54 protein-coding genes (2 of these 54 cut by a window edge) are annotated in these 57,671 nt (G+C 46.4%); 10 read left to right on the top strand and 44 right to left on the bottom strand.

Annotation, left to right across the window (positions count from 1 at the left end; translation table 11 throughout):
* The 7 genes from ACRD67_RS04465 to ACRD67_RS04435 all read right to left on the bottom strand — a co-directional run.
* A protein-coding gene (locus tag ACRD67_RS04465; protein ID WP_430965836.1) for a YceI family protein crosses the window boundary here: on the bottom strand, nt 1-74 show its start. It extends 469 nt beyond the left edge of the window; the window shows 74 of its 543 coding nt (coding positions 1-74); it begins with the start codon at nt 72-74; its stop codon lies off the left edge, out of view.
* A gap of 4 nt (nt 75-78) precedes the next feature.
* Complete coding sequence (locus ACRD67_RS04460) at nt 79-501, bottom strand: OB-fold protein (RefSeq protein ID WP_430965835.1); 423 nt, start codon at nt 499-501, stop codon at nt 79-81.
* Nucleotides 502-512: 11 nt separating this feature from the next.
* A complete protein-coding gene (locus ACRD67_RS04455; protein ID WP_430965834.1) occupies nt 513-866 on the bottom strand; it encodes a c-type cytochrome in 354 nt (117 codons plus the stop codon).
* A 199-nt stretch (nt 867-1,065) separates the two neighbouring features.
* The gene (locus tag ACRD67_RS04450) at nt 1,066-1,953 is read right to left on the bottom strand and encodes a DUF5777 family beta-barrel protein (protein WP_430965833.1); all 888 of its coding nucleotides are present in this window, start codon (nt 1,951-1,953) and stop codon (nt 1,066-1,068) included.
* On the bottom strand, nt 1,943-2,491 hold the full coding sequence (locus ACRD67_RS04445) for a YceI family protein (RefSeq protein ID WP_430965832.1): 549 nt from the start codon (nt 2,489-2,491) through the stop codon (nt 1,943-1,945). The genes ACRD67_RS04450 and ACRD67_RS04445 overlap by 11 nt, the downstream gene beginning before the upstream one ends.
* The gene (locus tag ACRD67_RS04440; RefSeq protein ID WP_430965831.1) at nt 2,488-2,928 is read right to left on the bottom strand and encodes an OB-fold protein; all 441 of its coding nucleotides are present in this window, start codon (nt 2,926-2,928) and stop codon (nt 2,488-2,490) included. Before ACRD67_RS04440 ends, ACRD67_RS04445 begins: the two co-directional genes overlap by 4 nt.
* A gap of 286 nt (nt 2,929-3,214) precedes the next feature.
* Entirely contained in the window at nt 3,215-5,278 is a 2,064-nt protein-coding gene (locus tag ACRD67_RS04435) for a lamin tail domain-containing protein (RefSeq protein ID WP_430965830.1), read from the bottom strand.
* Nucleotides 5,279-5,502: 224 nt separating this feature from the next.
* On the opposite strand from ACRD67_RS04435, the gene ACRD67_RS04430 reads away from it, so the two are divergent.
* On the top strand, nt 5,503-6,621 hold the full coding sequence (locus ACRD67_RS04430) for a LytR/AlgR family response regulator transcription factor (protein WP_430965829.1): 1,119 nt from the start codon (nt 5,503-5,505) through the stop codon (nt 6,619-6,621).
* A gap of 22 nt (nt 6,622-6,643) precedes the next feature.
* On the opposite strand, the gene ACRD67_RS04425 is transcribed toward ACRD67_RS04430, so the two are convergent.
* On the bottom strand, nt 6,644-7,654 hold the full coding sequence (locus ACRD67_RS04425) for an alpha/beta hydrolase (RefSeq protein WP_430965828.1): 1,011 nt from the start codon (nt 7,652-7,654) through the stop codon (nt 6,644-6,646).
* Between the two features lie 308 nt (nt 7,655-7,962).
* Between ACRD67_RS04425 and ACRD67_RS04420 the strand changes: the two genes are divergently transcribed.
* The 3 genes from ACRD67_RS04420 (at nt 7,963) to ACRD67_RS04410 (ending at nt 10,340) form a co-directional block, all read left to right on the top strand.
* Nucleotides 7,963-8,133: a DUF6747 family protein gene (locus ACRD67_RS04420; RefSeq protein WP_430965827.1), complete on the top strand. Its 171-nt coding sequence runs from the start codon at nt 7,963-7,965 to the stop codon at nt 8,131-8,133.
* 223 nt (nt 8,134-8,356) lie between these two features.
* The gene (locus tag ACRD67_RS04415) at nt 8,357-8,992 is read left to right on the top strand and encodes a SanA/YdcF family protein (protein ID WP_430965826.1); all 636 of its coding nucleotides are present in this window, start codon (nt 8,357-8,359) and stop codon (nt 8,990-8,992) included.
* Between the two features lie 94 nt (nt 8,993-9,086).
* Entirely contained in the window at nt 9,087-10,340 is a 1,254-nt protein-coding gene (locus tag ACRD67_RS04410) for an NRAMP family divalent metal transporter (RefSeq protein ID WP_430965825.1), read from the top strand.
* 9 nt (nt 10,341-10,349) lie between these two features.
* Here ACRD67_RS04410 and acs read toward each other — a convergent pair whose 3' ends face one another.
* The 10 genes from acs to ACRD67_RS04360 form a co-directional block, all read right to left on the bottom strand.
* On the bottom strand, nt 10,350-12,257 hold the full coding sequence (gene acs / locus ACRD67_RS04405) for an acetate--CoA ligase (RefSeq protein WP_430965824.1): 1,908 nt from the start codon (nt 12,255-12,257) through the stop codon (nt 10,350-10,352).
* A 14-nt stretch (nt 12,258-12,271) separates the two neighbouring features.
* Nucleotides 12,272-13,963, bottom strand: coding sequence for a sodium:solute symporter family protein (locus ACRD67_RS04400; RefSeq protein WP_430965823.1), 1,692 nt, complete (start codon nt 13,961-13,963; stop codon nt 12,272-12,274).
* 28 nt (nt 13,964-13,991) lie between these two features.
* Nucleotides 13,992-14,249 (bottom strand): DUF4212 domain-containing protein, encoded by a 258-nt coding sequence (locus tag ACRD67_RS04395; RefSeq protein ID WP_430965822.1) that lies wholly within the window; start codon nt 14,247-14,249, stop codon nt 13,992-13,994.
* 76 nt (nt 14,250-14,325) lie between these two features.
* Nucleotides 14,326-16,251 carry an OmpA family protein gene (locus tag ACRD67_RS04390; RefSeq protein WP_430965821.1) on the bottom strand — a complete coding sequence of 642 codons (1,926 nt, stop codon included), beginning with the start codon at nt 16,249-16,251 and terminating at the stop codon, nt 14,326-14,328.
* A 13-nt stretch (nt 16,252-16,264) separates the two neighbouring features.
* Complete coding sequence (locus ACRD67_RS04385; protein WP_430965820.1) at nt 16,265-17,245, bottom strand: PorP/SprF family type IX secretion system membrane protein; 981 nt, start codon at nt 17,243-17,245, stop codon at nt 16,265-16,267.
* 15 nt (nt 17,246-17,260) lie between these two features.
* A complete protein-coding gene (locus ACRD67_RS04380; protein WP_430965819.1) occupies nt 17,261-20,029 on the bottom strand; it encodes a T9SS type B sorting domain-containing protein in 2,769 nt (922 codons plus the stop codon).
* A 163-nt stretch (nt 20,030-20,192) separates the two neighbouring features.
* A complete protein-coding gene (gene fabD / locus ACRD67_RS04375; protein ID WP_430965818.1) occupies nt 20,193-21,080 on the bottom strand; it encodes an ACP S-malonyltransferase in 888 nt (295 codons plus the stop codon).
* A 63-nt stretch (nt 21,081-21,143) separates the two neighbouring features.
* On the bottom strand, nt 21,144-21,656 hold the full coding sequence (locus tag ACRD67_RS04370) for a gamma carbonic anhydrase family protein (protein WP_430965817.1): 513 nt from the start codon (nt 21,654-21,656) through the stop codon (nt 21,144-21,146).
* Between the two features lie 11 nt (nt 21,657-21,667).
* Nucleotides 21,668-22,399: a LytR/AlgR family response regulator transcription factor gene (locus tag ACRD67_RS04365; protein ID WP_430965816.1), complete on the bottom strand. Its 732-nt coding sequence runs from the start codon at nt 22,397-22,399 to the stop codon at nt 21,668-21,670.
* Nucleotides 22,399-24,603: a histidine kinase gene (locus ACRD67_RS04360; protein ID WP_430965815.1), complete on the bottom strand. Its 2,205-nt coding sequence runs from the start codon at nt 24,601-24,603 to the stop codon at nt 22,399-22,401. The genes ACRD67_RS04365 and ACRD67_RS04360 overlap by 1 nt, the downstream gene beginning before the upstream one ends.
* Nucleotides 24,604-24,813: 210 nt before the next feature.
* Here ACRD67_RS04360 and ACRD67_RS04355 point away from each other — a divergent pair, with 210 nt between their 5' ends.
* Entirely contained in the window at nt 24,814-25,986 is a 1,173-nt protein-coding gene (locus ACRD67_RS04355) for a VWA domain-containing protein (RefSeq protein WP_430965814.1), read from the top strand.
* 76 nt (nt 25,987-26,062) lie between these two features.
* Here the strand turns inward: ACRD67_RS04355 and ACRD67_RS04350 are convergent, their stop codons facing one another.
* The gene (locus ACRD67_RS04350; RefSeq protein WP_430966184.1) at nt 26,063-27,058 is read right to left on the bottom strand and encodes a PorP/SprF family type IX secretion system membrane protein; all 996 of its coding nucleotides are present in this window, start codon (nt 27,056-27,058) and stop codon (nt 26,063-26,065) included.
* A gap of 122 nt (nt 27,059-27,180) precedes the next feature.
* Here ACRD67_RS04350 and ACRD67_RS04345 point away from each other — a divergent pair, with 122 nt between their 5' ends.
* The 4 genes from ACRD67_RS04345 (at nt 27,181) to ACRD67_RS04330 (ending at nt 31,461) form a co-directional block, all read left to right on the top strand.
* The gene (locus ACRD67_RS04345) at nt 27,181-28,086 is read left to right on the top strand and encodes a NifU family protein (protein ID WP_430965813.1); all 906 of its coding nucleotides are present in this window, start codon (nt 27,181-27,183) and stop codon (nt 28,084-28,086) included.
* A 72-nt stretch (nt 28,087-28,158) separates the two neighbouring features.
* A complete protein-coding gene (locus ACRD67_RS04340) occupies nt 28,159-28,359 on the top strand; it encodes a dodecin family protein (RefSeq protein WP_430965812.1) in 201 nt (66 codons plus the stop codon).
* Nucleotides 28,360-28,518: 159 nt separating this feature from the next.
* Nucleotides 28,519-30,567 (top strand): thioredoxin domain-containing protein, encoded by a 2,049-nt coding sequence (locus ACRD67_RS04335; protein ID WP_430965811.1) that lies wholly within the window; start codon nt 28,519-28,521, stop codon nt 30,565-30,567.
* Nucleotides 30,568-30,639: 72 nt separating this feature from the next.
* Nucleotides 30,640-31,461 (top strand): mechanosensitive ion channel family protein, encoded by an 822-nt coding sequence (locus ACRD67_RS04330; protein WP_430965810.1) that lies wholly within the window; start codon nt 30,640-30,642, stop codon nt 31,459-31,461.
* Here the strand turns inward: ACRD67_RS04330 and tsaB are convergent.
* From tsaB to ACRD67_RS04250, 16 genes are all read right to left on the bottom strand, one after another.
* Nucleotides 31,458-32,132 carry a tRNA (adenosine(37)-N6)-threonylcarbamoyltransferase complex dimerization subunit type 1 TsaB gene (gene tsaB, locus ACRD67_RS04325; RefSeq protein WP_430965809.1) on the bottom strand — a complete coding sequence of 225 codons (675 nt, stop codon included), beginning with the start codon at nt 32,130-32,132 and terminating at the stop codon, nt 31,458-31,460. The two genes, ACRD67_RS04330 and tsaB, sit on opposite strands and share 4 nt — an antisense overlap.
* A 28-nt stretch (nt 32,133-32,160) precedes the next feature.
* A complete protein-coding gene (locus tag ACRD67_RS04320) occupies nt 32,161-33,501 on the bottom strand; it encodes a TolC family protein (RefSeq protein ID WP_430965808.1) in 1,341 nt (446 codons plus the stop codon).
* Between the two features lie 52 nt (nt 33,502-33,553).
* Nucleotides 33,554-34,669: an efflux RND transporter periplasmic adaptor subunit gene (locus ACRD67_RS04315; RefSeq protein WP_430965807.1), complete on the bottom strand. Its 1,116-nt coding sequence runs from the start codon at nt 34,667-34,669 to the stop codon at nt 33,554-33,556.
* Nucleotides 34,670-34,696: 27 nt separating this feature from the next.
* Nucleotides 34,697-35,953, bottom strand: coding sequence for an ABC transporter permease (locus ACRD67_RS04310; protein WP_430965806.1), 1,257 nt, complete (start codon nt 35,951-35,953; stop codon nt 34,697-34,699).
* A 1-nt stretch (nt 35,954) separates the two neighbouring features.
* Nucleotides 35,955-37,184 (bottom strand): ABC transporter permease, encoded by a 1,230-nt coding sequence (locus tag ACRD67_RS04305; RefSeq protein WP_430965805.1) that lies wholly within the window; start codon nt 37,182-37,184, stop codon nt 35,955-35,957.
* Complete coding sequence (locus ACRD67_RS04300) at nt 37,177-37,878, bottom strand: ABC transporter ATP-binding protein (RefSeq protein ID WP_430965804.1); 702 nt, start codon at nt 37,876-37,878, stop codon at nt 37,177-37,179. The genes ACRD67_RS04305 and ACRD67_RS04300 overlap by 8 nt, the downstream gene beginning before the upstream one ends.
* Nucleotides 37,879-38,047: 169 nt before the next feature.
* Nucleotides 38,048-39,184 carry a type II secretion system F family protein gene (locus ACRD67_RS04295; RefSeq protein WP_430965803.1) on the bottom strand — a complete coding sequence of 379 codons (1,137 nt, stop codon included), beginning with the start codon at nt 39,182-39,184 and terminating at the stop codon, nt 38,048-38,050.
* Entirely contained in the window at nt 39,184-39,648 is a 465-nt protein-coding gene (locus tag ACRD67_RS04290; protein WP_430965802.1) for a PulJ/GspJ family protein, read from the bottom strand. Before ACRD67_RS04290 ends, ACRD67_RS04295 begins: the two co-directional genes overlap by 1 nt.
* Entirely contained in the window at nt 39,632-39,964 is a 333-nt protein-coding gene (locus ACRD67_RS04285) for a hypothetical protein (RefSeq protein ID WP_430965801.1), read from the bottom strand. Before ACRD67_RS04285 ends, ACRD67_RS04290 begins: the two co-directional genes overlap by 17 nt.
* Nucleotides 39,952-41,220 carry a hypothetical protein gene (locus tag ACRD67_RS04280; protein ID WP_430965800.1) on the bottom strand — a complete coding sequence of 423 codons (1,269 nt, stop codon included), beginning with the start codon at nt 41,218-41,220 and terminating at the stop codon, nt 39,952-39,954. Before ACRD67_RS04280 ends, ACRD67_RS04285 begins: the two co-directional genes overlap by 13 nt.
* Nucleotides 41,217-41,681 (bottom strand): hypothetical protein, encoded by a 465-nt coding sequence (locus tag ACRD67_RS04275; protein WP_430965799.1) that lies wholly within the window; start codon nt 41,679-41,681, stop codon nt 41,217-41,219. The genes ACRD67_RS04280 and ACRD67_RS04275 overlap by 4 nt, the downstream gene beginning before the upstream one ends.
* A gap of 1 nt (nt 41,682) precedes the next feature.
* Nucleotides 41,683-42,390: a fibronectin type III domain-containing protein gene (locus ACRD67_RS04270; RefSeq protein WP_430965798.1), complete on the bottom strand. Its 708-nt coding sequence runs from the start codon at nt 42,388-42,390 to the stop codon at nt 41,683-41,685.
* Between the two features lie 169 nt (nt 42,391-42,559).
* On the bottom strand, nt 42,560-43,294 hold the full coding sequence (locus ACRD67_RS04265; RefSeq protein WP_430965797.1) for a hypothetical protein: 735 nt from the start codon (nt 43,292-43,294) through the stop codon (nt 42,560-42,562).
* A 245-nt stretch (nt 43,295-43,539) separates the two neighbouring features.
* Nucleotides 43,540-44,094: an REP-associated tyrosine transposase gene (locus ACRD67_RS04260; protein ID WP_430965796.1), complete on the bottom strand. Its 555-nt coding sequence runs from the start codon at nt 44,092-44,094 to the stop codon at nt 43,540-43,542.
* Between the two features lie 122 nt (nt 44,095-44,216).
* Entirely contained in the window at nt 44,217-44,729 is a 513-nt protein-coding gene (locus tag ACRD67_RS04255; RefSeq protein ID WP_430965795.1) for a hypothetical protein, read from the bottom strand.
* 137 nt (nt 44,730-44,866) lie between these two features.
* Complete coding sequence (locus ACRD67_RS04250; protein WP_430965794.1) at nt 44,867-45,421, bottom strand: REP-associated tyrosine transposase; 555 nt, start codon at nt 45,419-45,421, stop codon at nt 44,867-44,869.
* A gap of 89 nt (nt 45,422-45,510) precedes the next feature.
* On the opposite strand from ACRD67_RS04250, the gene ACRD67_RS04245 reads away from it, so the two are divergent.
* The gene (locus ACRD67_RS04245) at nt 45,511-45,699 is read left to right on the top strand and encodes a hypothetical protein (RefSeq protein ID WP_430965793.1); all 189 of its coding nucleotides are present in this window, start codon (nt 45,511-45,513) and stop codon (nt 45,697-45,699) included.
* 28 nt (nt 45,700-45,727) lie between these two features.
* Here the strand turns inward: ACRD67_RS04245 and ACRD67_RS04240 are convergent, their stop codons facing one another.
* The 9 genes from ACRD67_RS04240 to ACRD67_RS04200 form a co-directional block, all read right to left on the bottom strand.
* Nucleotides 45,728-46,357: a hypothetical protein gene (locus ACRD67_RS04240; RefSeq protein ID WP_430965792.1), complete on the bottom strand. Its 630-nt coding sequence runs from the start codon at nt 46,355-46,357 to the stop codon at nt 45,728-45,730.
* Nucleotides 46,357-49,977 carry a DUF6443 domain-containing protein gene (locus ACRD67_RS04235; RefSeq protein WP_430965791.1) on the bottom strand — a complete coding sequence of 1,207 codons (3,621 nt, stop codon included), beginning with the start codon at nt 49,975-49,977 and terminating at the stop codon, nt 46,357-46,359. Before ACRD67_RS04235 ends, ACRD67_RS04240 begins: the two co-directional genes overlap by 1 nt.
* A gap of 4 nt (nt 49,978-49,981) precedes the next feature.
* On the bottom strand, nt 49,982-53,209 hold the full coding sequence (locus ACRD67_RS04230; protein WP_430965790.1) for an RHS repeat domain-containing protein: 3,228 nt from the start codon (nt 53,207-53,209) through the stop codon (nt 49,982-49,984).
* A complete protein-coding gene (locus ACRD67_RS04225; protein WP_430965789.1) occupies nt 53,206-53,889 on the bottom strand; it encodes a hypothetical protein in 684 nt (227 codons plus the stop codon). The genes ACRD67_RS04230 and ACRD67_RS04225 overlap by 4 nt, the downstream gene beginning before the upstream one ends.
* Complete coding sequence (locus ACRD67_RS04220; protein WP_430965788.1) at nt 53,886-54,446, bottom strand: hypothetical protein; 561 nt, start codon at nt 54,444-54,446, stop codon at nt 53,886-53,888. Before ACRD67_RS04220 ends, ACRD67_RS04225 begins: the two co-directional genes overlap by 4 nt.
* A gap of 85 nt (nt 54,447-54,531) precedes the next feature.
* Nucleotides 54,532-54,795 (bottom strand): hypothetical protein, encoded by a 264-nt coding sequence (locus ACRD67_RS04215; protein WP_430965787.1) that lies wholly within the window; start codon nt 54,793-54,795, stop codon nt 54,532-54,534.
* Nucleotides 54,792-56,006 (bottom strand): tail fiber protein, encoded by a 1,215-nt coding sequence (locus tag ACRD67_RS04210; protein ID WP_430965786.1) that lies wholly within the window; start codon nt 56,004-56,006, stop codon nt 54,792-54,794. Before ACRD67_RS04210 ends, ACRD67_RS04215 begins: the two co-directional genes overlap by 4 nt.
* Nucleotides 55,987-56,883 carry a hypothetical protein gene (locus tag ACRD67_RS04205; RefSeq protein ID WP_430965785.1) on the bottom strand — a complete coding sequence of 299 codons (897 nt, stop codon included), beginning with the start codon at nt 56,881-56,883 and terminating at the stop codon, nt 55,987-55,989. The genes ACRD67_RS04210 and ACRD67_RS04205 overlap by 20 nt, the downstream gene beginning before the upstream one ends.
* 398 nt (nt 56,884-57,281) lie before the next feature.
* Nucleotides 57,282-57,671 carry the 3' portion of a hypothetical protein gene (locus tag ACRD67_RS04200; RefSeq protein ID WP_430965784.1) on the bottom strand. 174 nt of this gene lie beyond the right edge of the window, so 390 of the gene's 564 nt are visible here — the last part of the coding sequence; the start codon falls outside the window, past its right edge; it ends in the stop codon at nt 57,282-57,284.

Below are 57,671 nucleotides of genomic sequence, written 5' to 3'. Positions count from 1 at the left end.
GTAAAATACTTGTCCTGAGCGTTTACCGCGCCAAGTGCCAAACAGAAAAAAAGGAATACGTAAAGTGTTCTCATAGCTTTAATTGATTAGAATACATTTGACCAGCATTACATCCAATAAATATCCTGTACAAATACCCTTTACGCTGATTTCCCTGCCTTTTTCAATATCGGTGACCAAGGCACCCTGGTCCGGTTGCATATGGCAAATGATCCCTGCTTCCAGGTTACCTCCATCGAGCGTCACCACATAGTGATCCTTTACCCATTCTGTATGGATTATCTGCCCTTGTACTTGGATAACCTGCTCTGCATATTTTTGATCTGTTTGCATCTCATCTTCCTGATATTCCCATATGAGGTTGCGAGCGGTCACTTTATAAGCGACCTCCGATTTTTCAACATCGGTATGTGGCTTGTTATAGTAAGAGAGGCCTACCACTATGAGGGATATAGATGCTATTGCCAATGCCAGGCCCCATTTTAAACGTTTTCCTTTCATGCACTGTTTCTTTAATTGTTGGGTGCTCCATTGTCTACCCAACATTCGATGTCGTTGATCTCAGCAGCGCTTAGGGTGCTTCCTATCGGCATTCGCCGTGATACGGTCTCACTCTTTACCCGTTGGGCAAGGCGCTCAACGTCACTAAAGGTGGTTAGGTCCGGGGCAAAGGGTTCTGAGCCGTCCCCATTATGACAGGGCATACAACGGGAGTTGATCAGCGGTCTTATGGTAGCGCTGTAGGAGACTTCAGTTTCACATCCCCCGACGAAGGGTCCGTCATCCTCGTTTACAACGTTGTTTTCGCACGAGCTTAGGTAGAGGGCAAATAACAACAGGATGTAGAGGGGTTTCCTTTTTTCCATGGTGTTTGTTTAATAGGTGATTTCAGGGCTAATTAAAGCTCCCTTTAGCGGGGTATCAAATAAAACAATGCGAACAGGAAAAAGGAGGCTTGAAAGGGAATTTTTCAGCTTGAAATTTTTCCCATATAGTGGAAAATGGGACGTTGTTAACAGCAATCAATACTATCTGCCCTGCACATCCCGGAAGTAAGAGGGATGCTTACCTTCTCTTTTTGTTCAAATGTAGCACATAGGTGAAATTAAACCCAAAATGCAGTTTGCCGTCGTTGAAGTTAAAATTGTTGAAGGTCTGGGTAATAAAGGTCCCTGTTTCCAAATTTCTGGCATTGGTCAAATGAAACTGTAGCATTACATCGCTCAATTCCCAGTTCACCCCAATAGCAAAGGCGTCATATGTAGTTCGCGATTCGATGGGATTGGTCACGTAGTGGAATTCGGAGACGATGGCCACATGGTTCCCTACCTTATATCTTCCTCCCAGGCCCAGGGCAAAATGGTTCCTGGGATCGTCCGGGAACAATAAAGACCCTCGGTGTACAAAAGTAGGTGTAAACTGAAGCGAAAAATTGCGGCCGAATTTACGGGCAATCAACAACTGGCTGGTAAAGGTAAGTCTGTTCTTAAAATTATCCCTTGCAATGATATCGGGGTAGGCATCGCTGCGATAGGCGGTACTATGAAAAACGGTTATCCCAATGGGAGAACCCTTGTCTGTTCGTTGGCGGACCAGTCTATATTTCAAAAACCCATCAAATATACCGTCCCAGGTGGTTCCGCCCCCTCCTAGGGTGAGTCTATCGGAAATTCCATACGCCAGCGCGAAGCGTACACTGAGGCGATCGGCCAGAAAGCTTTGGCTCGGCACCGGGGTATTCCAAAATCTGTTCATCAGATGCCATTCGAGCACTCCCTTTTTACGGGTTTCCACAGATTGCCCTATAGCGATTCGGGTCGCTTTAAAAGTCGCTAGGGTGTACAGAGGAGTATCGGGTTGCTCCTGTTCCAAGGTCTTCAACAGATCTTGCCCTCGGGATCCAAAACATCCGAGCAGCAAGAAAAACAAAAGAAGCAGTTTATTATTGTTCATACGGCACATATTCAAATCTGAATGTAATTGAAATGGTCTTGGCAATATTGCGCGCTAAAATAGGCGGTACTTTGATCTCATAATCCTTGATCTCCAATTCAAAATCTCCTGAAAGGATATAGGTCCCATCCACTTTTTCAATCCGGGTCTTTATTTCGATTTCCTTGGCCACCCCGTGTATAGTGAGCGAACCCTCTACAATTTTGGTCTGCACGTCGGCTATGGTGGTATCAAAATCCAAAATACGGCCCTCAAAGGTCGCTTTAGGATAAATGTCCGACTCAATATAGCTTTCATTAAAATGTTCTTCCATCAGGGATTTTTCAAAAACAAAGGCCCGCATTAGTACACTAATGGCAATTTCGTTCTTTGAAAAATCGATAATGCTCAGTATTTGGTTGTTGGTCGCTTGGATGTTCTCCACCGAGGTATAGGAAAAAAAAGATGCCTGGCCCTGGCGTGTGATAAATTGATCGGACTCCTGTGCAAGGCCCAGGAATCCTATCAAAAGAACAAATGGCGTAATTAGTTTATTCATTGGTTTGTATTGATCAGCACACAATTTAATAATATGGCGTCCATTAGAAAACCTTTGCAAACACCTTTAAGCAAAACCTTTTGACCAGGTTTGAGGTCTTTTACCTGTTCCAATTGATCGGCCTGCATATCGCACATCAAACAGGCCAATTCATCACCTCCATGTAAAAATACGGTATAACGATCATTTAAAAAGGTGATTTCCCTAACAATTCCTTGCACCTCTATGGTCTTTTCCACGTAGCTTGTATTGGCAGACCGCTCGTCCACGAGAAAGGACGACACCAAACTTTCGGAACTTATCCGGACTTCCGTACGGGCTCTTTTGGTATCCTTGCTGGGTTCAAGGAAAAAAGTTATGAATACATAGCCCCCCAGTAAGATACATCCCATAAGGAATATTGCGGCTAAGCCCTTGTTCCTATTTTTAATACTCATTCCGTAATGCTTTTTTACCGTATCTACATCCGCTTCCGCTCCTTAAGCAATGGATTCTGAACATCAATTTGCAAATACGACAAAGGGCGTTGCTAAGATAATCATTTTCATTCCGCATATTTTTGGTCATATCCTTATAACTATTGAAGCCCACAAAGCTAAAATTGTCCTGCAATTTTGCCTTATGGGCTTGTATTACAACTTAACAAGAACTCAAACTTTTCTTCATAGCAACTTAATTCCCGAGCGTTGTAACGAAAACAATAGTTATGTACGGCCTTTACCTTTAAGGCACTTGATTTCCACTTCCAAGGGAGGGTGTACCGTCCTCTACCCAGTCTGTTGATGCTTCTCCTTCACCGTCATAAGCAATACTTGACCCGTTGGCCACATTGGGCACAAAGCCTCCAGCATTCCAGATTCCTGCGGTTACGGCCACTATTTCACGGGCATTGCCTGCAGCACCCCATTGTACAAAGTCACGTATGGTGTTGGCATCCGCAAAATTGGTATTGTTGATGTACAGTCCTACAGCTCCCGCAGCATCGGGTGCGCTTAGGCTTACAGCGGAAACTACAAGGAATTCCCCGGGAGCCAAGTTCACCGATCCACTTACTACATCGGTCATAGCAGGGTCCCCGATCCTAAAATAGGCTCCGGGCCCAAAACACAGCCAATAGCTAGCTAGGTCTACGGTAACATCTCCATTGTTATAGATTTCTATTTCATCATTAACAAGATATTCCACCTCATTGATTACCACAGATCTTACTGGCGCGGTTACCGTGTTGGCATCGCCAAAGGTTGTTGTGGTGGTCTCTGCCCAATCCGAAGATGCGTTTCCTTCCCCATCAAATGCAATGCTGTTGTCCACGTCTGCAATAACCTCGACAAAATCACCGGCCGTCCAGATTCCTGCGGCTACGGCAACACTTTCACGGATGCTGCCTCCATCACCCCATTGTACGAAATCGGCCAAAGTAGACTCGGCGGTAAAATCTGAATTATTGATGTAAAGGCCCAGACCTCCTGTGGCGTTGGCGCCGCCTATTTGCCCTGCAGCCGTATTAATCTGATCGTAAGTAGCCACCAAAAAGGCTCCAGGTGCAAGTGCCAGGTCCCCACTTACCGTTAAATCTCCAATTCTTCTGTACGTGCCAGGGCCTAGGCATAATTGATAATCGCTCACATCTATGGTGAGATTTCCATTGTTGTACAGTTCTACCTGATCGCCCAAATAGGCAACCTCATTGAGCACTACGGAGACTTCCGGCGCCACTATGGAATTTGCGTTTCCAAAAGTTGGATCTGCGGTTTCGGCCCAGTCGGAAGCGGCATCCCCTTCGCCGTCAAAGGCAATACTGGTCTCGCTGTTTCCGATTACCGTCACAAATTCACCCGCGGTCCAAATTCCTGCCGCTACGGCTACCGGTTCACGGACACTGCCCCCCGCGCCCCACTGTACAAAGTCGGATAGGGTAGCCGGGTCTGTGAAATCGCTACTATTGAGGTACAATCCAAGGCCGCCAGTGGCGTTGACCCCGCTTATTTGACCTGCGGCCGTATTGATTTGATCATAGGTTATTGTCAAAAAGGATCCCGGTGACAAGTTCAGGTCCCCACTTACGGTGAGATCTCCTATTCGTCTATAGGTTCCTGGCCCCAGGCACAAAAAGTAATCGCTCACATCCACATCGAGCGTACCGTTGTTATAAAGTTCCACCTGATCATTGAGGTAGCCAACTTCATTCAGCACCACCGAAGCCACATCGGGTACTGGAGGGGTAATCGTGTTTTGCGCGCCTAAGGTGACGGTAGTGGTTTCTGCCCAATCCGTAGCGGCATCGCCCGCACCATCAAAGGCCAGGGAATAATCTGCGTTCCCGGAAACTTCCACGAACTGTCCGGCGGTCCAAATACCAGCGCCCACGGCGACTTCCTCACGAACGCTTCCAGCAGCACCCCATTGTACAAAGTCGGCAATCGTTCCGGGGTCTGCAAAATCACTATTATCCACATAAAGTCCCAGTCCGGCCTCTGCCATGGGCATGTCATAATCAATAACCAAATACCCTCCGGGCGCCAAGTCTAGGTTTCCCGTAACGGTAAGATCTCCTATTCTTCTGTAGGTCCCCGGTCCGAGGCAAAGGAAATAGTCGGTCAGGTCAACGTTAATGTCGCCATTATTGAACAGTTCCACTTCACCATCCAAATAGACCACTTCATTCAGCACAACGGAAGCCTCTCCGGGTGGTGGGGGTGGAGGTCCATCATCTGTTGGGTCAACATCGTCATCGGAGCAGCTCCAGGCTGCAAAGATCATAGCCAATACTAATAGGTACTTTTTCATTTCATCGATTTTTTTTAAGGTTAACTAATGCCCAAAACAACATATTCTCACGCGCTATACATAAAAAAAGAGCGCGAAAGGGAAAAATGGGCCTTAAAGGGGAATAATCCTGTTTACGGAATGTACCAAACCGGAAAGGCATAAGGGTATACCGTGATTCCGCCATAAAGTTTATCTTAGCAGTTGCCTGGAAACCTCCTTTGGGTCTATTGGGCTTGATTGTTATGAGAAAAGACAAACTGTATTTCTTCACTTTTTTAGCGATATCGACCATCTTCATCATTATCGCCGGTATCGCTATACGGTATTTTATTCAGGTAAGTGCCAATCAAATGCTGGAGACCCAGATGGAATCCAGCAAAAGGGAAGCCAAGGAGGTGGCCAGTCTGATCGCCTACCAATTGGCCAGTGGTCTACCTAAGGACTCAATTATAAACAGTGTTCAACAAACCATTGAGAACACCAATGTGGAGACGGGTTCTATCAGTATGTTCGATTGGTCCGGTACCGAAATATGCAACCCGGATATAAAAAAAGTGGGGCAACAGGTAAGTCCCAATGAATCTTTTGTATCCAGGGTAAAGGACGATATCAGTTCAAATGATTTTTATGACCTCTTAATGAGCAAGCGGCAAGTTGGGGGTATCCGTGATTTTGGAAGTGGGGAACGGGAGTCCGAAATCATTTATCTCTATCCTGTGGACAATTCGGACTGGATCATTGCCGCCCATGCCAACATCACCAAAATATCTTCACAGATCGATAGTTTACGGAACAAGTTTTACATCATATTTACTATAATGGGCTTTTTCATCATCCTGTCATCGGTAATCACCGTTCGTCTTATAGGAAGTGCTTATGAAAAAAGGCTTGAGCTGAAGAATCAAAAATTGGAGAACGAGGTCATTAACCTCGCCAAACTGAACAGTGCATTGGACGAGTACCAACAGAAGGTGATCGAGGAAAAGCCCCAGGCGAGGATCGCCCCAAACCAGGTGGAAAAAGGAAAGAAAAGGATCCTTACCTATCTCCGCAACGAACTACTCCCCATCCCAACGGAGGAAATCGCCTATATTTTTACCGAACATACCATTACCTATGTGGTCAACTTCAACGGCAAGCGTACCACTACCAACAACAGTTTGGACGAGTTGTTCTCCAGTCTGGACGGAAGTGATTTTTATAGGGCCAATAGACAATTTATAGTAGCCATATCGGCCATCGAAAAGATTATCCGCTATGGCAACAATCAACTTAAGATATTGGTCAACCCCAATTCGGAGGTCGATGTCATTATCAGCAAGAACAGGGCGGCAGAATTTAAGCAATGGCTTAACTTATGAAGAAATCAATTGTGGCCTAAACCTACTGTCCCCAGGGCTGCAGCCTAACGACCTCTTCCAGAAATTTTTCAGTCTCGTACCTAACCGATTCCAAGTCTTTGGAGGTTATGGAGGAAGTCATAACATGATTGCCGACCTCCGGAAAGGCCACTTTCCTTTTTTGGGAAGTTTCCGTTCCCAATACTTCAAACATTTGTAGTACCGCAGGAATGGATATTACCCTATCCTGCACCGAATTGTTCTTGTAAAAATAGCCTACAAAGGAAGGACGGGTCATGCGTTCAAAGGTTTCCCTCCTCATCGTATGATCTACCAGCGCCTGTAGGTGGGTCAGGGCCTCTACCCTGTATTTGGAGGTCCAAAAGCGCTTTTTTAGCTCACTGGCCTTAAACTCGTGGTAATCGCTATTTTTTACCGCCCGAGCCAGTTGTAGGCCCCAGGGCCCCGCAAGTAATTTGGCGCTGGGGTCATATATCTCAATATTAGGGGAAAACAGGAGAACCGCCGCAATGTCCTGATCATCGCCTACCAGATGGAGTGCCAAGGTCCCTCCGGTGGAAGTGGCCATGACGATTACCTTTTCGCCCAGTTGTTTTGCGACGGCAATGGCTTCTTTAGCGGAATCGATAAGCCTGTTAGCGGTCAAATTCAGCATAGGTTCCTTTTCATTGAGCCCATGGCCGGCCAATCGGGGCAAATACAGGTTGCATCCATAGCGTTTGGCCATTTCCAGGTGCAGGGGATCGCCTTCCTTGGAGCTTGCAGACCATCCATGTAAATAAACAATGCTATAGGGTGTTTTGGCCGGAATACTATCAAACCAAACAATTCTGCCTTCGTTTTCCGGTTTTATAAGTGGGTTTGCCGCTTCCCGCTCCCTAATCTCCACTTCCAACTGGGACAAATTTGCATTTACGGAGGGTAATGCGGTATCCAAATTTGGCTTTTCCACTTTTGGGCCAAAAAAATAGACCAAAACCACCACTACTACTATTGCCAAAAGGCTTTTGAAGATCTTGCTCACTATTTTCATTGTTTTTCGCTATTTTTTTGTTTCGCCCTTAAAGCTGGCCGCCCGGGTAACTTGGCCTAAATATAAGGTTTTCCACTGCATTCCAAAGACTGCGGGAATACCAAAACAAGCTGCCTCCATTAGGCGGGAAACTTTCGATAAAAAATTACAAATCAAGTAAAATCCACGAAATACCATAAATCCGGTTCTACGTTAAAAACCCTGTCATACAACCGTTTTTTTCCCTCGTTGGACCAAAACCCGGCCAAAAGAGTAAACCAGGCCTGAACTTTGCAATCTTATTTGAAGAATTAATAAACAGTACGGTTATGAAAACAATTTTACTTATCAAGGAAATCTACTTGGAAGGCTTCCGCAATCTCGGAAACTTCATTGTGCGCGAATATTTCAAGTTATTTGCGTGGTTCAGTTTCATTATGTTCCTGGTGGTCTTGTACGCCTTTATTTTTAGGGTGTCCACTGGTTTTATTTTTGACTGATCATTAACGTCATATTTTGAAGGAAATCCTACTTGCAGGTCTGCGCGGTTTTGGGAGGTTTATAGTTACCCACTATATCATCGCCCTGGGCTTGCTTTGTTTTGTCATTTCCATGGTTATTTTACTTACCTACCCCTTTTGATTGCTGGCAGGGCCTATAGGGGATAGATAGATCGGACATGGGTCCTGGCAAAAAGATTCATTTCCTTACCTTTGACCAGGTATGAAGAAGAAGTCCCTGTTTATAGCATTATTGCTCCTTTTGATTCCCCTAATGGCCCTCTTTCTGAGCAACTATGCCATTGAGAGGACGGCCAAGGGCAAAACCTTCCACGACGTAAATGAGATAGAAAAAAATAGGGTAGGCCTGGTCCTGGGCACTTCAAAGCGATTGACCGATGGCAACCCCAATCCCTATTATACGTTCCGCATTAAAGCAACGATACAACTCTTCAAAGCTGGAAAAATTGATTTTGTCCTGGTTAGCGGTGATAATGGGAGCGTCTATTACAATGAACCCACCACCTTTAAGAAAGACCTGGTGGACGGCGGTATACCGGCAGAGCGGATCTTTCTGGATTATGCAGGTTTTCGTACCTTGGATTCCATGGTGCGGGCCAAGGAGATTTTTGGCCTGGAGCGCGTTACGGTCATTTCTCAGGAGTTCCATAATGAAAGGGCCATCTTTCTAGCGGAAAAAAAAGGATTGAAAGCCATAGGTTTCAATGCGCGGGACATATCTGGACAGCAAGGTCTTAAAGTACGCTTTAGGGAGTATTTTGCACGGGTAAAAGTGTTCCTTGATCTATTGATGAATACCCAACCGAAATTTTACGGGGAAAAAATCGAAATAAAATAGGTTGAACGCCTTGGTGCACCACAAATTGATGTTCCATGCAAACCTGTTTGACCAAAAAAACCTATTTTAGAGCCCATGAGCAACACAAGCGTGCATGTCCAAAGTTAAAACCCTCCTCAAAAATCTTGGACCGGGTCTGCTGTTTGCCAGTATGGCCATTGGAACTTCACATTTGGTATTGTCCACCAAGGCCGGTGCCCAATACGGTTGGCTCATGGTCATCCCCATCGTCTTGGCCAATATCCTAAAATATCCATTTTTTGAATTTGGCATCCGATATACCAATGTTACTGGAAAAAGCCTTATTGAAGGCTATCTCAACCGAGGTCGGGGTTATCTCTGGCTATATGCCCTAATCACACTGATTACCACATTTACCATTCTAGCGGCCTTATACGTGGTAACCTCGGGATTGTTCATCAACCTCTTTAAGATTCCCGACGTCCCCGTGAGCATGGTGGCGCTTGGACTGTTCGTTTTCATCGGTACCCTCCTGATTATTGGTCGTTATAAATTCCTGGAGACCTCCTTGAAATTTGTCATTTCCATCCTATTTGTAGCCCTTATCGTTACCACTGCCCTGGTCGTGTTCAATGGTAAAGTGGCATCGGTACCCGATTTTAGGCCGCCCGAAATTTTTAACGAGGTCGGTATCCTTTTCCTTATCGGATTGGTAGGATGGATGCCCACCGCTGTGGAGGCATCCAGTTGGGTGAGCCTTTGGAGTTTGGAAAAATTTAAACTTACCGGAAAAAAACTCAGCTTGGGAGAGGCGCTCCAAGAGTTCAATTCCGGTTACATCATGACCGCCTTGTTCGCTGTTTTCTTCCTGGTTATCGGGTGGATGACTTTATATGGTACCAACACGGAAATTAGCGGAAATGCAATAATTTTTGCGGATCAGTTAGTGAACCTGTTCACCTCGAACATTGGGTCCTGGGCCTATATTTTTATAGCCGTATCAGCCTTTGCCACCATGTTCAGCACATGCATGACAGCCCATGATGCGGTAGCCCGGGTAAGTGTGGATATTGTGGAACTGCTCTTCTTAAAGGATAGGGCCTTTCCCAGAAAAAGATACTTCACCATAGGGGTGATTGCCCTGGCTGTCATCAATTTCATCGTAATTTCCGCTTTTGGAGCCAATATGGGGCAACTGGTGGCCCTGGCCACCTTTGTTTCCTTTGTCCTAGCACCGGTGGTAGGCTATATGAACCTCAAAAATGTGATGAGTTCGGACCTTCCCGAGGCGGCACGTCCTCGACGGAGGCTGCAGTTTCTGACCTATACAGGGATTATTTTTCTCTCCTTGTTCGCCGTTTATTACTGCTGGATCGTTCTCTTTTGAGCAAAAGGACTATAGTGCGTTATCCTTAATCTCCTTTACCACCTCGGGATTCAACAAGGTGCTGATATCGCCCAGGTTTTTAGCGTCTTTGCCCGCTATTTTACGAAGGATACGACGCATGATCTTTCCACTTCGGGTCTTGGGCAATCCAGGAACAAATTGAATTTTATCCAATTTGGCAATGGGCCCTATCTGTTCCGTAATCTGTTGGTTAATTTCCTTGCGCAAATTGTCCCGGTCCCGGCTCTGTCCAACCTCTTTTAAAATTACAAAGCCATAGAGGGCGTTACCCTTGATATCATGCGGAAAACCTACTATGGCCGATTCTGCCACTGCAGGATGTTCATTGATGGAATCCTCTATGGGTGCTGTACCCAGATTATGGCCCGATACGATGATGACATCGTCCACGCGCCCCGTAATCCTGTAATATCCCACGGCATCGCGCAAGGCGCCATCGCCCGTGAAATATTTATTCTCATAGGCCGCAAAATAGGTGTCCCTATAACGCTCATGATTGCCCCAAATAGTGCGCGCCATGGACGGCCATGGAAATTTAATGCATAAACGTCCTTCTACCTGGTTTCCCTGGATTTCGTTGCTTTTCTCGTCCATTAGGGCAGGTTGAATCCCAATAAAGGGTAAGGTGGCATAGGTGGGCGTGGTAGGGGTAACATATGGTATGGGCGAAATCATAATGCCCCCGGTCTCGGTTTGCCACCAAGTGTCTACAATGGGACTCTTCTTTTTTCCAATATTGTTGTTGTACCAGTGCCAGGCTTCCTCATTAATGGGTTCCCCAACCGTGCCCAATACCTTAAGGGAAGACAGGTCGTATTTTTCAACATGTTCCAACTGTTCCTTGGCCAAAGCCCTGATCGCTGTGGGGGCGGTGTAAAACTGATTTACCTTGTGTTTTTGGACCACCTCCCAGAATCGTCCGTAATCGGGATATGAGGGTACCCCTTCGAACATAACGGTGGTAGCACCATTGGCCAAAGGTCCGTAGACAATATAGGAGTGCCCGGTTATCCAGCCAATATCGGCCGTGCACCAGTAGACGTCTTCCTCCCTGTACTGAAAAATATTCTTAAAGGTATAGGCGGTATAGACCATATAGCCCGCGCAAGTATGCACCATACCCTTGGGCTTTCCCGTAGATCCCGAAGTATACAGTATGAACAAGGGGTCTTCCGCATCCATAACCTCAGCGGTACAGTCCGAATAGGCCTTATCCAAAAGCGGTTTCAACCAGTGGTCCCTGCCTTCCACCATATCAATTTTTTCGCCGGTGCGTTGGGCCACCAATACACTTTTGACCTCCGGACAATCCTCTAGGGCCACATCTACAATGCTCTTTAGGTTCAAGGTCTTTGCGCCCCGGTAAGACCCATCGGCAGTAATTACCATTTTACAGTCGCAATCATTGATACGGGTGGACAGGGCCGTAGCGGAGAAACCGGCAAAAACCACGGAATGTACCGCACCTATTCTGGCACAGGCCAAAACGGCAAAGGCCAGTTCGGGAATCATGGGCAGGTAAATACATACCCTATCCCCTTTTTTGATGCCATGGTCCTTGAGCACATTGGCCATTTGGCACACCTTCTCGTGCAATTTTCGATAGCTGATATGCTGGGCTTCCTCCTTCGGATTATTGGGTTCAAAAAGTAGTGCAGTCTTATCTCCCCGGGTAGGGAGATGCCGGTCCAAACAGTTCTCCGTAATGTTCAATTTCGCATTTTTGAACCATTTTACCTCCGGTTTGGAAAAATCCCATTCCAATACCTGATCCCATTTCTTGCGCCACACAAAATGTTCCTCCGCGATTTCTTCCCAAAAGCTTTCGGGATTGTTGACCGACTTCCTGTAGACCTGAAAGTACTCCTCCAATTGTTTGATGTGGTAATTACTCATTGCAACTTGTGTTTTTAATGCGATTTTGCCTTTCCGGAACCCTTTGGTATCCTTATATTTTCTACGATTTCCTGTACTTCTTTCGGCGGATCTGCGGTGAATTTTGAAATAATGATCGAAACGATAAAGTTAAGCATCATGGCGACAGTTCCAAAACCTTCTGGAGAAATACCAAACCACCAATCTTCACGGCCCCCGCCTCCGAACATATCGAACTTGAACTTGAGAATATAGAAGGCCATGACGCCAATGCCAAAAACCATGCCTGCAATGGCCCCTTCCTTGTTCATTTTCTTATAAAAAATCCCCAGGATAATGGCCGGGAAGAAGGATGCGGCCGCCAGACCAAAGGCCAGGGCCACGGTGGCCGCTACAAAATCCCGTGGGTTTATGCCAAAGTATCCGGCAACGCAGACGGCGGCAAAGGCAGACAAGCGGGCAGCAATCAGTTCCCCCTTATCGGAAATATCCGGTTTAATTTGTTTTTTAATTAAGTCGTGTGATATGGACGTAGATATGACCAGCAACAACCCGGCAGCCGTGGATAGGGCCGCAGCAAGACCACCGGCCGCTACGAGGGCAATGACCCAATTGGGCAAATTGGCAATTTCGGGATTGGCCAACACCATGATATCCCGGTCTACCGTGAGTTCGTTGACAACTTCATCCGCGACATATTGAATCCTGCCATCCCCGTTCTTGTCCTCAAAGGTGATCAGTCCCGTAGCCTCCCATTTGGAAAACCAAGCGGGCATGGAGGCGTACTCCTTGTTACTCACCGTTTCCAAAAGATTGGTCCTGGCAAATACGGCAATAGCCGGAGCGGTGGTGTAGAGCACCGCAATAAAAAGAAGCGCATACCCGGCCGACTTCCTAGCATCCCGTACTTTGGGCACGGTAAAAAAGCGAACGATGACATGTGGCAATCCTGCAGTTCCTACCATCAATGCCATAGTAATAAAAAAGATATCTATAACCGGCTTTGACCCATTGGTGTATTGGGCAAATCCCAAGTCCGTCGAGAGGCCGTCCAATTTATCGAGCAAGGATACGCTTTCCCCGAGGATATGGCCGCCCATTCCCAATTGGGGAACCGGATTTCCGGTCATCTGAATGGATATGAATATGGCGGGCACCATGAACGCAAAAATCAAAACACAATATTGGGCCACCTGGGTATAGGTAATTCCCTTCATCCCGCCCAGGACAGCATAAAACAGGACAATGACCATCCCGTACACCACGCCCCGTTCAACGGGTACTTCCAAAAACCTGGAGAACACCAGTCCAACACCCCTCATTTGGCCTGCCACATAGGTAAAGCTTACCAAAAGGGCACAAATGACAGCAACAGTACGTGCCAAATTGGAATAGTAGCGGTCCCCGATGAAATCAGGAACGGTATACTTCCCAAATTTCCTGAGGTAGGGGGCCAATAACAGGGCCAGGAGCACGTAGCCACCTGTCCATCCCATTAAATAGACCGAGCCATCGTAACCGCTGAACGATATTAGGCCGGCCATGCCCAAAAAGGAGGCTGCGGACATCCAATCTGCGGCGGTGGCCAAACCATTGGCCAAAGGCGGCACCCCGCCACCGGCCACGTAAAAATCCTTGGTGGAACCAGCTCTGGAGAGGAAGGCGATCACGATATACAGCATAAAGGTCACCGCCACCAAAATGTAGGTCCAGGTTTGTACCGTCATTCACGAAAAGAATTAGATCGACAAAGGTTTATTCATCAAAACCGTATTTTTTATCAAGTTTGTTCATCAATCGAACATAGATAAAAATGAGTATTACAAAAACATAGATGGAGCCCTGCTGGGCAAACCAAAAGCCCAGCTTAAATCCACCTATTTGAATTTCATCAAGACTGTCCTTTAAAAGAATACCAAAACCATAGGAGACCAAAAACCAAATGGAAAGCAATACGGTAAGATAAACCAAGTTCTTTTTCCAATAAGTTCGTGCTGCAGAAACCTTGTCCATAGAAGTTTTTACTTGCATAAATATAGGCAATCCTCACTAGATAGTGCAAAGTGGCCATAAAAAGCAGGTACTACGGCTATAAAAGGTTATAATTTAAGATTACGATGAGGCATCTTTCGTTTACCTTGTGCAGTTGCTCAATACAAAATACCCCATTGGTACAATTGTTCAGAATTTTATCCTCCCCATATCCCACGGCATATAGTAAATTGGTTGTTGGGACTCCCTTTTGAATCAAATAATCCCTTATGCCGTTCGCTCGGTTTTGCGAAAGCCTAAAATTGGTACTGCTCCCTCCCCTACTATCGGTATGTGCTTCAATTCGCAATTGCAGTTCGGGAAATTTCTGTACGGCAAGCACCACTTTGTCCAATTCCAGCGCTATTGCGGGGGTTACCTCCCATTTTCCTTTAGCGAAGAAAAAATCGTTTAACTTTAGTATGGTCTGTTCTTCCTTTTCCTCCACCAGGTCATCGAGCATGGTCAGGTCAATATCCAAGGTGGCTTCCTTTGTTTCCAAGGCCGCCTTGTCATAGGCCCTGGAAAACAATTCGTGCCTTTCCTTGGAAGCGGTCAACACCACTTGGTCTACCCATGGGATCTCCAATTGATACGCTCCGTCCTCCCTAGTGTACACTTCGGTGATCAAGTTGTTATCGGAATCAAAAAGTTTTATGGAAACTTTATCCACCCCTAACTTGGAACCCAGTCTTGAAACCTTTCCCTTAAAGACCAAGGTCTTCAATCCAGGTTTTTCGGCTACCCTAAAACCGTAGATATCATCACCTCCTTTACCCCCTTTGCGATTAGAGGAAAAATATCCCAAAAGACCGGTAGTGCCATCATCCTTAATGATGAACCCGAAGTCATCGGCGCTGGAATTGATCCCTAGGCCCAGGTTTATAGGAATGCTATAGCTGGTGTCTGACTGGAAGTTGGATTTATAGATATCCATCCCACCCAAGCCGTAAAAAACATCGGAGGAAAAATAGAGGCTGTTATCAAAAATAAAGGGTGCTATTTCGTTTCCCGCGGAGTTTATCCGAGGTCCCAGATTAATGGGCGCGGACATGATCTGTCCCTTGTTGGTGTACACGTAATAAAGGTCGGTACCGCCATAACTGTCATAAAAATTGGCAGCGAAGTACAATTTTTCGTTGGCGGCGTCATAAAAAGGGTAATAGAAAGAGGTGCTCAAATCCCGTAATAAAAATCCAAAAGTTCCATTTTCATCTACCTTGCCTATGGCCAATGCGTTCTTGCCATTATTATCAAAAGCCATTTGTCCGTCCTCCGCATTGGAAAGGATATAAAACAAACTGTTCAGATCAGTAGAATAAAAAGGTGTGGCCTTATGGAACTCGGAGTCGGGTACATCCGTAAAACGGTTTGCCGTCCCAATATCTCCGTTGTTTTCCATTCTTGCCACAAAAATATCGAGATAGGCTTCGCCAGAAGGGGCGTATACGGACTTGGAATCTTTTCCCCGCCCACTGGTAAACAAAAGTCGATCTTTATAAAATGTGGGCGAAAAATCGGATTGGGGACTATTGCCCGTAATATTAAAAAGTTCAAAATCCAGTTCAAAGGCATCCTTGGAACCCAACAATTCAAAATTAAAGTTGGCGTTTTCCAACAGTTCCTCGGGAAGTGGGGTGGTCTTGGAGGCCAGGAAGGCCTTTACCCGGTCTGTACCCGAAGTTCTACCCAGGCTAAGGAGCATCTTGTTAAAATAGTGATTGGAAAAGGGTTCCTCCTTTTTATACACTTCGATGTAGTTTTCGGAAGCGCCTTTGTAATTGCCCGTTTGGTAATAGGCATCGGCCAAATTTAATAGTTGTTGATTGGTCAAAGGCTTTTTCTCCTTTTCCTTGTTGTACTCCTGAATAGCTGCTTTGTACGCATACTCAAAGAACAAAATATCGCCCTTGGATTTTTTATCCTGTCCAAAAGATAGCGTGGTGACCATCAAAAAAAACACCATTACCGTCCTTGCTCGCATGTTTACCTTCATTTTAGAAAAATCTTGGGCTATCAATTTGTTTGGGTTTCCCTTTTTCGTTCCTTTTTTCCTTGGTCTTCCGTTGCTTTCCGCCTCCTTTTCCTAAATAGAACTTTAGGATGGCCTCATGGGAACCACTATTGAACTCCCCAAGCCCATTGGTATTGTAATCATAAGAATACCCTAAAAAAAGGCCGTCAGAAATCTGAAAGCCGGCCAAGCCGCTTACTGCATTGTCTATCCGATAGGAAGCTCCTATGGTCACCACATCACTTATCAAAAAATTGGTGGAGAGATTGATGTTTACCGGGGCTCCTTCAAGGTAGTTGACCAAAAATGCAGGTTTAAACTTCAATCCATCAGAAATATCAAAGACATACCCCCCTATGAAATTGAACTGGACCTGATCATTGACAAATGCCTGTACCTCCTCATCGTTGATCACGCTGGTTAAAAAGTTGGGCACGGAAAGCCCCAAGTACCAATTTTCCGCATACAGGAATGTCCCCGCCCCTACCGTGGGATAAAATTTGTTCAAGGTATTCCCGTTCAACAGGGGTTCATTGGGATTTTCAAAATTTCCTTTGGTAAAGTCCACATCCAATATGGAACCTCCAGCGTCTATCCCAAAGGCCAGTTTGGTATCGTCCGAAACATTTACCTGAAAAGAGTAGGCAATATCAACAAAGGTTTGGCTCGTGGGGCCCAACTGATCATTGACGGCGTTGAACCCAAGCCCGTGCTTTTCATTTGCCAAGGGAATGTTCAATCCTATTCTTGCCGTTTGAGGCGCCCCCGGGATATCTATCCATTGTGCCCGGTACAGCGCAGCGATCTCTGCCGTTTCCACGGAACCCACATAAGCCGGATTAAAACTCCCTATGTTGTACATATACTGGGTATATTGTGGTTCAATCTGTCCATAGGCCTTAGAGACCATGCCGTAAAACAGGAAGGAAAAGATAAGGATATTTCTATATAATGGGTTGCTCATACTCTCTAGTTCGCTTTATCGAATTATCTGTATCCATCCTTTTTGTACTTCCGTACCATCGCCAAGATCCAAAATATAAAAGTAGGTGCCATTGGGCAGTTGGCCATTGTCACCTGTACCGTCCCAGGTATTATCATATCCATTGGCCTCAAAGACGCTGTATCCGTACCTATCAAAAACTTGTAGATTGGAGGTCGGGAACAAATCACTACAATTCACCGTCAGGAAATCATTGAAGCCGTCGCCATTGGGCGAAAACTGATTGAACAGCGCACCGCATTCCAAATCGGTCCTAGGATTGACCACAATAGTCACCGAGGCCTCGTTGTTTTCATTGTTCCCGTCATTGGGGAAAGACGCTAGCAGGGTGGTGGTATTGGTAAAGGTACCTATAGAGGGCACTTGTACAGTAATTTCCAGGCTTGCCTCCCCATCCGCAGGGAAATCCAAGATTTCCCAAATCCCGGTATTTTCATCATAGCTACCCAAGCTTGACGTATGTGAGACATACAAAAATCCTAGGGGTATCTCTATGGGCTCGTTTACCCGAATATTGATCACCCTACTTTGTGAGAGATTGGTAAGGGTTAACGTAAAAACGATACGCTCGCCAATGGTAGGACCCTCATTGTCCACGACCTTATCCAGCGCAAGGTCTATATCAGCCGGATTACAATCCGGGGTCAGATTGGGATCACAGGGGTCCAAGGGGTCTGTCCCGTCGGTTACCTCCTGACCATCCAAAAGGGTGTCCCCATCGGTATCCGGATTATTGGGATCTGTTCCCAAGGTACCCTCCTCGCTGGTGGTAAGGCCATCATTATCGCAATCACTTGTCGGTAAAGGTGTGCCACCTATAGAGTCGCAATCATCCAGAGGGTCTGTATTATCGGTAACCTCCTGGCCATCCAGGATGGTATCCCCGTCCGTATCGGGGTTATTGGGATCCGTACCCAGTACGCCCTCTTCCGCATCCGTTAAACCGTCATTGTCCATGTCTACCATACAATCACTTATGGAGATGGTCAGGGTAACCGAACTATTAACGCAGGGAGCCTGTGCCCCAGTGGTCGTAAACGTGAATACATAGTCCCCGGCTACGAGGCCGGTAAAATCCACTATGTTCTGTGCATCTATGACAATGCCCCCACCCGATGGGTCGGTGGTAATGCTCCAGCTACCCACGTCCGCACCTGTAAGTTGGTTGTCCAGATCTATACTGGTAGGTCCTCCCGGACCTGCCACATTACAAGCTTGGGTGTCTGTGGCCGTACCTGGTGAAGGGGTTGGGTTTATGGTCGCGGAAACCGGGGTCCTTGCAGAGGTACAATTGTTGGCTGTCGCCTCCACATAATATATCGTAGTGGTAGTCAGAATTGGTGTGGTAAAAGAGGTTCCGGTAGCTACATTGATTCCGCCGGTAGGCTGATCGAACCAATTTAGGGTACCCCCGGCACTAACTGTAGCCTCCAAGGTCATAGAACCAATATCACAGCGGTTATCTTCGGTGGTACTATCCACGGTGGGTGTAAAGTTTAAGGTCAATGGGACTTCCAACAAAGGACTTGCACATAAATTCACGGCGTCATAGTAAAAACCAAAATAAACACCCGGTGCGGCCACTACGGTACTTATCAAATGTGCTGCCGTATCAAGAGGGTCACTATTCGTACTCCAGGTGAGAACGGTCCCCGCAGGAGCGGTACTGTTGGTATAGTCGCTAAGGTCCTGACTGATGACATCGCAGAACTCCCTGGAAACGGAAGCCTCCAAAATAGGCGCGTTAATACCTGAATTGCAGGGTTCCGAACAATCAATGACGGAAACCACCAGTTCGGGAGAGGTAGACTGGTCCGTGCAAGGGGCAACCGCGCCTGTTGTCGTATAGGTAAATTCGTAATTTCCCTCTGGCTCTCCATTAAAATTCACAATATTGGAAGCGTTTATAGTAATCGTTGCACCACCCGGAGCGCTTGTCAGGGCCCAGTTTCCCGCATCGGCGCCAGTGAGCTGGTCATCGAGGTCTATTATGCTATTGCCATCACCGTTAGAGCTACAGGCCGAAACATTGTTCACGATGCCTGGGGAAGGTGTGGTGTTCGTCGTTAAGGTTACCTCCAGGGTCTGACTGGCACAGGAATTTACTGCATCATAGAAAAAGCCATAGTAGGTGCCTGTGGTATTTACTATGGAACTGGGCAGGAAGGCACTATCATTGGAGGTATCAGGGTCCGTACTCCAAACCAGTTCGGAGTTGGCAGGTGGTACACTGTTCGTATAGACATCCAAGTCCTGGTTGACCACATCACAGAAAACCGTCGGTACCGGAGCATCCAATACAGGTGCCGTGGTTCCGGCAGCGCAGCTGTCGTCATCGGTAAAACTACTGTTGCCCACATTATCCGCGGCCAGCACGGCATTGGCGCTGGGATTGCTCAGGGTAATGCTCACCAATTCGTCCGCTTCTATAGCAGTATCTCCGGTTGTGGTTACTACAACCGTTTGCGAGAGTGTTGCCGTATTTGCCGGAAAGGTCAGGGTAGCTACCGTACCGTTCTCGTTACCACCTGCTATGGTATAATCCACTGTAATGGGGTTAGAAGGGTCGGAAGCGTCTATACTAACGAGAAAGTTGATCGTTGCCGGGCCCGAATCGCCCTCCGCTACCGGCGCAGGGTCATTTATACTAATGGTAGCCTGCCCATAGCCAAAGAAGCCCATGCAAAAGAGCGCACCAAAAAAGCCTAGTTTTTTAAGAAATTGCTTTGGGAGTAAAAAAACCATATCGTTATACGCTATATCGAGCTTTTTGAAGCTAAAAATTCAATCCATAGCAGCAAAACCAGGCTTGGTAAAATCGGGAGTCAATAATAAGAAAAAATCGGTGCTCACACTAAAAAAATGGGCTAAATATGATTTTATCTGTTGTACGGCAGCATCGGTTTTTCTAAAGTGGAAGTTCTGCCGAAGAGGTTTCCGCGGTCTGTTCAATTTTCCTCACTAATCCCTGTAGTACTTTTCCGGGGCCCACTTCCACGAAACTACGCGCCCCATCCTGGACCATTTGCTGTACACTTTGTGTCCATTTTACCGGTGCCGTAAGTTGCGATATCAGATTTTTCTTTATGGTCGTCGCATCCCGTACGGCCGTAGTGGATACGTTTTGATAAATAGGGCAACTAGGGGCCTCAAATCCGGTACCTTCTATAGCCGCCGCCAGCTCCTCTCTTGCCGGTTCCATCAAGGGGGAATGAAAAGCACCGCCAACGGGCAGTACCAAAGCCCTTCTTGCACCAGCTTCCTTAAGGCTTTCGCAGGCCGCATTTACGGCTTCCACATCGCCAGAAATGACCAATTGTCCAGGACAATTATAATTGGCAGGGACCACAATGCCAGGTGTTTCCTCGCATATCCTCTCCACTACAGCATCATCCAACCCCAAAACGGCGGCCATGGTACTGGGCTGCAATTCACATGCTTTTTGCATGGCCATGGCCCTCTGAAAGACCAGTTGTAAGCCGTCCTCAAAATTTAAGGTATTGTTGGCCACCAGGGCCGAGAATTCCCCAAGGGAATGCCCTGCTACCATATGGGGCTTAAAAAGTTCTCCCATAACCTTGCTAAGAATAACGGAGTGCAGGAAAATAGCAGGCTGGGTTACCTTGGTCTGCTTTAAATCCTCAGCTGTGCCTTCGAACATGATATCCGTAATGGAAAAATCCAAGATATCATTGGCGTTCTCAAAAAGCTCTTGGGCCAGGGGATATTTTTCGTAAAGGTCAAGGCCCATTCCAACAAATTGGGCACCTTGACCAGGAAATACATATGCAGTCATGCTTTTGGTTTTTTTGGTAAGGGACAAAAATAGGGAATATTTGATTTACAAAGTTGCCATGGCCTATTCTTTGAACCAGCTCGCATATTTTACGTAGTTATTGGCAATTCTATCGATTTCACCACGGCTCAGTTCCGGGCTGATATCCTTAATTTTTTTTGCAGGCATCCCAGCGAAAATAGAACCTTCGGGCACCTGGGTACCCTGCGTCAACACGGCTCCAGCCGCAATAATACTGTTAGACCCCACCACACAGTCATCCATAATGATACTGCCCATTCCTACCAAAACATTATCCCTAATGGTACATCCATGGACGATGGCGTTGTGCCCTATGGAAACGTTGTTCCCAATATGGGTCGGGGCCTTTAAATAGGTACAGTGCACTACGGCCCCGTCCTGCACATTTACCTTGTGACCCATTTTTATATAATGCACATCCCCTCTGATCACAGCATTGAACCAAATGCTACACTGGTCGCCCATTACAACATCGCCCACAATCACCGCATTATCGGCAATAAAACAATCTTTCCCCATTTGGGGCGATTTTCCATTGATGGTCTTGATAATCATCTTTTATGCATTTATTCAAAATAGGACAACAATTCCTTCTTTTTGGAAGCGGACACCAACAACTCCTTACCATTGGAAATGACCACGCTTCCGCCTTTTCCCCGCTTGTACTTCACTACCTCGTTTACGTTTACAAGGTAGGATTTATGGATTCGGGCAAAGGTAAAACCGGACAAAACTTCCTCGAAGTACTTTAGGGTTTTACTGACCACTATTCTTCTTTTTTCCAGATAGATCTCGGTATAGTTGTCGTCCGCCTTACAGTATAGAATATCCGGGACATTAAGGACCTGAAAGCCATCCTGTTGGGGTAAGGTAATCTTCCCTTCCACCTTCTTTAGTTTAGGCTTTAAAATGCGGTCTTCCAGGGCGTTTTCCCTTGTTTTGATGTCCACCACATAATCCACTGCCTTGACCAACTCGTCTATATTGATAGGCTTCATCAAATAGTAGGCGGCGTGGTTGTTCAAGGCATCCATGGCGTATTGGTTGTACGCGGTTACAAAAACGGTTTCAAAGCTTCGGTCCGGTACCTGGTCCAAAAGGTCAAAGGCATTGCCAAAGGGCATTTCCACATCCAAAAACACCAGATCGGGTTTTTTTTGTGCAATGAGTTCCAGACCTTCCTGTATGCCTTCTGCCTCTCCCAGCAAGTTTACGTTCCTACAATATTTGCTCAGGTAATTCCTTAGAATCTCCCTGCTGTTTGCCTCGTCCTCAACTATAATGGCGTGTAACTGCATCAGTCTTTTTTTAGGGTCAATATTACCTTGGTCCCGGTGGCATCCTTGTACAAATTGGTGATGCTGACATCTACCTTGTCCTTGTACATGTTATTGAGTATGGAAATACGCTTCTTGATATTCCCCATGCCCTTGGATTTTTGCTTTTTCTGATTCGCCGTCTTCAATTGGGTGGACTTTTTTCTTCCGATACCATTATCGATAACGCTAATTTCAATGGTCTCCTTGTTTTTTTGGGTAAGGTCAATATGTAAAAAACCCTTCTCCTCCTTGTAACGGAGACCGTGCCAAATGGCATTTTCTATGTAAGGCTGCAAAAGCATCGGAGGGATTTGAAAGGCGTCCACATCAATATGTTCGTCTAGCTGTATCTTATAATCGAACTTATCCTGGAACCTGGAATGTTCCAATTTGGTATAGAGTTCTATAAGCTCCAATTCTTTGGTCAGGGGGATAAAATCCTCCTCGGAATTTTCCAGGACGGCTCGCATTAGGGTAGAAAACTCGCTTAAATATCGATTGGCACTCCGCTCGTCGCTTTTGGCGATAAAATTATTCACAGAATTTAGGGCGTTGAAGATAAAATGCGGGTTCATCTGGGACCTGAGCGACTTCAGGGCCAGTAGGTTGTTCGCCAACTTTTGTTGCTTGTTGCTGCGATAGAAGAAGAAAGCGGCCAAACCGGTCAGAAAGAGCCCAAAAATCAGGGAATAAATGACCCATTTTTGTCTTTTATTGCTCTCCTGTACCAACTGCTGTGATGTCAGTGCCAGGTCGTACTTGCTCTGCGAAAGTTCACGCTCCTGCTCAAGGCCCGAGATACGGCTTTGTTTTGCTGCTATTTCCCGGTTAAAACGCGCCGCCCTTGAGATTTCCTGTTCTTTGCGCACGTACAGGGTATCTACCACGGCCACGTATTTTTGATAGGTTTCCAGAGCCCTTGTAAAATCGCCTTTGTTCCTGTACAGTTCGGATAACTTCCTGGTGGCATCTTTTTGAACGATCAAGTCATCGTCATCATCTGCCTCGCTAATACTCTTTTCCAAATACGGTATGGCCTCGTCCAACTTGTCTTGGGCAATATAGGCAGTGGCAATTTTGTAATTGATACGCTGTGCGGTAATGGAGTCCGGCTGGTTGGGGGTAGCGCCTTTCTCGACCTTCTTTACGTCCAGTTGGTTCAATTCGTTCAAACTTTCTTTTCGAAGTTCTATTTCCTCCCCGTACCTGTTTTTTTTATTGTAAAAATCGGCCACCTTCTCATTTTCCTGAATAGCGCGCTGTGGAGCCTGACTCCTGGATAATTTTAGCGAGTTGTTAAAGTATCCCTCGGCCTCTACCGATCGATCGTCCCTGGCGTATGCATCCGCAATTTTGGAGTTCAAATCGGTAATCTTTGGGGCTATCTGGTTTTTCTCTGCTACCGTTAGGCCCTCATTGTAATAGGCCACCGCATCATCCAAGCTGCTAAGACCGGTATACGTATCCCCAAGGCCCTCATAAAGCTGAATGCGTTGATAGGGGACCATTTTCTTCAGCTTCAGCAAAGGCAGAAGGGTGGCTTCCGCGTTGGCAAAGTCGCCACTCAACACATAGGTAGCACCCAAGAGCAATGTGGTTCGTGTAGATTTCCGGGCTTCCAGCGCATCTTTGTAATTGGCTATGGCCAGGTCGTATTGTTTATGGTATTGGTAGAGTTCGCCAAGGGTAGTAAGGGACTCGGCCAACTGTCTGTTGTTGCCCCTTTTTCCCAGGAGTTCAATGGAACGGGTTATGAAATCGATACTCTTTTCTATATCGGTTCGTAAATATTGCTTGGCAGAATCCAGATAGTTTTGATGCGATGCTACCGTTGTCACGGCCAATTTTTTTCGTTTGCTTTCCGGTTCATCGGTGGTTTGACCCTCCACAAGAATCACGATATCATCATCGTTCTTGATGATATGTCTGACCGTTTCAAAGGCTGTACTTTGAATGATCAGCTCATCGCCTGTTGCCACCCTGATCCTGAATTCGCCCAGGGCATCGGTTCGGGTATAGGCCCCTCCCGGGGTAAACACCTCGGCCCCGGAAATGGGCGTATGGCTTTCCTTTCCCTTCACAGAACCCCTTACCTCATACGTGGGCGCACTCCGTTGCACCTGCGCAAATCCGAGGTGGCAGGTGAGGAAAAGCACTATCGCTATGTTGCCCAACTTTTGCATACGTTACCTTTGAACGGCATAAACTTAGGGGTTTTCAACGGTTTTAAAAAATAGGGAATCCTAAGAATAAGGTCCAAAAAGCCCTTGTTTTTGGCATTTACGAAATCAAAGATCCGTTTCCCTCATTTAAAGTACCCCTTCCCTCATTGTCCTTTTTTTAAAAAAAAGTTCAGACCTACTTTTAGCCCATAATTCAAATAAATCCAAAAGATGAAAACAGTAAGACATATCACCAGTATTGGCATTTTGCTCCTATCGACTACTACCTTGTTCGGTTGTGAGCTCAAAACAAAAGCGGCCCCCGAACCCATTGTGGCCCAGGCCACGGTCCCGGAAAAACCCGCCAAGCATTATGTAAAGATCGCACTCCTGTTGGATACCAGTAACAGTATGGATGGTCTGATCAATCAGGCAAAAGCGCAGTTATGGGATATCGTAAACAAATTTTCCTATGCCAAATGCGGTAACGCATCACGCCCAGAACTACAGATTGCACTCTACCAATATGGAAACGACGATCTATCGTCCAGGGAAGGCTATATACAGCAGGTCCTAGGTTTTAGTGGGGATCTGGATGAGATTTCCGAAAAACTGTTCTCCCTTACTACGAACGGGGGCGAGGAATTCTGCGGCCAGGTCATTCACACATCGCTACTGCAATTGGAGTGGGGCAAAAATCCCGATGATCTAAAAATGATCTTTATTGCAGGCAACGAGCCCTTTACGCAAGGGAAACTCAACTACAAGGATGCGGTAACCAATGCCAAGGAAAAGGACATCATTGTCAACACCATTTTCTGTGGTAACTATGAGCAGGGCATCAACACGGAATGGAAAAATGGCGCCAAGTTGACCGGCGGCGAATATATGGCCATTGACCACAACAGAAAGGTGGTGCACATAGACACCCCTTATGACGATGTCATCATAAAACTGAATTCCCGATTGAACCGTACCTATATCTCCTATGGTACCATGGGGAGGGCCAAACAGAAATTGCAGATGGAACAGGATGCCAACGCCATGGATATGGAAGAGGCCACAGCGGTAAAAAGGGCGGTCAGCAAAAGTTCCCGCTTGTACAAAAACTCCCAGTGGGACCTGGTGGACGCGGTTGCGGAGGAGGAATTGGACATTTCCGACATTAAAACGGATGATCTACCAGAGGAACTAAAGGGCAAGTCCGAAAAGGAGATCGAAACCTATATCGAAGGGAAAAAGACCGAACGGAGCAAAATCCAAAAGGAGATCCAAGAATTGAACAAAAAGCGCGAGGCCTATATTGCCAAGCATCAAAGTGAGGAAGCTACGGGCGAGTTGGAAAACGCCATGTTAACAGCTATTCAAAAACAGGCCGCCAAGAAGAATTACAAATGGGATTAAGGTAATAAACAGGTAGTTGTAGGTTGGTGTTGGGTAAATGGGTCTGTCGCTCTTGCTGATAGGCCCATTTACATGTTTACAGGTTGACCGCCGGACATTTACAATCGTATTTTTTCTCTGTGTCCTGTCCAAAGTTATACCCCAAGGTTATCTGGTGGAAGCCACCATTGTCCAAGCGGATTTCCCCGGACTGATAGGAATAATTATAGGAAAACATAAAGTTCTTGTAATTTACCCCAACGATAGGGGTAAACAACTGTAGTCTTTGCTCACCAAAACTTCCATTGGCCTGGAACTGCGCCCCATCGAAACTTCTTCTGTAGGACAAGCCTCCCCATACGGTACCAAAGCTAACCTCCCTGTATACTTTGGCATTGATATCCACGGTCTTTTCCTGGGTAAATTCGGTCAACTGTAAAAGTACGGACGGCTCTATCTGCCATTCCCCTTTGCCAAACACATAACCCACTGATAGCAAATACCGTCGTAGGTTGTCAAATTCTATGGCCGTATAGAGATCCCGACCACTACCCAGTATGTTCAGGGCCGCAACATGGGCATAAAACTCCAAAAAATTGTACGACATGCCAAAATCCACGTTAAAATACCCAACGGTGTTTTTGGTGCCCGTAATTATGGGATCGGGAATTACCGATCGAAATTCCGTTTCATCCAAACTGCTCAAAATAGCGCCTGCACTCAAACCAAAGGAAAGTTGATTCAGGTTTCTCAAATCCCGGGAAAACCTCAAATGGTGTGCATAGGTAAATTTTATTCCCGTTTGCGAATGAAAGCCATTGGCATCATTAAAGATAATACCCCCAACACCACTTTTCTCCCCTACCCTAAAATGTGCATTCAAGGTTTGCAGGTTGGGTGCCTCATCCACGCTAAACCATTGTTTCCTAGCCGTAAGTCGAATCTTGCCCCCCTCGCCTATTCCTGCCATGGATGGATAAACCAAGTAGTAGTTGTCTGCCAGGTAATCAAAATAAACGGGAATTCCTTCTTGTGCATAGGATTGTGAGCCAAAAACGAATAAAGAAAGTAAAATCAATAATCGATTTTTCATTTGGGAGGTGGGGATAATGGTTATTATATCGTCCAAATATAAGGTATAACGGATGAAACGCTACATTATTATGTATAGGTCAGCTTAGATTTAGTTCGTATTTTTGTAAAAATTTTCAAGGCATGAAAGAGTATATGATCACCGTTGTGGAAACCAACAACCCGGCAATCCTAAAATTTGATACCAACCATTTTATTACGAAGAACAACAATTATGAGTTCAAGAATATAGACGAGGCCAAAAATTCTCCTTTGGCACAGCAGTTGTTTTACCTACCATTCGTCAAAACCGTGTATATTTCGGGCAACTTTATCGCGTTGGAACGTTATGATATTGTGGCATGGGAAGACGTAAAGGACGAGGTGGCCCAGCAATTGGTAGAATACCTTAATGCCGGGGAACCGGTAGTACTGGAGGAGGAGAACCTAAAAACCGTCCCGATTACCATCTACGCAGAACTTACCCCCAATCCTGCGGTCATGAAATTCGTTGCCAATAAAAAAATTGTAGCGCGCATTTTTGAGTTCAAGAACATTGATGAGACAGCGTCCTCCGAGCTCGCCAAACAACTGTTCCATTTTCCTTTTGTAAAGGAGGTGTTCTTTGACGAGAACTATATTTCCATCACCAAGTACGATATGGCCGATTGGAACGAAATTACCCTTGAGCTTCGGGAATTTATACGCGCCTTTCTCGCGGAGGGCAAGGAAGTGGTCTCAGCAGACATCACAACGGCAACAAAAACCACGGAAACGCCAAAGGTACAGGGGCAGCATGAAAATCTTGACGATACCTCGAAGCAGATTGTAGATATCCTGGAGGAGTATGTAAAACCTGCCGTGGCCAGCGACGGAGGTAATATCCTCTTCAAATCCTATGAAAAGGAAAGCAAAACAGTGAACGTTATTTTGCAGGGAGCCTGCAGCGGCTGTCCTTCATCGACATTTACCTTAAAAAATGGCATTGAAACCATGCTGAAAAATATGATGGGCGATAAGGTACGGGAGGTAGTGGCTCTAAATGGCTGATTTTGCCCTTTATTTATGTGCCATTCTGTGTTTTATTTGCTAACTTTAAGAGAAATCTTAAAAACACTAATTATGGCAATTTTAAAGGTAATAGAGGTACTGGCCAACTCTAATGAGAGTTGGGAGGACGCCACTAAGAAAGCGGTTTCCCAGGCATCCAAATCCGTACAAAATATACGCTCTGTATATATCCAAGATCAGAGTGCCATCGTAAATGATGGCGAAGTGACCGAATTCCGGGTAAACGTTAAAATTACCTTCGAGGTAAAATAACAGAAACGGTCCCTAACGCTTAAAAGCGCCCTATTGTCGGCGCTTTTTTTGTACAAATTTTTTCCCTTTTTACCTCTACCTTTGGGTATGTTAAGGAATTTATGCTGTATTCTGCTTGTACTAAGTGCATGGGCTTGCCCTGCCCAAAAATTGGACACTATGACCCACAAACATACCAATGCCCTGATCAAAGAGACCAGTCCCTATCTGCTGCAGCATGCCCATAACCCCGTACAATGGGAGGCTTGGAGCTATGAACTTTTGGAGCAGGCCAAAAAAGAAGATAAACTTTTGCTCATCAGTATCGGTTACGCCGCCTGCCATTGGTGCCATGTGATGGAAAAAGAATGTTTTGAGGACGAGGCCGTGGCCGAGGTCATGAACGATAATTTTATCAATATCAAAATCGACCGGGAAGAACGCCCCGATGTGGACCATATTTACATGGATGCCCTGCAAATGATGACCGGTAGCGGGGGTTGGCCCTTGAATATTGTGGCCCTGCCCGATGGTAGGCCCTTTTGGGGAGCTACCTATGTCAAAAAAGAGCAATGGATGCGCATATTAAAAGAGCTTTCGGAACTCTACCGTAAAAACCCGGAAAAGGTCATAGGCCATGCCGAGAAGCTGACCGAAGGAATCCGGGCCATCAACCTGATCGAAAACAAAACCGATACCGATGAATTTACACTGGATCAACTTGGGGATGCCGTTAAAAATTGGTCGCGTTACTTTGATACCTTTCTAGGCGGATATAAGCGGGCGCCCAAGTTCATGATGCCTGGAAACCTGGACTTCCTTTTACATTATGCCGTTTCCCAAAAAGATACAGAGGTTCTAAATTTTGTAGAGGTAAGCCTAACACGCATGGCCTATGGTGGTATTTTTGATCATGTGGGCGGGGGTTTTTCGCGCTACTCGGTAGATACCAAATGGCACGTGCCCCATTTTGAAAAGATGTTATATGACAACGGGCAGTTGGTGAGTCTCTACGCCAAAGCGTATGCCTTAACCAAGAATGAATTGTACAAAGAGGTAGTGGAACAGACCATTGCTTTTGTCATTGAGGAACTGACGGATAGCGGACACGGTTTTTATTCCTCGCTCGATGCCGACAGCTTAAACGAGGCCGGAGAACTGGAAGAAGGGGCTTTCTACGTCTGGGATAAGGAGGTTTTGCAAAACTTGTTGGGAGATCGTTTCCCCTTGTTCAAAGATTACTACAACATTAATAGCTACGGCCATTGGGAGCATGACCACTACGTTTTGATCAGGGATTCCGCAAAAAATGGGATAGCAAAAAAACATGGCATCGATACGGCAACCCTGGAAACCACCTTAAAAGATTGCCTGGACCTGCTTAAAAAAGAGCGGAACAAACGGAGTAAACCCCGATTGGACGACAAAATCCTTACTTCATGGAATGGGTTAATGCTTAAGGGTTTGGTAGATGCCTACAGGTATTTGGGCAAGGATGACTATTTGCAGCTTGCACTGAAGAATGCCCATTTTATACAAAAACAATGGGGAAATGCGGACCACCCCTTATTTCACAACCATAAAAACGGTAAAAATACCATTCCGGGCTATCTGGAGGATTACGCCACCGTAATAGATGCCTTTTTGGCCCTATACGAGCTTACCTTTGATGAGCAGTGGCTTTACCGCTCCAAGGAACTACTGGACCATTGTATAACCCACTTTTTGGATGCGGATAGCGGCATGTTCTTCTTTACCTCAAAAAAGGATGCCTTTGTCATTCGTAGAACGATCGAGACTGCGGACAATGTTATTCCGGCCTCCAACTCCATAATGGCCAACAACCTCTACAAGCTTTCCAAACTTTTTCCGGAATCGGATTATGAAGGCCTGGCGCGGGTAATGCTAAAAAACGTGCAGGAGAACTTTCATAAAAGCGGACGGAGCCATGCCAATTGGATGCATCTGGTCCTGTATACCCAGGAACCGTTTTACGAGGTGGCCCTGGTAGGGAAAGCCTACAAGGAAATGGCCAGGGAACTGTATTCCCATTACCTGCCGAACGTCGTGTTTACCGGAACCGAAAAGGACAGTGAATTGGCCGTGCTACAACATAAGTACCTGGAGGGCGAAACCTTGATCTACGCCTGTGTAAACGGTGCTTGTAAGCTGCCCGTGGCCCAGACTGAAGCCGCTTTGGCCCAATTGAGGCCAACAAAGACGGATTAAGTTGATTTTTGTTTCCCTTTTTGTTGATTTCAGTTGGGAATTTTTATTGCTTTGCACTTTAAATATGAACCTATGGAACAGCTCACCGATTACCAGCAACATATAGAAAATGCCATTGACTGGGTGTGGAAACTTTTACCCAATTTGGTAACCGCCATCCTTATTTTGGTTGTTGGCCTCTGGGTGGTGAAGTTCATTAACCGCTTGGTCCGTAAATTCTTTGAGCGAAAGGATTACGATGAGACCCTCGAAAGTTTTCTCCAAAGTTTTATCGGGATTACCCTAAAGGTCATACTCTTTGTGCTTGTGGTCACCCAATTGGGGGTAAAATCCTCTTCCTTGGTGGCCATCGTAGGTGCGGCCGGTCTGGCCGTAGGCCTTGCCCTTCAGGGGTCCTTGGCCAATTTTGCGGGCGGGGTGCTTATTTTGCTCTTTAAGCCTTTTAAGGTAGGGGACTTTATTTCGGCCCAAGGGGTAGATGGTACGGTAAAGGAAATCACCATCTTCACCACCAAACTGAATACCTTTGGCAATCAAGTTGCCATTATTCCCAACGGCCAGCTGTCCAATAGCAATATCATCAATTACAATGTGGAAGACACCCGGCGCGACAAAATTGATGTGGGCATTGGTTATGGCTCCAACATTAAAAAGGCAAAGGATCTCTTATTGCAGATTTGTGCGGACCATGAGGGCATCCTCCAAGAACCTGTACCCGAAGTCTACGTAGGGGAACTGGCCGATAGTGCGGTAACGTTGAGCTTGCGCTTCTGGGCAAAGAACGAGGATTTCTGGGCTGCCCATTTTTACGTATTGGAGGAGCTTAAACAGCGATTTGATGATGCCGGTATAGAGATACCCTTCCCACAGCGGGTGGTTCACAGTGTGGACTAGGTTTTTTTCCCTTGCAGGATAAAATCTTTTAGGTAATAAGGTTCAAAATAGGCCACATCCTCAAAATCCTTCCGATCGTACTTCAGGAACGACAGCGCACACATTTCGCGGGCAGAGGGCACCACAGCGGTATCGAAACAAAAATTGGGGTGTTGTAACAGTTCCTGGCATTTTGCCGCTCCGGAACCCACAATGCACACCTGTCCCATTTCCTTATAGTCCCCAAATGAGTTCTCATCCACAATCTCGGCCCGGGTCTCCCTGAGCTCCTGGAATTCCTTGTTAAAAACAGCGGCATATACTTCCATACGCCTGGCATCCAGGGCGGGGATAATGATATCTACTTCCTTGGATAGCGGTTGATGCGCCATACTTTCCAGGGTAGGAACGGCAATTAGGGGAAGGTCTAAAGAGAAACATAACCCTTTGGCGGCGGAAACGCCAATACGCAAACCGGTATAGGAACCCGGGCCCTTGCTAACCGCAATGGCATCCAGGTCGCCTAAAGACAGGGAAGCCTCTTCCAAGGCTTCCCGTATAAAAATGTGCAGTTGTTCGGAGTGGGAGTAGTTGGGACTATTTTGTTCCCTTAGGGCTATTTGTTGCCCATCCTTTCCAAGGCTCACCGAACAATTGGTGGTGGCGGTCTCCAAATTTAGTATATAGGCCATATCGGCCACAAATATAGGGTACTTCCGTTTAGTTCAATCGAATTGGGATACCAAAATAGAACTCCAATATCTTTAACCTAAAAATGTAGTCGTATTTGGTCCGGATGACCTCGGCCTCGGCATTGTCTACTCGGGATTGCGCCTGACTAAAGTCGAACGCGTTCATTAGGCCCACATTAAACCGTTCCTTGGAATACTCATAGGCCAAACGCCGAGCTTCCAAGGTCTTTTCTGCCGCCTCATAGGACTTATAAAAATTGGTCACATCCACATAGGCCTGATTGATATTCGTCTCCAGGTCTAGTTTATCCTGTTCCAATTGCAGCTTGGCCTTGAGCAGGCTTATTTTGGACCGTTCTATATTGTTTCTCGTGCTAAAACCGTTGAAGATCGGAATGTTCAACTGTGCGCCATAGGAAATCCCATCATTGATATACAACTGTTCCTTAAAACCAATCAGTTCCCCGGTCACGGGATCCAAGTTTTGATCCGAATAACGCGTATTGTAGTTAAAAAATGCACTTAAGGTAGGGTATCGGGCCCCTTTGGCAATTTCTACATCCTTGGAGGCCAGGTCCACGCCGGACTGGGAAAATTTAATATCGTTCCTGAAGGTCAGGGCCTTGGCAAAAATGGTCTTGGCAGAATTGTTCAAAATGTCCGAGGGCGGAATATCAAACTCCTCCTGGGCAATGTCAAAATTCTCGTAGTCTGTAATTTGCAAGAGCTGCGCCAGATTGATTCGTGAGATAAGCACTAGGCTTTCCGCATTTACGATCTGCTGTTCCTGGGTAGCGGCGGTGGCCTCGATCTCCAATTGATCGCCTCTTGGCACCACACCGGATTCTACCAATTCCTTGGTTCGCTTTAGGTCTTGTTCGGTTACGGCGTATTGGGCCCTGAACACCTTTAGGGATTCCTTGTTGGAGACCACCTGCAAATAGGCGTTGGCCACCATAAGCCGTATATCGTCCTTTAAATCTTCGAGTCGGTATTGATTGGCAATGGCGTTGAGCTCTGCCCTGTGCAAACGCTTGTAATTCCGTAGCCCATCAAAAAGGGTTGCCGAGGAGGTAATGCTGCCCGACGCCGTAAAGATGGTAGTGGTCACCGGTTCGTTGTTTGTGGGATCAAAGGACAGCCCTGTGTTCCCGGATGCACTCGTGGATGCATTTAGATCCGGAAGAAATGCGCCCAGGGCATCGGACCTATCGATCTTGGCATTATCCAGATCCAACTCAAATTGCGCTACACTCAAATTGTTCTCCACGGCATAGGTAACACATTCGACCAGCGTCCATTTTTTCAACTGTGCCGAAGCTATTCCAACGGAAAAAAGAGCCAGTAGTATTGCTATCTTAAATTTCATGTGGTGGTAATTTTTTTGATTAATGATTTTGATTGATGTCTTGTTGTGCTTTTTAGGAATCTTCATCCTCATCCTCCTTCTCGAGTTCGTTCCATACTTTGACCTTGGCATCCTCTTCCAGACCGGATACCACTTCCACATCTATACCATCGCTCACGCCCAGTTCCAGATCTTTACGCTCAAACTCGTTCACGCCCACCTCGATCTCAACAAAGGGCTGTTCCGTTTCCTTATCAAATTGCAACAAAGCCTCTTTAATGGACAGCACATCCTTTTTCTCCTCCAGTACTATGGAGGCATTGGCACTGTAACCGGCCCTCACATAGGCGCTATCATGGACCACCAGGTCCCCTTCAATTTTAAACTGAACGGCACCCTCTTCCTCTACCCCTTTGGGCGCAATGAATTTCAAAATAGCCTCAAAGGTCGATTTTTCCAGGGCACCCAAGCTTATTTCCAGGGGCATCCCTAATTTGAGCTTGCCCACTTCGGCCTCGTCCACTTCACCTTCAAAGATCATTTTGGTCATATCCGCAATGGTGGCAATGGTGGTTCCGTCGTTGAAGTTGTTACTTTCAATGACCTGATCACCTTCCTTTACCGGAATCTCCAAAATGGTACCGGCCACCGTAGACCTGATATTGGTATTGGCACTGGACGAACCGCCTGCCGATCCCACGCGAATGATCTGGTAATCGTTCCTGGCATTCTCCAGCTCTAACTTGGCCTGGTCATAGGTCAGTTTTATGGCATTGAAATCCTGACTGGAAATAACGCCCTTATCAAAAATGGCCTTATTCCTATCGTATTCGGTTTTGGCATTGGCCAAACTCACCTCCGCGTTCTTAACCCGCCCCCTGGCACTGGCCAGTGACTGCTCATTGGGCACTACCTTTATGGTGGCAATTAAATCGCCCTCCTTAACCTCATCCCCTTCCTCCAGGAAAATTTTATTGATGATGCCCGAAATCTGTGGTTTGATGTTGATCTCATCCTCTGGGATGACCTTCCCGGTAACAATGACCTGGTTTACAATATCCTTCTTTTCCAGGCTCTCGGTCTCATAGAGCTTGGCCGGGGTACTGTTCTGTTTTATGAAATAGGCGGTAGCTCCTAAAATTCCTATCACGCCCACTCCTATTAATCCGTATTTTACGTACTTGTTCATTCTCAATATTTTGATGGTTATTTGTTTTTATTCTTCTCTAAGTGCATCTATGGGTTTAACTTTTATCGCCCTGTTAGCCGGAATCATCCCGATCAGCACACTAAGGCTGATCATCAATAAAAAGGAGATACCAAACTGGGGTATGCTTACCATGGGGTCCCTAAAGGGAAAATCATTGCCCTGACCAAAGGCAGCATCGAGTGCCGCGAGAATGCCCACGGAAAGGGCAAAACCGACAAGTCCGGCAAAAGCGGTCAAAACGATGGCCTCCACCACGATCTGCCGTTTTACGATCCGGGGCGTGGCCCCGAGTGCCCGCCTTACCCCAATTTCCTTGGTGCGTTCCTTTACCGTAATCAAAAGGATATTACTAATGGCGATAACGCCGGCCAATAAGGTGAAAATGCCCACAAAAAAGGAGAACCCTTTTAATACCGTGGTAAAGGCCGCTATATTGTTGAAGATTTCGGACATATCAAAACTGCCAATGGCCCGTTCATCGTCCGGATGGATATCGTATTTGCCCTTTAATAGCTTTTTGATCTTTTCCTCCACGACAGCCACACTGGTCTCCGGGTCTACGTCAATGGCCATCCAGCCCATGCGGTCCCCCGAGTTAAAGGCCTTCTGAAAAGTAGAAAAGGGAATGAAGACGGCATTTTCCCCATCTATATTGATATTGTTATTGGGTTTGTACACCCCGATGACCTTAAAAAACACGCCATTGATACGAATATCCTCACCTATGGCGTTTTCGCCCTTATCAAACAGCAGTTTATAGGTCTCTTCCCCGATAACACATACCTTTTTGGAGGCGTCAATATCATTTTGGTTCAAGAACCGGCCATCGACCAATTTCTTTTTGGTGATATTGTCTATTTCCGGATAATCCCCATAGACCGAGGACCCACTTTTTCGCCCCTTTCTATACACGGTGACCACATCCCGATGGTTTCCAAGCTCTATTCGTGGTGCCAGGACCTCTATTTCCGGAATCTGTTGTTTCAGGATGCTGGCATCCTCGATCCTAAACTGGATCCGTCTGCCCCGTTCAAAGCCCTTATAGGGTTCAGAGGTACTACGGCTCCATACAAAAAGGCTGTTGGAGGCCGTGCCGGCAAAGACATTGTCAAAACCGTTGCTCATGCCATTGGCCGAGCCCAATAGTAACATGAGGATGATCATCGCAAAGATGACGCCCAACATGGTGAGGAACGTACGGAACATATTCTTCCCCAAGGTGTTAAAAACTTCACTCCAAAGATCTTTATCGAATAACCACATACTATTTATCCCTTAGTGCTACAATTGGTTTTACATTGGCCGCCTTTATAGCGGGTATCATCCCTGCGAACAAGCCTGCAACCACTAAAATAATGGTGGCGGTTAGCACGGTAGAAAAGCTTACGGACGGATTGGTAAATGCCGGACTTTGCATACTGGGACCAATGAGCGATAAAATTCCGGTGGCGAAGAGCAGCCCGATAAATCCGGACAGCGCCGTAATAAAAACGGACTCCAACAAAACCAATTTAATGATCTGGCCGGGTTCTGCGCCCAGGGCCTTACGTACCCCGATTTCCTTGGTGCGCTCCTTTATGATAAAGACCATAATATTTCCGATGCCCACAATGCCCGCGATGAGGATCAAAAAACCAACGCCAATACTTACTGCCGATAAAACCCCGGTAAAGCTGCTGATGTCGGAAAAGGCCTCTGCGTAGTTCCATACCCGTATGCCCGACTGGTCCTTGGGCGACACCTTATGCTTTCGTTTCATCAAGGTCTCCAGACGATCCGAAAACTCCAAAGCCCTGGCCAAATCGTAGGTAGGATTATAGGTGAGCAGTATTTGATCAATTTTGTCCGTATTGCCATAGATGCGCTGATAGGTGCTCACCGGAGTGTAGATGCCCCGTTCGGCATTGTCATCGCCCTCATCTATAAAAATTCCAATAACCCGAAACGGGAGTCCGTTGAACTCCACGAACTTTCCTATGGGGTCCTCGGTCTTGAACAGGTCTTGCCCTACTTTTCTGCCTATGACGGCCACCTTGGCCCCAGTGGCAATATCGTTGTTATTGATATACCTTCCCTGGGTAACAATGGTCTTTTCAATAACCTGATGGTCCGGATGTACCGCTTGTACCGAGTAGGATCCGGTTTCGGCTTTATAACGGGCCGAGACGCCCCTGAAAAAGCGTGCACTGATGTCTACAAAATCCTCGGGAAAACTCCGTCTGATATATTCAATATCATCATTTTTGAGTTGGATCCTACGATCGGCTTCAAAGCCTGCATAGGCTTTGGAAGTATTTCCTGGGCGAATAAAAATAGAATTGGTGGCATCGTCATTGAACTGCCCGGTAAAACCATTTTGCATCCCGTTCACCGAGGCCAGGAGCATGACCAAAATGAAGATGCCCCAGCCAACAGAAAAACCGGTCAGGAAGGTCCTGAGTTTGTTGTTCTTGATACTGTGAAATATTTCTTGCCAAATGTCCCTATCAAACATATTCCGAAGCCCTTACTTGTTTTACCTTCTTGTCTTCTACGATTACGCCATCCTTAAGATGTACGATGCGTTTGCACATATGTGCTATGTCCTCTTCATGGGTCACCACTAAAATGGTATTGCCCTGATCGTTAATCTTTTGTATAAGGTCCATTACCTCGTAAGAAGTGGTACTGTCCAAGGCCCCGGTAGGCTCATCGGCCAATAGTACCTTGGGTTCCGCTGCCATGGCCCTTGCTATGGCCACACGTTGCTTTTGACCTCCTGAAAGTTCGCTTGGCAAGTGGGTAGCCCATTCCTTAAGGCCTACCTGCTCCAAATATTTTAGGGCCTTCTCCTGACGTTCCTTTCTAGGTACCCGCTGATAGTATAAAGGGAGTGCCACATTTTCCAAAGCACTTTTATAATTGATCAGGTTAAAGGATTGGAAGACAAAACCCAAAAACTTGTTGCGGTATCTGGCCGCCTTGGTCTCGTTGAGATCTTTGATGGGGACCCCATCCAACATATATTCACCTTCATTGGCCACATCCAGCATGCCCAGAATATTGAGCAAAGTAGATTTTCCGGAACCCGAAGAGCCCATAATGGCTACCAGTTCGCCCTCCTTGACGGAGAAGTTTATCCCTTTTAGCACATGTAGGGAATTGCTTCCCATTTGATAGGACTTATGAAGATCTTTGATTTCAATCATGGTCGGTTGTGTTTTAGCCGTTTGCTGCCCGTGTAGCGGGTTTATGCTTGCAACGGAAAACCCCACGTCTCAAATAGGGTCCCGCGCTCGTTCTTGTATATGACTGTCAAGTTGTTAAAATGTTACAATAACAGCACAATTTTTTTTGTTAAAAAAGGAAAACAAAGCCTTAACCCAATACGCTGCTGAGTTTGAACATGGGTAGGTACATGGCCACGAGAATGACGCCCACCAGCGCCCCAACGATAATGATAATGAAGGGTTCGAGCAGGGTGGAGAGCATTTTCGATTTCTGCTGTACCTCCAGGGCATACTGTTGGTTGAGGCGTTGAAAGATAAACTCGGTCTGGTTGGTTTCCTCGGCCACTTTTACCAGGGATATCATCCGGTTGTCAAAAATACGGTTGCCCCTTAGGCTATCGCTCAATCCATCCCCTGAAACGATTCGTTGCTCAACAGTATCCAGGGCTTCCCTCAGGGGGTAAAAATCGATCATCCGTTTTACCAGTTGGATGCTGTTTAAAATGGGCACCTTGGAAGTGGTCAGCAGGGTAACGGCCTGGGTAAACTGGGCCAGATATACCGCTTTGATAAAGGTGCCGACAAAGGGCAGTTTAAGCAACACCTTGTCCCTGTTCCTTTTAAACCATGGTTTCTGTTGGTACACTTTTCTAAAACCTACAAGCACGGCCAGCAATACCACCACCCATAGGCCATAATCGCGAATGAAGTCGGACGCCCCGATAATCATCTTGGTAATCCCGGGCAGTTCTACTTGGTTCTGTCTAAAAATATCCTGGAACATGGGCACCACCATGCGTAACATAAAGATGACCACCAGTATGGCCGTAATCAGAATGACCACCGGATAGGTCAGCGCATTAACCAAAATTCTCCGCTGCTCGTTCTTCCTCCCGAAAAATTTACCGAGTTCCTCCGTAATCAACGGCATGGTCCCTGTTTCTTCCCCGATCCGCAACGAATGGTATTCGTATTCCGAAAACTCCTTTTTGGCGTGTAGCACTTCGGAAAAACTTTGCCCGGATACCAGTCCGTCTACCATTTCCTGGTAGAACAACCGTGGCTTTTCCTTTTTTTGGTTCTCCACGATTAAGTTCAGTGCCTCCTTTAGGGTAATACCGGCCTTTAGGAGAATACTGAGTTCGGTATAGAATTCCTCTTTCTTTTTGTTGGAAAAAGCGGCACCAAAGAACGTGATTTCTTGTTGAAGGAGCGTGGTGAGCCGCCCCTCCCCTTTATTCCGGGGCACCGTTTTGGCCGTAGTATGTTCCAGTTTAAATCCCATCAGTTCATATAGGCCGTTGCGGCCTTGGTTTTTTGTACAAAGAGTTGCTGTTCCCCCAATTTTTTATCGGTCTTCAATTTCAGGGCGTCTACCCGTCCAGACAGGACCGCCTCGCCATTGTAGTAGAATTGTCGCTCCACAATGGAAATATGAAAGGTATCCTTTTCCCTAACAATCCATTCCTCCCCAAAGTTATAATGCACCGCCCCCATTTCATTGGTGCAGATCAGCGTACCGCTTGCCTCTTGAAAGCCAAGGGCTCCATGGGAACTAAAATCTACCCACAGGGCCTGACGTAGCCGGTTGAGCTCGGCCGTCTTTTCATAGTTGCGCCCCATGCCCCAAAGTTGTTGCTGTACCAGGTTCAGCACGCTAAAGGCCAGGCCCACCACAATGACCGTGATAAACAGCACCACCAACATTTCGCTCAGCGTAAAGGCCTTGATCCTAGTTTTGTACCACATGGCTGCTTGTTGTTTTTCCGGTTTCCCTGTGCTGGGCCTCGAGCACCACATAAGTAAGCCCTTTGATCTCCTGTGCCGACATCCGTACCTCCCAACCTTGCAACTCGCCCTCATAGGGCAAGGGGATCTTTCCGTTCCTATAGGCGTATTCCAATTCGCCTAAATGGGTATCCACCGCTGCCGTATTTCCCTTGATCTGGGCCAAAAAAATGGAATTGAGCAAGGAACTGGCCACCGCAAAGATGATGACGATCAGTACCGTGGCCACCATGGTTTCCATGAGGGTAGATGCCTTTATGCGTTTCAGTAGAGCCATTTTCCCAAATTTTTAGTTTCTGTGCCTTCAAAGGTCAAGCCCGCAAATTGGAGCGGTAAGTCCCTGTTGTCCATGGTACCATTATACAAATGATTCTGATAAATACTCCCGTTTTCCAGGGCGATAAAGCTGTGGGTGCTCAAGTGCCCTGTAAGGTTCCCCTTGAGTTCCAGGTTGGCGGCGCAATGGATCTCGCCAGTGACATGGGCGTCCGTATCTATCTTGATCTGCGGGGAAAAGCGTTGCGTCTCGCCATCGCCCAGGTACAGGAGTGTACCACGAATCTGCGTCCGCGGTGCCACATAAATATTCGGCGGTTCCCCAAGGGTATTTTCCTTTTTTACCGGTACCGTTTCAATGACCGCCAAGGCCGAAGGGTAATACAGTTCACAGTTCCTTCCTACGTCTATACGTTTGCTTGCCACTGCCTGAAAGTTTCCTTTGACCCCGGGCCCGATCTCGATCTCCGGGGCCACCAAGAGTACATCGGTGAGCATGCTAGAGGCATCTACCCGGATCTTCTGTGCCGCCCAAACCACCACATTGCCCGTTATTCGGGTTTCGGAGAGGTCCAGTACATGGCCCCTGATAAATTGGGTGGGCCGCTTAAAGGAATTTTTTATCTCGGTAAGGCGCACCAAGGGCCGTTCTTCCAAAGTATTGGTAGATGTATTAAGGGCCAATAACTGTTTCAGGTAGTCCAAATGCCCAGTACCCAATTTGGGTAGGGTCTTGGTACTTGTACCCTGCCTACCGTATACCAGCTGTGGGTGATAATAGGAATGTCCGGAGATATTGCCGGGACGTATGCCCTGCTTGGGCAAAAGGGCATTACCAGTGATTTTTGCCGTACCCACAATGATCAAAGGGCGTTCGTTGTCCTGTAAATACAAAACGGGAGATGTTGGCCCTATACCCCCACCGGCCAGGGCCACTTTGGTAAAACGGTGCTTAGAGGCGGTGGCCACTACCCCATATTTTTCAAAAACACCCCAATATTCCTTTACACCCTTTACCATTATGCCCTTCCCGAGGCCCATATCCAGGTCCAGGGTATCGCCAGGCCGCATGCCAGACTTAAGGGCATAGGTCACCCCCAGATCAGCCGTCTTTAGGGTATCTACAAAACGATTTGCACTTTTACCGAAGCGCGCATGGGTATAACTGAGCAGTACAAAAGCCAGCAACAACACGGCGATCACCGCCCCGATAAAGAGTACAAATTGCAATGCCCCTGCCTGTATTCTTCCCATCATTGTGTAAGGGTTACGGTCCGCAGCTTGTTTCCTATCCGCACCCTTACGGTGTTACGGGTGCCACTGAGCAGGGTAACGTTCTCAATTTTATCCTTGGCCGACATCAGGTGCTGTTGCCCGTTGATGCTCAGAAAAAAGACCTTTTGTCGGGTATTCTTGTCCGTGATAAATCCGGTATAGCGGATATCAACCGCAGGTACGATCTCCTTGGGTGCCGTTCGTCTAACGGGGATCTTTTTTTTTGCCTTGGTAGCCAGCGTACCCAAAAAAGGGTCCCGGTAATTGGCCACAATGCTGAAGGTGTCGCGCTCCTTGACGGATGTTGGGCTAAAACTACTGGTAGATACCTCAGGGGCGGTAGTGGGTTGGGGGGAAAGGGCACCGAGGATCCGAAAGCCTATGAGGCCCCAAATCAGGGCCACAAGGCCCAGAAGGACATATGTTTTGGTCTGTTTTTTCATGCTAGTTGATCGTCAGTTCAAAAACCGCTGAATTGGGACTCTCGTTCCCGGCGGCATCAAAGGCCTTTATGAACCAATAATAAGTGTCTGCCGAAAGTGTTACGGTAAAGGTCTTGTTGGCCCCGAGGCCCTTGGTCTCGAGTACCTGCAGGGCGGCATCGGAAAAAATAAAAATACTATCGCGCTCCGCCGTGCCGGGCACATCGGTGCGGGTCCAGACAAAATCGACTTCCGTATCGTCCTGACTGCTTCCATCGGTAGGGGCCACGGGCACCGGGGTATTGGGGGGGACCAGATCCACGTCCTCATCCCCGTCCACGGTAAAGTTGGCCGAGGAAAAAGGGGTTTCAAAACCACTGTTCTGGGCCTTCACCCGCCATTGGTAGTTGCCGTTTAAAAGTGCCCGTTCCACACGGGTGATTACCCTGCCCAGGCTGTCTTCTTCCACCAGGCTGTCCAACAATACCTGGGCAGCGTTTTCAAAGGTGGGGGTAGCGAGTTGCACGCGATACCCGGTGGCATCGTTGACGGCTTCCCAATTGAGGTTTATGGTATTGGTGGTCAGCACACTGCCCTCGGTAGGGGCCAGGAGCCGTACTTGGGCATTGGTGATGTCCGGCACTTCCAGAATGTCCTCACAAGCTGCTAGGAGTAGGGTAAATAGCACTATTGCGGTGATAGGTTTAAGATACTTCATAAGTTTGCTCATAGACGGCTTAGTTTTCCTTGGGTCGAATTCCGTTTCATTTGGCTTTGGGGCCTAATTTTATAATTTGTTTTTATTAAGTTTTCATTTCTTTTGCTCGTCCAAGCCTTCGACTGCGCTCAAGCGGACAGAGCAACACCGACATGGCCCACTTCTTATATCCGTCTTCAGCTTATTTGAACTTCAAATACTCCCTGTCGCCACTTGCTTTGGCCGCCTTTTTATGGGTGCCCTGGGGGCAACTCTCCTTGAAGGAAAGGATGGCCTCGATCTTCATTTTATTGAACTGGTCCTCACCCCAGCAAAAGGAGGCTGTTCCATAATTGAACACCTGCACCTGGGAAAAATCCAGGGGTTGCTGTTGCTTGCCGTTTTCCAGGACCAGAAACATTTCTCCGTGCCCGTTCTGTTGCAACAGCACATTGCCCGCTTCCAAAAACTGTGGCATCAACGCGTCTTGCATGGTAACATCCAAGGAGACCACCATCCTATAGTCCGGGTCGTTTTCCAGATAGTTGCGCACCTGGGTATTGGCCTCCGAATTTAGGAGCTGTACCAGGCCGATCCTGTCCAGGAGCTGTAAGCGGAGATACTTGGGTTTATAGGGCAGCGAGTCGTCATAGGCTATGCTATTGACCTGGCCGGCCTTCTTAATGTAGGTGCTATAGGTAGTGTAACTGGCACTATTGAATGGCAGTTGTTGTACGGTAAGTTTTAAAGGTGCTTGCAACTGCGGGGTGCCGATCTGTTGCATTTGGGTATGCAACAGCTTTCCTTTGAGCTTTACCATACTTCCCAATTCGGGGAAAGTAATGGCGGCCTCCTGGCGTTGTGCCTTTTGGTTGGCACAGGAACAACACAACAAAGCCCCTAACATAAGGCCACAGAAAAGAATTGGGTATTTCATGCGTACGATTTAGTGCTTTAAAAATAAGGAAAATGAAGAAGTATGCCGATTATTTTCTGCTAAAATTTGTAGGATATTACTTTTATCCTAAAATTCCTCCAGTATCCTGATATTCGCTGGACTTTGTGGCTACCGTAGGCTGCAAAAGAAAAACCACAACCCGATGGCGCGGAAATGTTTTCCGTGCCTTAGCTTATTCAATAAACAGAAACCTGATGGCGCGGAAATGTTTTCCGTGCCTTATCTTATTCAATAAACAGAACCTCTACCTCCAATTCATTCTCCAGTTCCGCATAATTTCTTGCCGAACTGAACAGATAATCCTCTGGACGGGCCACAATTTTTTCAACTACCGGATTGTTATGAATATAGTTTATTTTTTGCTTAATGAACCAATTGGAGTAGGCAATCTCTGCATGGTAGCCATTTTGCCAGACCTTGTAACGTTGATTCCTTTTTAAATGCATACATGCCCTTTGAAAAAGCTCCAGCATCCACTCTCGCCTGCTTTCCGGATAGTCCAGGATATTCTGAACGATTTTCTTGGAAGTGTATTTCTTGAAATCCCGGATAATATCCGAAAGTTTATGGCCTTCACAGGCCTTGCAAAGTATATGTACATGACTTGACATGATACAATATGCATAAATTTCCAGCCCCTTTTGGCTCTGGCAGTAGGAAAGACCATTGACCAAAAGGTACTTTTGTCTTGGCCTGGTAAAAATGTCTATCCAACGTACCGTGGTCAAGGTCACAAAATATGCGACATCCTCCGTGGTGGCCCGGTACTTTGTGGACATGTTCGGTTTTTGCACAAAATACACAAGCACAATGCAATTCCCTTGCAGTTAACTACAAAAAAGTCACCATGTACTGCTTTAAAAATATATATGGCACGGAAAACATTTCCGCGCCATCTGGCTTAATAATTGGACATGTTGACATTGAACCTATGGACCTTACCTTCGCCGTCTATATAGACGTAAACATAATAGGCTATTGTCTTTAAGTCACTAAACTTATACCAAGTATTGTTTTCTAAACTACCAATAACGTTTTTATCAGTCTTCTTATGACCATAGTATGTGTTGCCAAAATTCCAATAAAAACCATTGTCCTTATTAAAAAATATCTTGCCTTTTAACTTTACCCTATCTTCTTTGGAATTTAGCCCAGCATAACTATACATAAACGTGCTGTCTACTTCTAGTTTGTTGGTAATGTTCCAATGGTTGGGGATTTCCCCTTTAAAGTCAGAACTGAAAATATTCAATACGCTATCCTTTTTTAACTTCATCCTTTCGACAAGTATGGCATTGTTACGTTCATCATCCCAATGTTTGTTAATTATATAGTCTTTTGCAATCACTATTTTAGGTTCCTCAGAACAAGATGTGAAGAACACAATGGTTACCATAATTATTAGTATTCTCATCTCTTAATTTTCTTGATTTTCATAGATTAAAGCGATAATAACAGCATTCAGTCTGTCAGTTTTATAGAATTCTAGACCTAAAGTACCAAAGTTAACATCATTTCCCGATGGCGCGGAAATGTTTTCCGTGCCTTATCTTATTCAATAAACAGAACCTCTACCTCCAATTCATTCTCCAGTTCTGCATAATTTCTTGCCGAACTGAACAGATAATCTTCTGGACGGGCCACAATTTTTTCAACCACAGGATTGTTATGAATATAGTTTATTTTTTGCTTAATGAACCAATTGGAGTAGGCGATCTCTGCATGGTAGCCATTTTGCCAGACCTTGTAACGTTGATTCCTTTTAAAATGCATACATGCCCTTTGAAAAAGCTCCAGCATCCACTCTCGCCTGCTTTCCGGATAGTCCAGGATATTCTGAATGATTTTCTTGGAAGTGTATTTCTTGAAATCTCGGATAATATCCGAAAGTTTATGGCCTTCACAGGCCTTGCAAAGTATATGTACATGACTTGACATGATACAATATGCGTAAATTTCCAGCCCCTTTTGGCGCTGGCAATAGGACAGACCATTGACCAAAAGGTACTTTTGTCTTGGCCTGGTAAAAATGTCTATCCAACCTACCGTGGTCAAGGTCACAAAATATGCGACATCCTCCGTGGTGGCCCGGTACTTTGTGGACATGTTCGGTTTTTGCACAAAATACACAAGCACAATGCAATTCCCTTGCAGTTTAATACAAAAACGTCACAGTATCCACTTTTGCAATATGTATGGCACGGAAAACATTTCCGCGCCATCTGGATTATTTATTGGGCGAGAGCGATAATGCAGATTTATTTAAAGACCCTAAAATGCTACAGAGATTTCAAGATATTGCCAACTTGCCTGAAAAAGATAAAGAATGTATTCTTACTACTGTTGACCATTTTATCAAAGCTTCCAAAATTAATACTCTATAACAAAAAACCACCCCGAAGGGTGGTTCATTTAGCTTATTTCAATCGGGTATCCTTTGACAATAACCCATTTATCCTTTTCATTTCTACTTATGAGGATTAAACCTCTTGAGTAACAAAGTTCTCCACAGATAATTTCATAACTAAAAGCTGCTTTATCCATTTCTCTATTAAAATGGACTCTCGAAAAACGAATTGCAGATGTTGCATCTTTCCCTATATTGGAATAATCTTCTGTTTTTCTAAGAATAGTGTAATTACCCCTATTGCTTATACTGTTCAGGTTGAATGATACATCATCATCTACAGTAGTGTATTGTACAGCAGGGTCATCTTCATTTATTTCATTCAAAAGTTCTTTTTCATCCTTTGTAAGAGGAACTAACTTATCTTTTAATAAAAGTGTTCCGTATTTAAGAACTTTCTTTTTGTCTCTATACAATATATTCATACTATCCACACTTATGGAGTCAGTATGTGTTCTATAATATTCTTCTATAAAATCGTCTTGGTCTTGGTAAAGATGCCTGTCTTTGACTAATTCTAGAAAAATATCATTAATAACTTCTACTTCGGTAATCCCTGAGTCTTGTTGCTTTTTACAACTAAATGATAAAATGATAAGGATAATCGAACATATAATATTTTCTTTAAACTTCATTAATTATTAAAATTTGTTGCTTGTTTTTTAATTTGTGCATTTGTCCTTTTAATACCAACAGCATTATAGAGCTGCCTCATAACAGGCACTACCTTCGTTAAAAATAAAGAACCCTCTTGTTTTGCTTGAATATGTTGTTGAACCCCATCGTTATATGTATTTAAGTTCTTATTTATATTTGAACAATCTAACGTACAATTATCAGCAAGGTCTCCAGCTAAGCCATCCGCATGAATAATCGTTTCATGGAATATGGATAAGGTTCTACTTAGGATAAATAAAGTCTTTGCCATTGGATTATCCGGGTCATTTTTATAAGCCTTAGCATATTCATTATTTACATTAAGAACTTTATTGACATTGACATTGATTGTTCCTTTTCCATTCCTTTCAAATTGATAAGGGCTAGGACTTAATTTAGTTCTTGCATTAGCACCTCTATCTCCTCGTTCTTCAGAACCCTCTCCTTTTGAATAATTCTCATTTGTTGCATTAAAAGCCAAGTCAATACCTTGAGAATGAAATTCTCCATCTTCCTCAAAGGTATGGTCTCCTATGGTTTGTCCTCCTTCTGCAAACTTTGACAAAAACTCAATACCAACATCGGAGTTAGCAAATGCCAAGAATGCTTCTGCTAATTCTTGATGTACATAGTTGCCATCTTCATCTTGTTCTAAAATAGATGACACATCAATCCTAAGTCCATCGGGGTCTATAAAAAATACAGGATTATTCTCTACATAACCATAAGGGGATGTATGAGTGTATGCCTCTGCCAATGGGTCAGGATTCATCCATCTTCCTATACTTGCATCATAGTTCCTTGCACCAAAATCATGCCATCCAAGACCAACTTCATCCTGTTCTTCCTTACCGCCAAAACCGTATTTATGATTTCTGGCCGCACTTTGTCCCCCATTATACCCCTTATGCTTTAGCCCAAAAGGATAATAATTGTTTTCCTCCCGGATTTCGGAGGTGGCAATGCTACCGTTGTTGTTATCATCGGAATAGGCCAGGCGGATGTTGCCCAAATGGTCCGTATATTGGTACACATAATCCCAATTGCTACCATCCGGTTCCACATAGCCCTCGGGATGGTTAAAAAATATCAAAGAACTGTTTTCGTACACGTAATTCCCAGCATACTCGGTCGTTACGGCACTTTGCCCGGTTTCGTTCACCGTTTTCTTCAGTTTTACACCCGTGGCATCATAAATATACGAAATACTTCCTCCACTAAGGGTCACTTGTGTAGGTAAATTCAGATGATTGTACGTAATACTTGTAATACCCTTGTTGGCATCGGTCTTCATATTGCCGTTGGTATCATAGGTGTACTCCGTGGTGGTATCGACTCCGTCCTTGAAGCCGTAGGTATCGTTGCCGTTATCCAGTACCTTGGTGAGCTTGTTACCGCTGTCATAGGTATACACGAGGTTGTCCATGGTGCCAAAAGTGGTGGCCCCGCTGTTGGTATGCCCCTTGCGGTTCAAGGCCGTAATATTGCCGTTCTTGTCATAGCCAATGGAGACTAGGTTGTAATTACCGCTACTGTCCGTACCACTGCTAATGCGGTTCAGGGCATCATAGCTGTAACGGTACCAGCGCAGCACGTTGTCATTGGCCGTCTTCCATTCCGTTTCCGAGATATTGCCGTTGTAGAGCGCAGTGCCGCTATGGTCTGCCGTGTTGTAGTTGATGTCAAAGGCAAAGAGATCGCTGCCCAGGCTCGCTGGATCGTTGATCTGCTTTAGCCACCCCCGTACGTTGTAGGCATAGTCCACGGTCTGCAGGCCATCGCCCACCTGCTTGGAGGTCAACTGCCCCAAGTTGTCATAGGCGTTGTGCACTAGGGTCTCCTCTGCCCCACTGTTGATCTGCTGTTGTTGGGTGATCAAACGGGCCTCGTGGTCGTATTCAAAGCTATCCTCGGTAACAATATCCGCGTTCCCTGTTCTGCTATGGGTAGCCTTGGTCCGTACAACCTTGCCGCCAAAGTCGAGCTCCGTCTCCACCACATCTGTGGTGCCTAAATGATCGTTTTTACTGACCACATAAATAGGTCTCCCCTTGGTGTCATAAATCGTTATTGTGGTAATCCAATTGGAGGTGCCCAACACCCTAACTTTGGAACCTGTGGGCAATCCGGTTACATCTGTAGCCTGTGCCTGGCCTAGGATGTTGCCCGTAGGGAGGACAATACCTGCTAAATCAAAAACATAGTCATCATAGTAATTGATGGTAAATACCTTATCAAAACTGGTTGGGTAGGCATCGTTGGAATAGTATACTTTGGTATTGTCTGCCGTATACGTATTTTCACCCGTCTTGGAAACGTAAGGTGAAATTGCGCCATTGGCCGCAGTCTGTAAGGTGGTCCTGGTACTACTATTGCCATCATCCCTGCCCGTATAGGCCACTCTGCCAAAGGCATCGTATTTGGTAAAGAGCCATTGGTTGGCCGCATCCAGATTGGCATCCTGGGTAAGGATGGGCTGGTCCAGTTGGTTATAGACGATATACTCCCAGCCCTTGCCCGGAATCTTCTTTTCCACTAGGCGGTTCCTATGGTCGTACTTGTACTGGTAGCAGAGTTCGCTGAGTTCCGTACTGCTCACACTGCCCGTGGTCACCTTGGGCGGCAGTACATAGCTCAGGTTACCATAGTCGTCGTACACGTAGTAGGTATCATGGTCCCCACTATTGTGGGTGCGTTTCAGCACTACCCGGCCCAGTTTGTCCGTAAACTCCTCCGTGGTATGGTCGGTGCCGGAGCTATGGTTCTCGTCCCTGGTCACGGTTTTATACAGTTCCCCGGCGGTGTAATGGCCGTTCTGTACCAAGGTTGGCGTATAGGTATTGTTGGCAAAGGTGAGGGTAACATTGAAACGGCGTACCTCGTTGGTGGCGTTGCCCTCGTAGGCAAACTCGATCTCGTGGCCGTTGCCCACTTTCCAATCCTTGCCCGGTGCCCCTTGTTTTAGGGGACGGTTCAGCTCCGAATGCTCAAACTCCTTTTGGGAATACGCATTTACGTTGGCCGTGGTGAGTCCACTGAAATCGGCCGCGTACTCCGTTTGGTAATACTGTTGGGTGGCCGTGGCCTTATCGCCGCGGTAGGTGCCCAAGCTGCCCGTAGGCTCGTGATAGGGCAGCCATTCCTTTTCTTGCCGGCCATAGGGGTCGTATTCCATATGTACCAGCAGGTCTTCCTTGTCGGGGGCCGACTTGATCGCCAATTGTTGCATGGGCCGTCCCAGGCCATCAAAATAGGTAATCTGTTCCAGCACATCGCCCTCTTTGGCCGTACCGCTGTTAAAGCTGGCCATGCCCGTTTGAAAACCGCGCGTAAACACGTAGTTCTCGTCGCTGAAGCTTATGGAAGTGTAGGGGTCCTGGGCCGTAAGTCCGCCCGTAACGGCGGCCGTAAAGGTGGCCCCGCTCTGTATCCAGGAGCCTGGTCCCAGGGTTATGCTCTGCACAGCGGTCAGGGTAACGGTCCCTGTGACCGTATAGGTAGATTGCCCTGCATCGGGCTTGGTAATCGTAGATGGGGTCTGGCCCAGCACCAGTTGGCCGGCCAAGATCAAAATAATAAAATGGATATAGGTTTTCATGGCCTTATTGGGTTTTATAGTTGTACTTGTTCTCGGACAGCAGTTGGCCCTGGGCATCCCGCACATACTGCAAGCGATTAAAGCTGTCGTACTCGTAGGTGGTGGTATACCCCCTGGGGTCGGTAACACTGGTAACCCCCACTTGGGGATCGTAGGTAAAGGTGGTTACCATGGCATTCGCCAAAGTGCGCAGGTCCGTATTCTGAATAGCGGATAATCCTCCGGCGCCCAGTGTAAAGTTGGTCCCAAACTCGGTCAAGGCCTCTATTTGACTATAGCTGGCATTCTCCACCTTGGCCACCGGGTATTCCTCGTTATAGCCCCAGATATAGGTAATCAGGGGTCCATTGGCCTTGGAAACCTCCCTTACATTGCCATTGCTGTAGTAGCTATGGTATTGGATCCGATCATTCAGGTTGCTGCTGCCTTTGCGCGATTGCACGTATTCCGGAAGCACCAGATCACTGCCCCAATTCCTGTAATTGGTCCGCAGATCGCTTTCAGACAAAATAGTGCTGCCCGAATTCCTAAGTGTAGTGCTCACCTGGAGCGGTTCTGCCACCCGGTTTTGATCCTTGAGGTCCTCAATGGCATTGGAGGCTGTAGTGGTGAGGCCGGTGAGCAGTGCCTTGTCGGCCGTAAAATAAGTGCGCGTGGTCACCGAATTGCCCTTGCTGTCCGTGGTGACCGTTTCTATGGGGAAGCTTCTCCCCGTATAGCCGGTTGGGTCGTAATTGTAGGTGGTGGTCGTGGTCACGTCCTCCGAATCGTGATAGTCCTTCACCACCTGTTGGGTCTGGTAAAAACGTTCGCTCAGGTTAGAATAGGGCGTATAGCCACCAAAACAGCCCCTATGGTCAATGACCAGGTTCTCATCCAAGAGGTTTTCCCCAAAGGCGTTGTAGCTGTTGGAGGTCTCCTTGAGCAGCTTATAGGTAGCACCTGTTTTGGCATAGGTCTTTTTCTTCAGGAGCAGGCCACGCCGGTGCGCAAAATCCTGCAGGGGGGTATTGATCCCGAATTCCAGGGAGCCCGTGAAATAGATATTGGTCTGTACGCCCTCCCCGTCATAGACAAAATGGTAGGTATACTCGTTCTTGCCCTCGTTCCCGCCGTCCAAAAGTTCCGTCACATTGGTATAGCAGGTGGTATAGGAACTGCCGTTGGTCAAGGGGAAAACGCTGTTGGAGGACAGCAGGTCCATGGGTCCGGCGGTAGCACCCAGGTCGTTGCAGTAGGGCATATTCTTATAGACATAAGTGGGCGGATTCAATGCGCCCCCGCTGGTGGTGGTGGGATCGCTGAAAAGGGTGTACAGATAGTCTTTTTTTAGCAACTGCGTGTTGTCGCTGTCATAGGAGGTGATGCTTTTTACCCGCAGTCCGCCCCCCGGTACGCCGTTGTCGTATATGGACGACACCGTCTTTCCGAATACCGTAGCGGAAATATCCTGCCGTGGATCCGGGGGAAAAACCCCTGAATTATTGTACAACTTTATTTTTAACTGCAAGGGGCTACTGGGATTAAAAACAATCCCTTGCGAGCTTATCCCGGAGCCACTGGTGTTGGAAATAAGCACATATTGGGAGCCGTCCCATTTGTAGAGCTCGGCCAGGGGACATTCAAATCCGGTTGGATTGGCACAGGTAATAAATTCTACCGACCAGGTGATTCCGGCCACATAAATACTGGGATCGCTTATGGTGATCACCTTTTCAAAAACGGTGGCAGTGGAACCTATGGAACTGAGCCCGTCGATCACCTCGGTCTCCGTTTCGATCAACGGAAAAAAATCAATATTGCCTATGTTCCCAATGGTGTTGGATTCATAGTCGAACTCCGTGTACCCGCCCGTAGGGTAGGTAATCTTGGTAAGCATACAGGCCTTGGCAGAGGTTTCGTCTACCGTACGATCGCCCCCTGGGATGGTGGTGTAGGTAGTACTGCCTGCGCCACCGTTCCATTCGATCTCGGGGTAGAAAAAGGTATTGTTCTTTCCGTTGTAGTAGCCCCAAAAATCCTGGGCATAGGACATCCGGTCCGGCAATATTTTGGAAGTATTATAGGTAAAGGTATATTTCTTATTGGTGGTGCTGCCCACGGTCTGCTGTACGTTCTGTAGATAGAGCCGTTTGCGTCTTTGGTCCAGATCCCCAAAGTTCACCGTACTCAGCTGGGTAGAGGTAAAGTAGCCGTAATTGAGCTTATAGGCATCCACAACATTGTTGGACGCGTCCTTGAGCTTCACATCGGTCAGCGCGTAATCGAACTTCAGATCCGTACGGGAGAGGGTGTACTCAAAGGCGACCGAGCCCCGGTCGTTGGAAACGGAGGTAAGTCGGTGCACCTTGTCCACGTTATAGGTATAGCTGGTGCCAATGGGATTGCTGGAGGTGCCTCCAAGGGTCGGTATCTCCTTGCGCTGGCCTCCCACATTGTAAAAGCTTACGTTGGCATGGGTATAGCTAAAGGAGGTAAGCTCCTTGTCGTGCGTTTCTATATCCATGAGCTTCCAGGAGGTAGTGTAATCTTCCATGGACTGGGGCGGATCGGGGAGGGTGCTCCCGTTGATGCCGTAGGTCGTGGAAAGATCCTTTGCTTCCCGGAGTCCATCCTTGGACTTGCCAAAATGATAGATGGTACCGTCCACGTTCGTTATTTGAAAGCCCAAGATCTTGCCACTTCCGTTAAATTCGGGAACTATCTTTAGATCGGTCTTGGGATGGCAGACCACGGTCTCGTCCTGCTTAAAGAAGAACTTGCCACTTTGTCCCTGGAAGTTGTAGTGATAGATGTCCGATTCAAAGTCGTATTCATCGTGGAAGCCGTCGATCCAGTAGAGTTTGTCGGTGGGCGTCCCGGCCAGAAATCCCGGTACGGTCACGGTGGGGTTCAAAAAGCCGGTGACGTAATCGTCCGGTATGCCCCGTACGCTTCTGCTGATGGAGCCGCCTGCCATGAGGGTCCACCCCAAACCAGTTCTGGAGGCAATTTCATTGACACGAAAGCCGGAGGCATGGTAACTGAGGCTTACGGGCACTTGGGTACTTCTGCCCGAGAGTTGTACCAGGGGCACCGAGATATTGGGCACCCCGGTATGGTAGCCCACGGGAATGTCCCCGTATTTTCCCAGCGAGGCCACTTCGGGATTGGCCGGGATGATCTTGGGCAGTTCCTGCCCATAGCTGTTGACTAGCCCCAAAAGGAGGAGCATAAGGATCGTCTTTTTCATTTTATAAGCGTTTTAAGTTCATCGATTTGTTCTTGCAGGTCTTGGTGCTGCGATTGGAGTGCCTTGAATTGTATTTCCAAGGTTTTGTATGTTTCAAGCTGTTGCTGTTGGGCTATGGTGTAAAGGGTGAGCTCCTCGATTTTTTCAAGCAGTTTCATATTCATAATCCCTAGTTCTACCCCATTCTCCTCCATTTCCGCAGCGGAAGGGATATTCGGTAGGTGGCCATTTTCTTTGATGTATTGTTGGGTTTCCTTAAGGGTACGTAGATCGTAATCCTCCTTAAACACAAAGTCTGGTCCCGGTACGGAAAGATCCACCTTGACCTCCTCCGCGTGGATCTTACCCTTTACAGTGAGTTTGGAATCAGGGGTTGCAGTACCGATGCCGACATTGCCTCCATTTAAGAACGAGTTACCATTGGAACTAATCGTAAACTTCTGGACAAAAGAGGTATTCCTTCCAGTAATATAACCATCGTACTGGCCGTTCAAGGCTATCTTATAACTGCTACCTTTTTGGACTGTAATGACATCTTGGGCCCTCAGAGATCCATTGACATCCAATTTACTCACCGGACTTAAGGTGCCGATACCCACATTACCGGAAGCAGGGAAGGTATTCGTTTGGGCCAAACCGAGGAACGGCAGGCAGCATAGTAGTAAAAGCAATTTTTTCATTTCTGTCCTGTTTTAAGTTGTTTTATTTCTTTTTGCATCACCTTGATTTGATCCTGTTGTTGAATGATATAGAGGGTGAACTCCTCGATCTTCTCCAGGAGTTTCATATTCATAATCCCTAGTTGCACCCCATTCTCCTCCATTTCCGAAGCGGAGGGAACGTTGGGGAGATGGCCATGTTCTTTGATGTATTGTTGTAATTCTTCTAAAGTGCGTAGGTTGTAATCCTCTTTGAATACATAATCCGGGCCGGGTACGGAAAGATCTACTTTTACCTCCTCGGCGTGGATATTCCCCTTTACGGTGAGTTTGGCATCTGGGGCAGTAGTGCCGATGCCAACATTCCCCGAATTATTTACTATAAGCTTGTACCCCGCCCCCGGCGTATTGTTATGCGGTGTTTTAAAGCCTACAAAACCAGTTGAACCATTATAATATGAGGAGATATCCGAGTGGAAAAGTGATCCGGATGCATTTTTGGAACGTAGTCTGATAGAAGCTTCCCTGCTAGGTTCGTCATTTTCTATACGAATACCATTATAGCTATCACCATTCACCGTTAAAATGGCATTTGAAGTACCTGAAGTCCCGATACCCACATTGCCTGATGACGACAGAACAAACTGTCCTGTATTTTCTCCATTAGTGGATAGTGGTATAAAGCCCTATATCATTCCCCAAATTGTCGAAATTTCGCTTAATACCATGTGCAGAATTGCCAAAATAAAATCCTCCTCCCGTATTCGATGAAGTTCCAATTGTTATTACAGGATTTGCATCTCTAATTTCCAAAACAGTGGTAGGGTTGATTGTCCCTATTCCCACATTACCGGAAGTGGGAAAGGTATTGGTCTGCGCCAAAAGCACATGGGGTATGGCAAATGTCAAAAAGAGTAGTTTTCTCATGGTTTATCTATTAAAAGTTGTTCTATTTTTTTAAGGCGTTTTTCCAAAAGCATCAGCTGTGCTGTCTTTTCCTGTAACTCTTTTTGCTGGGCTATGGTGTAGAGCATAAGCTCCTCGATCTTCTCCAAGAGTTTCATGTTCATTGTGCCAAGTTCCACCCCAGTTTCCTCCATTTCCGCAGCGGATGGGATGTTGGGCAGGTGGCCATTTTCCTTGATGTATTGTTGTAATTCTTCTAAAGTGCGTAGATTGTAATCCTCTTTGAATACATAATCCGGGCCGGGTACGGAAAGGTCTACCTTGACCTCCTCGGCGTGGATATTCCCCTTTACGGTGAGTTTGGCATCTGGGGCAGTAGTGCCGATACCGACAAAACCACTGTTTTCCTTCAGCACAAATTTTGGTGCGGCATCCATGGTTAAACCATGGGAAATAGCAAAGGCATTGTCATTATCCATGACGCCGATGGACCATTTCGAATCCACCTCACTCCCTTCCCAAAAGCTGATATAGGCATCGCCAGGACCTGTTTCACCATTTCCGACGAGGTAGAGCTGACCTTGACTTTGTTCCCCCGCTTCTCCTTTGATCTGAAGTTTCCCGGTCGGATTGGTCGTACCAATACCCACATATCCGGTGACATCTTTGACCACCAGTTTGGGGTCCGCATCCATGGTTAGCCCATAGGAAATACTGAAAGCGTTGTTGCTGTCATTTACCCCCATGGACCATTTAGAATTGACCTCCGAACCCTCCCAAAAACTGATATAGGCATCGCCCGGGCCCATTTCTCCATTCCCCACCAAATGCAATTGCCCCTGTGATTGCTCGCCCGGGTTACCAATAATTTCAAGTTTTCCCGACGGACTAATGGTGCCGATACCAATATTGCCCGAGCTTAAAATATGCATTCCCAAAAGGGAGGCGTGTGGGCTTGTGCCATGCGCCAGGTAAATTCGCTCCTGCGTGGTACTAACACCGTACAACCCTACTCCACCCCATTTGGTGGCTCCCGTGGGGTTGTAAAAATGGCCTCCTCGGGCCCAACCTCCGGTCGTAGTCGGGATTTGGAAACGAACGCTACGTCCGTCTAGAATAACATCAGAACTGGCGGGGTACTGGTTCTGTGCGAACCCAATTTGAACGGCAACAAGCAAGAAAAGTAAGAGGCCTATGCCATAATGGCCGGTTTTAGTGTTGTGTGTTTTCATACTTATTTTGTTTAAGTAGTTCTATTTGTTGTTGTTGATTTTCATTTTCCCTTTTTAAGGCGATTACATATAAGGTCAACTCTTCGATCTTCTCCAACAGTTTCATGTTCATCATGCCCAGTTCCACCCCGTTTTCCTCCATTTCCGCAGCGGAAGGGATATTCGGCAGATGGCCATATTCCTTGATGTATTGCTGGGTTTCTTCCAGGGTACGTAGATCGTAATCCTCTTTGAACACATAGTCTGGCCCCGGTACGGAAAGGTCTACCTTGACCTCCTCGGCATGGATTTTGCCTTTTACGGTGAGTTTGGAGTCCGGGGCAGTAGTGCCAATGCCAACGTTGCCACCATTAAACCAGCTGTTTCCATTGGAATGAATAAGAAACTTGTTTTCTACCGCATCGTTTCTTCCGTAAATGTACCCATGGGCATCCCCGTTCAGTGCAATCCTGTAACTACCGCCCTTATTGACCACAATATGGCCAGTTGCCTTTATATTCCCATTTACATCGAGTTTCCCTATCGGATTCGATTTTCCAATACCCACATTGCCATCCAACAGCGTCATTGTCTCGATCACAGCGGAATTGAATGTATTAAATTGCAATCCCGTATGCAGCGAACTATTTCCCCTTCTAATCAATATTTCTGCAAATCTGGAATCTACATCGGTGACGAATTTCAAACCAGAGGCATGAGCAGCATTGTTGGTCGAGGTCCCGCTTTTAATCAGTAGTTTTCCATTCTGTAGATGAATTTTTTCCAGAGGTGAGGTGGTACCAACGCCTACATTGCCCGAAGAGGGAAAGGTATTCTGGGCGATCGTTTGAAGTCCGGCTAATGCAGACAGTGTAAATAGGAAGAGTTTTGTTTTCATGGGTTTTCATTTAATAGTTTTTCAATTAGAGCATACTGACGCTGAAGTTCGAGCTCTAGGAAATCGACCTTGGCGTTTACAGTTTTTAGGTGTTTTATCGTTGTTCCAAACAGGTCACAACTAGGTCAGGCCCCCTTACAAAGTGCAAGGTGGACGGTGTTCGTTGTCGTTAAAGTGGGAGTTATAACTTCCCTACGGAAGCGATGATCTATAGGGCTATAAATAGGCTTAAAAGCCTGTGAAAGACTCTCAAGTTGGTTTGATCAATGGGGCTTCGTTAACTACCCCTTAAGGTAAAAATAAAATGATCCTTTACCAAACTTTTCTGTATAAATTTATAGTTAAAATACTACAAAATGGAATTTATGGTACGTGTAAACCAAATTAAGGAAAAAGAACTACGGTTCCAGGGTATTGTTATAGGCCTTCACCCAGGCTACCAACTGTATATCGTCTCTCTTTGTGGCTTTTATACGCTCTTGGAGCATTGGCGCATCTGGGAAAAACGCTTCCGGGTTTTGACGTAATTCTTTAATATCTACATAGGTCAACGCCTCCGGTTCCTTTTCCAGATAAAACTCACTCACAAACCACGTGCTAAGGTTTTCGCCGGGAATGTTTCCCAACTGTTTTGAGGAATATAGGTAGAGTGAAATAGGCGTCCCGTCTACCAATAATCGCATGAGGCTTTTATCTCCACGCCTATCTTTAAGTGAACGGTACACAATCGTATCGTTGACCACCACCTTTTTAAGGTTTCCAGGATATAACCACATCTTTTTTTTGTC

The organism is Eudoraea algarum (assembly GCF_050589645.1).
Lineage (GTDB): Bacteria > Bacteroidota > Bacteroidia > Flavobacteriales > Flavobacteriaceae > JBNGOQ01.
Note: the sequence above shows the minus strand (reverse complement) of the source record. Positions and strands in the feature narration are given on the sequence as shown.

Bases quoted from the DNA above. Each gene is read 5' to 3' on its own strand.
- ACRD67_RS04355 (WP_430965814.1), top strand. From the start codon at position 24,814: ATGAAAACAGTAAGACATATCACCAGTATTGGCATTTTGCTCCTATCG.
- ACRD67_RS04255 (WP_430965795.1), bottom strand. From the start codon at position 44,729: ATGAGAATACTAATAATTATGGTAACCATTGTGTTCTTCACATCTTGT.
- ACRD67_RS04235 (WP_430965791.1), bottom strand. From the start codon at position 49,977: ATGAAAACCTATATCCATTTTATTATTTTGATCTTGGCCGGCCAACTG.
- ACRD67_RS04420 (WP_430965827.1), top strand. From the start codon at position 7,963: ATGAAAACAATTTTACTTATCAAGGAAATCTACTTGGAAGGCTTCCGC.
- ACRD67_RS04225 (WP_430965789.1), bottom strand. From the start codon at position 53,889: ATGAAAAAATTGCTTTTACTACTATGCTGCCTGCCGTTCCTCGGTTTG.
- ACRD67_RS04330 (WP_430965810.1), top strand. From the start codon at position 30,640: ATGGAACAGCTCACCGATTACCAGCAACATATAGAAAATGCCATTGAC.
- ACRD67_RS04350 (WP_430966184.1), bottom strand. From the start codon at position 27,058: ATGAAAAATCGATTATTGATTTTACTTTCTTTATTCGTTTTTGGCTCA.
- ACRD67_RS04300 (WP_430965804.1), bottom strand. From the start codon at position 37,878: ATGATTGAAATCAAAGATCTTCATAAGTCCTATCAAATGGGAAGCAAT.
- ACRD67_RS04460 (WP_430965835.1), bottom strand. From the start codon at position 501: ATGAAAGGAAAACGTTTAAAATGGGGCCTGGCATTGGCAATAGCATCT.
- ACRD67_RS04320 (WP_430965808.1), bottom strand. From the start codon at position 33,501: ATGAAATTTAAGATAGCAATACTACTGGCTCTTTTTTCCGTTGGAATA.
- ACRD67_RS04385 (WP_430965820.1), bottom strand. From the start codon at position 17,245: ATGAGCAACCCATTATATAGAAATATCCTTATCTTTTCCTTCCTGTTT.
- ACRD67_RS04345 (WP_430965813.1), top strand. From the start codon at position 27,181: ATGAAAGAGTATATGATCACCGTTGTGGAAACCAACAACCCGGCAATC.
- ACRD67_RS04240 (WP_430965792.1), bottom strand. From the start codon at position 46,357: ATGAAGTTTAAAGAAAATATTATATGTTCGATTATCCTTATCATTTTA.
- ACRD67_RS04390 (WP_430965821.1), bottom strand. From the start codon at position 16,251: ATGCGAGCAAGGACGGTAATGGTGTTTTTTTTGATGGTCACCACGCTA.
- ACRD67_RS04335 (WP_430965811.1), top strand. From the start codon at position 28,519: ATGACCCACAAACATACCAATGCCCTGATCAAAGAGACCAGTCCCTAT.
- ACRD67_RS04380 (WP_430965819.1), bottom strand. From the start codon at position 20,029: ATGGTTTTTTTACTCCCAAAGCAATTTCTTAAAAAACTAGGCTTTTTT.
- ACRD67_RS04210 (WP_430965786.1), bottom strand. From the start codon at position 56,006: ATGAAAACACACAACACTAAAACCGGCCATTATGGCATAGGCCTCTTA.
- acs (WP_430965824.1), bottom strand. From the start codon at position 12,257: ATGAGTAATTACCACATCAAACAATTGGAGGAGTACTTTCAGGTCTAC.
- ACRD67_RS04415 (WP_430965826.1), top strand. From the start codon at position 8,357: ATGAAGAAGAAGTCCCTGTTTATAGCATTATTGCTCCTTTTGATTCCC.
- ACRD67_RS04410 (WP_430965825.1), top strand. From the start codon at position 9,087: ATGTCCAAAGTTAAAACCCTCCTCAAAAATCTTGGACCGGGTCTGCTG.
- ACRD67_RS04340 (WP_430965812.1), top strand. From the start codon at position 28,159: ATGGCAATTTTAAAGGTAATAGAGGTACTGGCCAACTCTAATGAGAGT.
- ACRD67_RS04430 (WP_430965829.1), top strand. From the start codon at position 5,503: ATGAGAAAAGACAAACTGTATTTCTTCACTTTTTTAGCGATATCGACC.
- ACRD67_RS04205 (WP_430965785.1), bottom strand. From the start codon at position 56,883: ATGAAAACAAAACTCTTCCTATTTACACTGTCTGCATTAGCCGGACTT.
- ACRD67_RS04395 (WP_430965822.1), bottom strand. From the start codon at position 14,249: ATGGACAAGGTTTCTGCAGCACGAACTTATTGGAAAAAGAACTTGGTT.
- ACRD67_RS04305 (WP_430965805.1), bottom strand. From the start codon at position 37,184: ATGTTTGATAGGGACATTTGGCAAGAAATATTTCACAGTATCAAGAAC.
- ACRD67_RS04360 (WP_430965815.1), bottom strand. From the start codon at position 24,603: ATGCAAAAGTTGGGCAACATAGCGATAGTGCTTTTCCTCACCTGCCAC.
- ACRD67_RS04280 (WP_430965800.1), bottom strand. From the start codon at position 41,220: ATGATGGGAAGAATACAGGCAGGGGCATTGCAATTTGTACTCTTTATC.
- ACRD67_RS04315 (WP_430965807.1), bottom strand. From the start codon at position 34,669: ATGAACAAGTACGTAAAATACGGATTAATAGGAGTGGGCGTGATAGGA.
- ACRD67_RS04425 (WP_430965828.1), bottom strand. From the start codon at position 7,654: ATGAAAATAGTGAGCAAGATCTTCAAAAGCCTTTTGGCAATAGTAGTA.
- ACRD67_RS04365 (WP_430965816.1), bottom strand. From the start codon at position 22,399: ATGCAGTTACACGCCATTATAGTTGAGGACGAGGCAAACAGCAGGGAG.
- ACRD67_RS04450 (WP_430965833.1), bottom strand. From the start codon at position 1,953: ATGAACAATAATAAACTGCTTCTTTTGTTTTTCTTGCTGCTCGGATGT.
- ACRD67_RS04435 (WP_430965830.1), bottom strand. From the start codon at position 5,278: ATGAAAAAGTACCTATTAGTATTGGCTATGATCTTTGCAGCCTGGAGC.
- ACRD67_RS04230 (WP_430965790.1), bottom strand. From the start codon at position 53,209: ATGAAAAAGACGATCCTTATGCTCCTCCTTTTGGGGCTAGTCAACAGC.
- ACRD67_RS04455 (WP_430965834.1), bottom strand. From the start codon at position 866: ATGGAAAAAAGGAAACCCCTCTACATCCTGTTGTTATTTGCCCTCTAC.
- tsaB (WP_430965809.1), bottom strand. From the start codon at position 32,132: ATGGCCTATATACTAAATTTGGAGACCGCCACCACCAATTGTTCGGTG.
- ACRD67_RS04245 (WP_430965793.1), top strand. From the start codon at position 45,511: ATGGCACGGAAAACATTTCCGCGCCATCTGGATTATTTATTGGGCGAG.
- ACRD67_RS04310 (WP_430965806.1), bottom strand. From the start codon at position 35,953: ATGTGGTTATTCGATAAAGATCTTTGGAGTGAAGTTTTTAACACCTTG.
- ACRD67_RS04370 (WP_430965817.1), bottom strand. From the start codon at position 21,656: ATGATTATCAAGACCATCAATGGAAAATCGCCCCAAATGGGGAAAGAT.
- ACRD67_RS04215 (WP_430965787.1), bottom strand. From the start codon at position 54,795: ATGAGAAAACTACTCTTTTTGACATTTGCCATACCCCATGTGCTTTTG.
- ACRD67_RS04250 (WP_430965794.1), bottom strand. From the start codon at position 45,421: ATGTCCACAAAGTACCGGGCCACCACGGAGGATGTCGCATATTTTGTG.
- ACRD67_RS04445 (WP_430965832.1), bottom strand. From the start codon at position 2,491: ATGAATAAACTAATTACGCCATTTGTTCTTTTGATAGGATTCCTGGGC.
- ACRD67_RS04440 (WP_430965831.1), bottom strand. From the start codon at position 2,928: ATGAGTATTAAAAATAGGAACAAGGGCTTAGCCGCAATATTCCTTATG.
- ACRD67_RS04295 (WP_430965803.1), bottom strand. From the start codon at position 39,184: ATGGGATTTAAACTGGAACATACTACGGCCAAAACGGTGCCCCGGAAT.
- ACRD67_RS04285 (WP_430965801.1), bottom strand. From the start codon at position 39,964: ATGGCTCTACTGAAACGCATAAAGGCATCTACCCTCATGGAAACCATG.
- ACRD67_RS04290 (WP_430965802.1), bottom strand. From the start codon at position 39,648: ATGTGGTACAAAACTAGGATCAAGGCCTTTACGCTGAGCGAAATGTTG.
- ACRD67_RS04265 (WP_430965797.1), bottom strand. From the start codon at position 43,294: ATGAAATACCCAATTCTTTTCTGTGGCCTTATGTTAGGGGCTTTGTTG.
- fabD (WP_430965818.1), bottom strand. From the start codon at position 21,080: ATGACTGCATATGTATTTCCTGGTCAAGGTGCCCAATTTGTTGGAATG.
- ACRD67_RS04400 (WP_430965823.1), bottom strand. From the start codon at position 13,963: ATGACGGTACAAACCTGGACCTACATTTTGGTGGCGGTGACCTTTATG.
- ACRD67_RS04275 (WP_430965799.1), bottom strand. From the start codon at position 41,681: ATGAAAAAACAGACCAAAACATATGTCCTTCTGGGCCTTGTGGCCCTG.
- ACRD67_RS04260 (WP_430965796.1), bottom strand. From the start codon at position 44,094: ATGTCCACAAAGTACCGGGCCACCACGGAGGATGTCGCATATTTTGTG.
- ACRD67_RS04270 (WP_430965798.1), bottom strand. From the start codon at position 42,390: ATGAGCAAACTTATGAAGTATCTTAAACCTATCACCGCAATAGTGCTA.